Annotated in this window: 54 protein-coding genes, 2 tRNA genes and 1 other RNA gene (1 of these 57 cut by a window edge); 33 read left to right on the top strand and 24 right to left on the bottom strand. The window is 69.3% G+C overall.

The features are described from left to right. Window positions 1-38 carry the beginning of a M20 metallopeptidase family protein gene (locus L324_RS37775; RefSeq protein WP_037320362.1) on the bottom strand. The gene continues 1,192 nt to the left of window position 1, outside the view, so the window shows 38 of its 1,230 coding nt (coding positions 1-38); its start codon is at window positions 36-38; its stop codon lies beyond the left edge, outside the window. Between the two features lie 76 nt (window positions 39-114). Here L324_RS37775 and L324_RS37770 point away from each other — a divergent pair, with 76 nt between their 5' ends. The 3 genes from L324_RS37770 to L324_RS37760 all read left to right on the top strand — a co-directional run bounded on the left by L324_RS37770 (window position 115) and on the right by L324_RS37760 (window position 1,365). Continuing rightward, window positions 115-597 carry a tRNA adenosine deaminase-associated protein gene (locus tag L324_RS37770; RefSeq protein WP_201769701.1) on the top strand — a complete coding sequence of 161 codons (483 nt, stop codon included), beginning with the start codon at window positions 115-117 and terminating at the stop codon, window positions 595-597. Window positions 598-641: 44 nt separating this feature from the next. Then, entirely contained in the window at window positions 642-1,073 is a 432-nt protein-coding gene (locus tag L324_RS37765; RefSeq protein ID WP_051174360.1) for a nucleoside deaminase, read from the top strand. Between the two features lie 85 nt (window positions 1,074-1,158). Beyond that, on the top strand, window positions 1,159-1,365 hold the full coding sequence (locus L324_RS37760; RefSeq protein WP_037320359.1) for a CsbD family protein: 207 nt from the start codon (window positions 1,159-1,161) through the stop codon (window positions 1,363-1,365). Between the two features lie 120 nt (window positions 1,366-1,485). Here the strand turns inward: L324_RS37760 and L324_RS37755 are convergent, their stop codons facing one another. From L324_RS37755 to L324_RS37740, 4 genes are all read right to left on the bottom strand, one after another. Further along, a complete protein-coding gene (locus L324_RS37755) occupies window positions 1,486-1,677 on the bottom strand; it encodes a hypothetical protein (RefSeq protein WP_152547121.1) in 192 nt (63 codons plus the stop codon). Window positions 1,678-1,703: 26 nt separating this feature from the next. Continuing rightward, window positions 1,704-1,925 (bottom strand): hypothetical protein, encoded by a 222-nt coding sequence (locus L324_RS37750; RefSeq protein ID WP_037320355.1) that lies wholly within the window; start codon window positions 1,923-1,925, stop codon window positions 1,704-1,706. A gap of 392 nt (window positions 1,926-2,317) precedes the next feature. Beyond that, window positions 2,318-2,405 (bottom strand) — tRNA-Ser (locus tag L324_RS37745). A gap of 42 nt (window positions 2,406-2,447) precedes the next feature. Further along, complete coding sequence (locus tag L324_RS37740; protein ID WP_037320353.1) at window positions 2,448-3,002, bottom strand: DUF305 domain-containing protein; 555 nt, start codon at window positions 3,000-3,002, stop codon at window positions 2,448-2,450. 93 nt (window positions 3,003-3,095) lie between these two features. Here L324_RS37740 and L324_RS37735 point away from each other — a divergent pair, with 93 nt between their 5' ends. Beyond that, window positions 3,096-3,548 carry a limonene-1,2-epoxide hydrolase family protein gene (locus L324_RS37735; RefSeq protein ID WP_173426445.1) on the top strand — a complete coding sequence of 151 codons (453 nt, stop codon included), beginning with the start codon at window positions 3,096-3,098 and terminating at the stop codon, window positions 3,546-3,548. A gap of 318 nt (window positions 3,549-3,866) precedes the next feature. On the opposite strand, the gene L324_RS37730 is transcribed toward L324_RS37735, so the two are convergent. Then, window positions 3,867-5,201 carry a BNR-4 repeat-containing protein gene (locus tag L324_RS37730; protein WP_037320351.1) on the bottom strand — a complete coding sequence of 445 codons (1,335 nt, stop codon included), beginning with the start codon at window positions 5,199-5,201 and terminating at the stop codon, window positions 3,867-3,869. A 194-nt stretch (window positions 5,202-5,395) separates the two neighbouring features. Between L324_RS37730 and L324_RS37725 the strand changes: the two genes are divergently transcribed. Then, a complete protein-coding gene (locus L324_RS37725) occupies window positions 5,396-7,861 on the top strand; it encodes a DUF8508 domain-containing protein (protein WP_037320349.1) in 2,466 nt (821 codons plus the stop codon). A gap of 75 nt (window positions 7,862-7,936) precedes the next feature. On the opposite strand, the gene L324_RS37720 is transcribed toward L324_RS37725, so the two are convergent. The 6 genes from L324_RS37720 to L324_RS37695 all read right to left on the bottom strand — a co-directional run bounded on the left by L324_RS37720 (window position 7,937) and on the right by L324_RS37695 (window position 12,610). Continuing rightward, window positions 7,937-8,308, bottom strand: a complete 372-nt coding sequence (locus tag L324_RS37720; RefSeq protein WP_037320347.1) for a hypothetical protein — start codon at window positions 8,306-8,308, stop codon at window positions 7,937-7,939. Next, window positions 8,301-11,042: an FtsK/SpoIIIE domain-containing protein gene (locus L324_RS37715; protein WP_037320345.1), complete on the bottom strand. Its 2,742-nt coding sequence runs from the start codon at window positions 11,040-11,042 to the stop codon at window positions 8,301-8,303. The genes L324_RS37720 and L324_RS37715 overlap by 8 nt, the downstream gene beginning before the upstream one ends. A 15-nt stretch (window positions 11,043-11,057) precedes the next feature. Beyond that, window positions 11,058-11,303: a hypothetical protein gene (locus tag L324_RS37710; RefSeq protein WP_037320343.1), complete on the bottom strand. Its 246-nt coding sequence runs from the start codon at window positions 11,301-11,303 to the stop codon at window positions 11,058-11,060. A gap of 2 nt (window positions 11,304-11,305) precedes the next feature. After that, entirely contained in the window at window positions 11,306-11,566 is a 261-nt protein-coding gene (locus L324_RS37705; protein ID WP_037320341.1) for a hypothetical protein, read from the bottom strand. Window positions 11,567-11,706: 140 nt separating this feature from the next. After that, window positions 11,707-11,791 (bottom strand) — tRNA-Ser (locus tag L324_RS37700). Window positions 11,792-11,863: 72 nt separating this feature from the next. Next, window positions 11,864-12,610: a PP2C family protein-serine/threonine phosphatase gene (locus L324_RS37695; protein WP_081736598.1), complete on the bottom strand. Its 747-nt coding sequence runs from the start codon at window positions 12,608-12,610 to the stop codon at window positions 11,864-11,866. A 77-nt stretch (window positions 12,611-12,687) separates the two neighbouring features. Between L324_RS37695 and L324_RS37690 the strand changes: the two genes are divergently transcribed. The 5 genes from L324_RS37690 to L324_RS37670 all read left to right on the top strand — a co-directional run bounded on the left by L324_RS37690 (window position 12,688) and on the right by L324_RS37670 (window position 21,843). Next, the gene (locus tag L324_RS37690) at window positions 12,688-14,352 is read left to right on the top strand and encodes an N-6 DNA methylase (protein WP_037320338.1); all 1,665 of its coding nucleotides are present in this window, start codon (window positions 12,688-12,690) and stop codon (window positions 14,350-14,352) included. Window position 14,353: 1 nt separating this feature from the next. Next, complete coding sequence (locus L324_RS37685; RefSeq protein ID WP_037320336.1) at window positions 14,354-15,238, top strand: serine/threonine-protein kinase; 885 nt, start codon at window positions 14,354-14,356, stop codon at window positions 15,236-15,238. Between the two features lie 126 nt (window positions 15,239-15,364). Further along, the gene (locus L324_RS37680) at window positions 15,365-16,006 is read left to right on the top strand and encodes a L,D-transpeptidase (RefSeq protein ID WP_037320334.1); all 642 of its coding nucleotides are present in this window, start codon (window positions 15,365-15,367) and stop codon (window positions 16,004-16,006) included. A 103-nt stretch (window positions 16,007-16,109) separates the two neighbouring features. After that, window positions 16,110-18,932 (top strand): PQQ-dependent sugar dehydrogenase, encoded by a 2,823-nt coding sequence (locus L324_RS37675; protein WP_173426444.1) that lies wholly within the window; start codon window positions 16,110-16,112, stop codon window positions 18,930-18,932. Window positions 18,933-19,020: 88 nt separating this feature from the next. Beyond that, window positions 19,021-21,843 carry a PQQ-dependent sugar dehydrogenase gene (locus tag L324_RS37670; RefSeq protein WP_037320330.1) on the top strand — a complete coding sequence of 941 codons (2,823 nt, stop codon included), beginning with the start codon at window positions 19,021-19,023 and terminating at the stop codon, window positions 21,841-21,843. Window positions 21,844-21,940: 97 nt separating this feature from the next. Here L324_RS37670 and L324_RS37665 read toward each other — a convergent pair whose 3' ends face one another. Then, window positions 21,941-23,461: a 3-hydroxyacyl-CoA dehydrogenase gene (locus tag L324_RS37665; RefSeq protein WP_037320328.1), complete on the bottom strand. Its 1,521-nt coding sequence runs from the start codon at window positions 23,459-23,461 to the stop codon at window positions 21,941-21,943. A gap of 170 nt (window positions 23,462-23,631) precedes the next feature. Here L324_RS37665 and L324_RS37660 point away from each other — a divergent pair, with 170 nt between their 5' ends. Beyond that, complete coding sequence (locus L324_RS37660) at window positions 23,632-23,826, top strand: hypothetical protein (RefSeq protein ID WP_037320326.1); 195 nt, start codon at window positions 23,632-23,634, stop codon at window positions 23,824-23,826. A 33-nt stretch (window positions 23,827-23,859) separates the two neighbouring features. Further along, window positions 23,860-24,483 carry a TetR/AcrR family transcriptional regulator gene (locus tag L324_RS37655; protein WP_081736597.1) on the top strand — a complete coding sequence of 208 codons (624 nt, stop codon included), beginning with the start codon at window positions 23,860-23,862 and terminating at the stop codon, window positions 24,481-24,483. Here the strand turns inward: L324_RS37655 and L324_RS37650 are convergent. Next, complete coding sequence (locus L324_RS37650) at window positions 24,467-25,174, bottom strand: TetR/AcrR family transcriptional regulator (protein WP_152547120.1); 708 nt, start codon at window positions 25,172-25,174, stop codon at window positions 24,467-24,469. The two genes, L324_RS37655 and L324_RS37650, sit on opposite strands and share 17 nt — an antisense overlap. A gap of 99 nt (window positions 25,175-25,273) precedes the next feature. Between L324_RS37650 and L324_RS37645 the strand changes: the two genes are divergently transcribed. Beyond that, entirely contained in the window at window positions 25,274-25,717 is a 444-nt protein-coding gene (locus L324_RS37645; RefSeq protein WP_037320322.1) for a nitroreductase/quinone reductase family protein, read from the top strand. Between the two features lie 247 nt (window positions 25,718-25,964). On the opposite strand, the gene L324_RS37640 is transcribed toward L324_RS37645, so the two are convergent. The 3 genes from L324_RS37640 to L324_RS37630 all read right to left on the bottom strand — a co-directional run bounded on the left by L324_RS37640 (window position 25,965) and on the right by L324_RS37630 (window position 28,073). After that, a complete protein-coding gene (locus L324_RS37640) occupies window positions 25,965-26,177 on the bottom strand; it encodes a hypothetical protein (RefSeq protein ID WP_037320320.1) in 213 nt (70 codons plus the stop codon). Window positions 26,178-26,244: 67 nt separating this feature from the next. Continuing rightward, a complete protein-coding gene (locus tag L324_RS37635; protein ID WP_037320317.1) occupies window positions 26,245-26,901 on the bottom strand; it encodes a response regulator in 657 nt (218 codons plus the stop codon). Next, window positions 26,898-28,073, bottom strand: a complete 1,176-nt coding sequence (locus L324_RS37630) for a sensor histidine kinase (protein ID WP_037320315.1) — start codon at window positions 28,071-28,073, stop codon at window positions 26,898-26,900. The genes L324_RS37635 and L324_RS37630 overlap by 4 nt, the downstream gene beginning before the upstream one ends. Before the next feature lie 53 nt (window positions 28,074-28,126). On the opposite strand from L324_RS37630, the gene L324_RS37625 reads away from it, so the two are divergent. Then, entirely contained in the window at window positions 28,127-29,200 is a 1,074-nt protein-coding gene (locus tag L324_RS37625; RefSeq protein ID WP_037320313.1) for a hypothetical protein, read from the top strand. Here L324_RS37625 and L324_RS37620 read toward each other — a convergent pair. Beyond that, the gene (locus tag L324_RS37620) at window positions 29,194-29,823 is read right to left on the bottom strand and encodes a hypothetical protein (RefSeq protein WP_152547119.1); all 630 of its coding nucleotides are present in this window, start codon (window positions 29,821-29,823) and stop codon (window positions 29,194-29,196) included. The genes L324_RS37625 and L324_RS37620 overlap by 7 nt on opposite strands. 164 nt (window positions 29,824-29,987) lie before the next feature. Here L324_RS37620 and L324_RS37615 point away from each other — a divergent pair, with 164 nt between their 5' ends. After that, window positions 29,988-30,737 (top strand): response regulator transcription factor, encoded by a 750-nt coding sequence (locus L324_RS37615; protein WP_037320311.1) that lies wholly within the window; start codon window positions 29,988-29,990, stop codon window positions 30,735-30,737. Next, window positions 30,715-32,187: a sensor histidine kinase gene (locus tag L324_RS37610; RefSeq protein ID WP_037320309.1), complete on the top strand. Its 1,473-nt coding sequence runs from the start codon at window positions 30,715-30,717 to the stop codon at window positions 32,185-32,187. Before L324_RS37615 ends, L324_RS37610 begins: the two co-directional genes overlap by 23 nt. Window positions 32,188-32,218: 31 nt before the next feature. Here the strand turns inward: L324_RS37610 and L324_RS37605 are convergent, their stop codons facing one another. Next, window positions 32,219-33,088 carry a serine/threonine dehydratase gene (locus tag L324_RS37605; protein WP_037320307.1) on the bottom strand — a complete coding sequence of 290 codons (870 nt, stop codon included), beginning with the start codon at window positions 33,086-33,088 and terminating at the stop codon, window positions 32,219-32,221. A gap of 46 nt (window positions 33,089-33,134) precedes the next feature. Between L324_RS37605 and ffs the strand changes: the two genes are divergently transcribed. Continuing rightward, an RNA gene (gene ffs / locus L324_RS41195) (signal recognition particle sRNA small type) lies at window positions 33,135-33,229 on the top strand. A gap of 10 nt (window positions 33,230-33,239) precedes the next feature. Here the strand turns inward: ffs and L324_RS37600 are convergent. After that, on the bottom strand, window positions 33,240-34,073 hold the full coding sequence (locus L324_RS37600) for a spermidine synthase (RefSeq protein ID WP_037320305.1): 834 nt from the start codon (window positions 34,071-34,073) through the stop codon (window positions 33,240-33,242). Window positions 34,074-34,104: 31 nt separating this feature from the next. On the opposite strand from L324_RS37600, the gene L324_RS37595 reads away from it, so the two are divergent. Beyond that, window positions 34,105-36,150 (top strand): DNA polymerase III subunit gamma and tau, encoded by a 2,046-nt coding sequence (locus L324_RS37595; RefSeq protein ID WP_037320303.1) that lies wholly within the window; start codon window positions 34,105-34,107, stop codon window positions 36,148-36,150. A 73-nt stretch (window positions 36,151-36,223) separates the two neighbouring features. On the opposite strand, the gene L324_RS37590 is transcribed toward L324_RS37595, so the two are convergent. Together L324_RS37590 and L324_RS37585 are read right to left on the bottom strand one after the other, a co-directional pair. After that, on the bottom strand, window positions 36,224-36,985 hold the full coding sequence (locus tag L324_RS37590; protein ID WP_051174358.1) for an endonuclease/exonuclease/phosphatase family protein: 762 nt from the start codon (window positions 36,983-36,985) through the stop codon (window positions 36,224-36,226). Further along, window positions 36,982-37,962: an ArsR/SmtB family transcription factor gene (locus tag L324_RS37585; RefSeq protein WP_037320301.1), complete on the bottom strand. Its 981-nt coding sequence runs from the start codon at window positions 37,960-37,962 to the stop codon at window positions 36,982-36,984. The genes L324_RS37590 and L324_RS37585 overlap by 4 nt, the downstream gene beginning before the upstream one ends. 278 nt (window positions 37,963-38,240) lie before the next feature. Between L324_RS37585 and L324_RS37580 the strand changes: the two genes are divergently transcribed. After that, on the top strand, window positions 38,241-38,849 hold the full coding sequence (locus tag L324_RS37580) for a M23 family metallopeptidase (protein WP_051174356.1): 609 nt from the start codon (window positions 38,241-38,243) through the stop codon (window positions 38,847-38,849). A gap of 57 nt (window positions 38,850-38,906) precedes the next feature. Then, the gene (locus L324_RS37575; protein ID WP_081736596.1) at window positions 38,907-40,475 is read left to right on the top strand and encodes a helix-turn-helix domain-containing protein; all 1,569 of its coding nucleotides are present in this window, start codon (window positions 38,907-38,909) and stop codon (window positions 40,473-40,475) included. Here L324_RS37575 and L324_RS37570 read toward each other — a convergent pair. Then, window positions 40,472-41,302, bottom strand: a complete 831-nt coding sequence (locus tag L324_RS37570) for an N-acetylmuramoyl-L-alanine amidase (RefSeq protein ID WP_152547124.1) — start codon at window positions 41,300-41,302, stop codon at window positions 40,472-40,474. The genes L324_RS37575 and L324_RS37570 overlap by 4 nt on opposite strands. A gap of 101 nt (window positions 41,303-41,403) precedes the next feature. Here L324_RS37570 and L324_RS37565 point away from each other — a divergent pair, with 101 nt between their 5' ends. Both L324_RS37565 and recR read left to right on the top strand, forming a co-directional pair. Then, entirely contained in the window at window positions 41,404-41,760 is a 357-nt protein-coding gene (locus L324_RS37565; RefSeq protein WP_007035126.1) for a YbaB/EbfC family nucleoid-associated protein, read from the top strand. 2 nt (window positions 41,761-41,762) lie between these two features. Then, window positions 41,763-42,359 carry a recombination mediator RecR gene (gene recR, locus L324_RS37560; RefSeq protein ID WP_005166260.1) on the top strand — a complete coding sequence of 199 codons (597 nt, stop codon included), beginning with the start codon at window positions 41,763-41,765 and terminating at the stop codon, window positions 42,357-42,359. A 212-nt stretch (window positions 42,360-42,571) separates the two neighbouring features. Here the strand turns inward: recR and L324_RS37555 are convergent, their stop codons facing one another. Further along, window positions 42,572-43,684, bottom strand: a complete 1,113-nt coding sequence (locus tag L324_RS37555) for a UDP-N-acetylglucosamine 2-epimerase (RefSeq protein WP_037320298.1) — start codon at window positions 43,682-43,684, stop codon at window positions 42,572-42,574. Window positions 43,685-43,745: 61 nt separating this feature from the next. On the opposite strand from L324_RS37555, the gene L324_RS37550 reads away from it, so the two are divergent. From L324_RS37550 to L324_RS37500, 11 genes are all read left to right on the top strand, one after another. Next, entirely contained in the window at window positions 43,746-44,762 is a 1,017-nt protein-coding gene (locus L324_RS37550; RefSeq protein WP_037320296.1) for a glycosyltransferase family 2 protein, read from the top strand. Beyond that, window positions 44,759-46,066, top strand: a complete 1,308-nt coding sequence (locus L324_RS37545; protein WP_051174353.1) for a polysaccharide biosynthesis protein — start codon at window positions 44,759-44,761, stop codon at window positions 46,064-46,066. Before L324_RS37550 ends, L324_RS37545 begins: the two co-directional genes overlap by 4 nt. A gap of 73 nt (window positions 46,067-46,139) precedes the next feature. After that, window positions 46,140-48,110: a DUF6541 family protein gene (locus L324_RS37540; protein ID WP_037320294.1), complete on the top strand. Its 1,971-nt coding sequence runs from the start codon at window positions 46,140-46,142 to the stop codon at window positions 48,108-48,110. A gap of 59 nt (window positions 48,111-48,169) precedes the next feature. Then, complete coding sequence (locus tag L324_RS37535; RefSeq protein ID WP_051174365.1) at window positions 48,170-48,871, top strand: glycosyltransferase family 2 protein; 702 nt, start codon at window positions 48,170-48,172, stop codon at window positions 48,869-48,871. A gap of 12 nt (window positions 48,872-48,883) precedes the next feature. Then, a complete protein-coding gene (locus L324_RS37530) occupies window positions 48,884-49,321 on the top strand; it encodes a DUF2304 domain-containing protein (RefSeq protein WP_037320289.1) in 438 nt (145 codons plus the stop codon). A 29-nt stretch (window positions 49,322-49,350) separates the two neighbouring features. Beyond that, on the top strand, window positions 49,351-49,854 hold the full coding sequence (locus tag L324_RS37525; RefSeq protein WP_438938480.1) for a uridine kinase family protein: 504 nt from the start codon (window positions 49,351-49,353) through the stop codon (window positions 49,852-49,854). 335 nt (window positions 49,855-50,189) lie between these two features. Next, on the top strand, window positions 50,190-51,863 hold the full coding sequence (locus L324_RS37520) for an ABC transporter substrate-binding protein (RefSeq protein ID WP_465328627.1): 1,674 nt from the start codon (window positions 50,190-50,192) through the stop codon (window positions 51,861-51,863). 85 nt (window positions 51,864-51,948) lie between these two features. Continuing rightward, window positions 51,949-52,950 carry an ABC transporter permease gene (locus tag L324_RS37515; RefSeq protein WP_037320284.1) on the top strand — a complete coding sequence of 334 codons (1,002 nt, stop codon included), beginning with the start codon at window positions 51,949-51,951 and terminating at the stop codon, window positions 52,948-52,950. Further along, entirely contained in the window at window positions 52,947-53,882 is a 936-nt protein-coding gene (locus L324_RS37510; protein ID WP_037320282.1) for an ABC transporter permease, read from the top strand. Before L324_RS37515 ends, L324_RS37510 begins: the two co-directional genes overlap by 4 nt. 6 nt (window positions 53,883-53,888) lie before the next feature. Beyond that, window positions 53,889-54,884 carry an ABC transporter ATP-binding protein gene (locus L324_RS37505; protein ID WP_037320279.1) on the top strand — a complete coding sequence of 332 codons (996 nt, stop codon included), beginning with the start codon at window positions 53,889-53,891 and terminating at the stop codon, window positions 54,882-54,884. Further along, the gene (locus L324_RS37500; protein ID WP_037320278.1) at window positions 54,881-55,999 is read left to right on the top strand and encodes an ABC transporter ATP-binding protein; all 1,119 of its coding nucleotides are present in this window, start codon (window positions 54,881-54,883) and stop codon (window positions 55,997-55,999) included. The genes L324_RS37505 and L324_RS37500 overlap by 4 nt, the downstream gene beginning before the upstream one ends. The last annotated feature ends 66 nt before the right edge of the window (window positions 56,000-56,065 follow it).

The raw sequence follows: 56,065 nt of genomic DNA, 5'->3' as shown, positions 1-56,065 counted from the left end.
GCGTCGGGGAGCGTGGGCAGGTCGGTGGGTCCGGTCATGTCTCGATAGTGGCGCATGAGGCGGTTCGGGCGCACCGTGCGTGCGTTCCGAATGCGGGCGGAATACGGTGTGCGCATGGCGGTGCAAGAGCCGATCACGGGGTTCGCGGTGGCCGTGGTGCGGGAGGACGGTCGATGGCGGTGCAGCTCTCTTGATCCAGGGGCGCTCGCCGAACTCGACGCTGCGATCACTGAGCTCGGAAAACTGCGTTCGACCGGTGCCGCCTTCGGGCTGCTGGCGGTCGACGACGAGTTCTTCGTGATCGTCCGGCCGAGTCCCCGGGGGCCGTCGTTGCTGCTGTCCGACGCGGCCGCGGCGCTCGACTACGACATCGCCGCCGACGTCCTCGACGTGCTGAGAGTCGACCCCCCGGACGAGGACGACGACGCGGTCTGGCCGGAGGGCGATCTGGAGATCCTGGCCGATCTCGGCCTGCCGGGGGCGGAGCTCGAGGTGATCGTCGGCGAGGTCGACCTCTATCCGGACGAACAACTCCAGATGGTCGCGCAGCGGTGTGGATTCGCCGCCGAGTTCACCAAGATCCTGGACGAGATCTGAGCCCCTCCGCCTCCGCCGCCGACATCGCCGCCGTCCGGGCGGCGATGTCGGCGGCGCGGGGTGCGGGCGACGACGTGCCGATCGGCGCCGTCGTCCTGGCACCCGACGGGACCCCGCTGGCTTCGGCGCGCAACGCCAGGGAGGAACTCGGCGACCCGACGGCGCACGCGGAGATCCTCGCGCTGCGGGCCGCGTCCAAGATCTATGGCGACGGCTGGCGGCTCGAAGGCTGCACGCTCGCGGTGACGCTGGAGCCGTGCACGATGTGCGCGGGCGCCCTCGTGATGGCACGGGTCGCGAAGCTCGTCTTCGGCGCCTGGGAGCCGAAGACGGGGGCCGTGGGGTCGCTCTGGGACGTCGTCCGCGATCGGCGGCTCAGCCACCGCGCCGAGGTCGTCGGCGGCGTGCTGGAGAGCGAATGCGCCGCCCTGCTCGAAGACTTCTTCCACGGGCAACGGGGTAACCGCATCGGGTGAGCCGAGGTGTCACCTCCGGCCGGGTGGGTAACCCGGAGACAGGCGGTCGCATACGGCGGCCGCGGTCGAAGGAGGAACGTCCGCCATGAGCGTTTTCGACAAGGCGAAGGACAAGGCCGAGCAGGCGATCGGCGCCGCCAAGGAGAAGCTCGGCGAGAAGACCGGGAACCAGGACCTCGCGAACTCCGGCCGGGCCGATCAGACCGAGGGCCAGGTCAAGGAGGCCGGGCACGATCTGCGCGATCGCGCGGAAGGCGGCGTGCAGGACCTCAAGGACAAATTCAACAAGTAGCCACAGGCGATTGGCTTTGAGGAATCAAGCGGTGTTTGGGAGGCATCGAGTCCGGCGTCTCCCAAACACCGCCTCAAGGTGCGATGGACGTCTTCGGCGGTCCGGCTTTTCGGGTTGTGTTCAGTCGTTCGCGCTCTCGAACGTGGCGATCATGTTCTCTGCTTCTTCGATGTCTTTCCTGATTGTGTTCAGAACGAATTCTCTGACGTGATATGCGGCGTCGGCCATGCTGACGACCGCCTCGTCATATCTTTTCTGGGCGTCGGCCAGTAGCTGCTTCGACCTCGCGATCTGCCCATCGTACTTTCCCATTTTGAATCCGTCCATCTCCTGGTCGGTCAGCCGTTGGGGCGCCACTGGTCCTCTGAGGAGCGGTCGTTCCGCAGGCTGGGGTGCCGTTCCTTCAGCTTCTGAATCTGGCCTTGTGCGTTGGCTATGGTCTTCAGTGCGAACTTCTTGTCGTTCTGGTCGCTGTACTTGCGCCATTTTTCGATATGATCGCGGATCGCCTTCCGATGTCCTTCGACTTGGTCGCGCGCGCGGGCGGTGTTGTCGGCCATGTGGAACCTCCCCGATGTGTGCCGCACAGGTGATGAACATCGGTTTCCGACTCCCAAGCGAAGTCGGAAACCGTCCAACCTTTCAGGAAGTCAATTGCTGACATCTGCTATCGCTGAACGCGGTGTAGGTCGCAGGGTGCGCAACAGGCGTTACCGTATCCGAAATTCTCGTGTATCTGGTTATCGTGCCGTTACGAATGCCGCGGTCGATCTCTTCTTGGCGCGGGGGACACTGTCCTGCGGCTCGCGCGCGGCTGGGGCCAGGTCCGCTGCCCTGACGCGAGCGGCGCTGAGCGGCCGGTAGGGGCAGCACGCCGGGTTCGACCACTGCCCTGGGCCTGAAAGACGAAGAAACCCCCGGCCGGTGGTCCCGACCAGGGGTTTCTTCGCTGCGGTGGCGGTGGGATTTGAACCCACGGACGGGTATTAACCGTCACACGATTTCGAGTCGTGCTCCTTCGGCCGCTCGGACACGCCACCGCCGAGAACAATACCGGAGGGCCTCACGGGCCCTTCAGGGGGTCAGGAAATCCGCGCGGTGATCTCGTCGATCGCCGCCGTCTGGTTCTCGACGATCTCCTGTGCCAGCGCCTTCGTCTCGGCGTGCTCGCCCGAGGACAGCACGGTCTTCGCCATCGTGACGCCGTTGCGCAGGTGTTCGGCCATCAGCGGGAGCCAGGCCCGGTCGAACTCGGCGCCGGTCAGGTTCTCCAGCGCGGCGACCTGCCCCGAAGTGATCATCCCCGGCATCGAGTGCCCGGCGTGGCCCGCGGCGGGGAGCGCGGCCGCGTTCCACGACTGCAGCCAGCCGGTCATGGTCTGGACCTCGGCCGATTCGGCCTTGATGATCTTGGCCGCGATGGCCTTCACGAACTCGGACGCCGACCGTTCCGAGGCCAGGTTCGCTACCTGGATCGACTGCTGGTGGTGCGGGACCATCTGCTGGGAGAACGTGATGTCGGCCTGGCCCGCGCCCGGGGTGCCCTGCGGCGCCGGCGCGGCACCCGTGGCCGTCGAGCAGCCCGCGAGCACCCAGACGAGCAGTCCGAGCAGGGCCATCGGCAGTCGCCGTCGCATTGAGACCTCCGTAGTCATGGGGAACCGGCCCCTCCGCCTTGTGATACGGCTGTGACCTTCCGGCGGTTCAAAAACGGATTAGCCTCGGTGAGCATGACGGATCCGAAGACCGTGGTGACCGGTTTCCTTCAGGCCCTCGAAGAGCTCGACATCGATCGCGCGCTCGGCTTCGTGGCGATCGACATCGTCTACCAGAACGTCCCGCTTCCCCCGGCTCGCGGCCTTTCCGCGGTGGAGAAGCAGCTGCGCACCATGGCCCGCTACGGCAGCGGGTTCGAGGCGCGCACCCACCACATCGCCGCCGACGGCCCGATCGTGCTCACCGAGCGCACCGACGTCCTGCGGCGCGGTTCGTGGGAGGCGGAGTTCTGGGTGTGCGGCACGTTCGAGGTGCGCGACGGCCGCATCGTGCTGTGGCGCGACTACTTCGACTGGACGACGTTCCTGGCCGCGAGCGCGAAGGGCGCGGGCAAGGCGGCGATCGCCGGGGCGAAGTCGCTCCTCGGGAAGTACCGGACGCGGCAGGTGCGTGGTCGCGACTCGTGAGTGGTGATGACGGTTCTAACCGTCATCACCACTCACGAGGGTGGAAGCGGTCCGGACATGACGCACCGCCGGCGTACGGGCTCCGTCCTCCCCCGACGGGTCCCGTGCACCGGCGGTGCGCCCCCCATTCCCCCGGTCCCCCCCGCTCGCCCTCCCCGGCGAGCGCCAGAAGCCTTGCGGCCGCCGGGGGCGAGACCTGCCCTCCGGCGCCGTGAGCGGTGATTGTGTCTTCGCTCACGTCGCCAAAGGTAACTCCGGAAATGCCCGGCTGTACCCGGACTTGAGGTTCATTTAAGGCAGGGAAACCCCAATGGGCTATTAGCGCGGTGCTCCCGCTACATAAATGTCACCGTCGGCCACGGAGACGTCACGGGCGCCGGCCGCCCCGGTCGCGAGAATGCGGGCGGGGTCCCGGAATCCGGCGATCACCTCGACGCGCTGGACCGGTTTCGGTGTGGTGATCACGGTTTCCGGCTTCCAGGTGCGCCCGTTCCCGAGCAGGAAGGTTTCGATGTCCGGCCGTCCGTCCCGCGTTCCGTAAACGCGCCAAGTGCCGCCCTTGAGCGGTTCGATCTCGCGCAATCGGAGTCCGTTCGCGACTTCGCGCACTTCCCACTCCCGGCCGTTCCACGCCCCCGCGAAATCGCGCGGCGAGCCCGCGGCGTCGAACTGGAACCAGGTGACGAACGGTTTGCCGTCGCGCTGCGTGCCGACCTGGAGGATGTAGTCCGGCGACTTGAGTCCGCCCGGGAGTTCGAGCGGGGTTTCGACGACCTTGAGGTACCGCTCCTGTTCGGCGTCGTCGACCTGCGTGCCGAGGTCATGGCCCGCCGCGGAGAAGAAATGCAGGGTCCGGACGTCGAAGGACAGGTAGTAGACGTTCCGGTGGTAGACGTCGTGTTTGTGCTGCGCCGGTCCGCCGCCCGCCAGCGTGTAGACGAACTGGATCCGCCCGGACGACGGCGAATAGCGCAACTGGCCGACGTAGACCTCGTCCATGTGGTCGGCGCGGCCCAGCGAACCGAACGCCCACTGTTTCCCGGTCAGCCGCACCGAGTTCTTCCACGTCTTCCCGTCGTCGCGGGAGACGATGTACTTCATCGGGCGGAAATCGCTGTTCGCGGTGGGATCGAGTTCGTTCGTCGTCTCCCGGTAGAACAGGAACAGCGTGCCGTCGACGGTCTTGACCGGCATCGGGTAGCTCGCCGAGTCCCCCTCGGGGATCTCCGTGTCGGTCCAGGTGCCTTCGAGCGAATGGGCCAGCGGCGCGCGGCTGATCACGGTGCGCGTGTTGTGCATACCGCGGAAGATCAGCAGGTGGCCGTCGCCGGCGAGCAGCATCGTCGGGTAGTTGTGCGGGTCGGACTCGCCGTCGGCGATCTTCTTCGGCGCGCTCCAGGCGCCGGTCCGGTGGTCGTAGGCCTGGACGTAGGTGTCGGCCGCCTTGCCGGACCACGAGATGAAGGTCTTGCGCGCGACGGGATCGTGGACCCCGCCCGCGTTCGGCCGCCGGTCGGTGCGGGACGCGACCGCGCTCGCCGCGGTCATCACCTCGAAAGCGGGCTTACCGGGTGGTCCGGCGGCCGCCGGGGAGACCGGGGTCACGAGACCTGCCGCGAGGAGAGGGACGAGCACGCGAAGTAGTCCGCGCATGAAGACGCCTCCTGATGTGTGCAGGCGGCGGACCTTGATCCTCTCACGCGAGAACACGGCGAAACCAGTCCTGAAGCCGACGAAAGCAGGGGTCCGAACGGGCTAGCGGTGACGAATCGTTGTCTTGCCGTCTTCCTCATTTCACTTGTTCGGGGGAGTATTCCTCGACCGATCTTGCGAAGAGGGGACTCAGCGTGACCACATCCCGACGTGCTGCCCGGAGAAGGGCCCTGACCGTGGCCGTCGCCTCCGGGCTGGCCGTGAGCGGTGCCGCCGCTCCGGCCGCGCTCGCCGCGCCCAGCGCCGACGCCGTGATCGCCGAGGTCTACGGCGGGGGTGGCAACTCGGGGGCCACGCTGATCAACGACTTCGTGGAACTCGCCAACCGCGGCGCCGCCACCGTGAGCCTCGACGGCTTCAGCGTCCAGTACGCGCCCGCGTCGGGGAGCGGCTGGCAGGTCACGCCGCTGACCGGCGGCGTCGCGCCGGGTGCGCGGTACCTGGTCGCGGAGGCGAAGGGCGCGGGCGGCACCGTCGCCCTGCCGACGCCGGACGCCACCGGCACGATCACCCTGTCCGCCACCGCGGGCACCATCGCGCTCGTCCAGGGCACCACGGCGCTGACCTGCAAGACCGCCGCCGACTGCGCCGCCGACACCCGGGTCAAGGACCTCGTCGGATTCGGCTCCGGTGCCGTCATCCGCGAGGGCGCCGCGGCACCCTCGCCGTCCAACACCACGTCCGTCGCCAGGGCGGCGACGCTGGCCGACACCGACGACAACGCCGCCGACTTCACCGCCGGCGCGCCCACGCCGACCAACGGCAAGGGGGAGACGCCGGGCGAGACCGGTCCGCCGCCGGTGACCGCCAAGATCCACGACATCCAGGGCAGCACCCGGATCTCGCCGTTCAAGGACCGGAAGGTCGCCGGGGTGACCGGCGTCGTGACCGCGATCCGGAGCTTCGGCTCGGCACGCGGGTTCTGGATCACCGACACCGCTCCCGACGCCGACCCGCGCACCAGCGAGGGGTTGTTCGTCTTCACCGGCTCGACCACGCCCGCCGTGGCCGTCGGTGACGCGGTGACCGCCACCGGAACCGTCCGCGAGTTCTACCCGGACGCCCCCGCGACCTCGCCGTACCAGTCGCTCACCGAGCTGACGAGTGCACAGTGGACGGTCGATTCGAGCGGAAACGCCGTACCCGCGCCGACCGTCGTCACGCCGGACTCGGTCCCGGACACCGTCGCGCCCGCGCCGGGCGGCAACATCGAACCGCTGCCGCTGGAACCGGCGAAGTACTCGCTGGACTTCTGGGAGGCCCACGAGAGCGAGCTGGTCAGCGTCTCCGACGCGCGGGTCGTCGGCCCGACGTCGTCGTTCAACGAGCTTTACGTGACCACCAAGCCGAAGCAGAATCCGAGCGTCCGCGGTGGCGCGGTGTACCTGGACTACGACCGGCTCAACACCGGTGTCCTGAAGGTCGCGTCGCTGATCCCGTTCGCCGAGCAGCCGTTCCCGAAGGTCAACACCGGTGACGTGCTCACCGGCGAGACCTCCGGTCCGGTCGAGTACAGCAACTTCGGCGGCTACACGCTGTTCGCGACGAAGCTCGGTGCCGCCAAGGACAACGGGCTGCAGAGGGAGAGCACCCGCGCGCAGCGCGGCGGTGAGCTTTCGGTGGCGACCTACAACGTCGAGAATCTGTCCGCTTTGGACAGTGAGGAGAAGTTCGGCGAGCTGGCCAAGGCCATCGCCACCAACCTGGCGAAGCCGGACATCCTGAACCTGGAAGAGATCCAGGACAACAACGGGCCCGCCAACGACGGCACCGTCGCCGCGGATCAGACGCTGCGGAAGTTCGTCGACGCGATCGTCGCCGCCGGCGGCCCGCGCTACGAGTGGCGTCAGATCGATCCGGAGAACGGCAAGGACGGCGGGCAGCCGGGCGGCAACATCCGCGTCGGCTTCCTGTTCAACCCGGCCCGGGTGTCCTTTGTGGATCGACCCGGCGGCGACGCGGTCACCCCGGTCGGCGTGGTCAAGGAACGCGGCAAGACGCACCTGACCGTCTCGCCCGGCCGGGTCGAACCCGCCGACGAGGCGTGGGGGTCCAGCCGCAAGCCGCTGGCGGGCGAGTTCGTCTTCCAGGGCCGCACCGTGTTCGTCATCGCGAACCACTTCAACTCCAAGGGCGGCGACCAGCCGACGCACGGCCGCAACCAGCCGCCGGTGCGGAGCTCCGAGGTGCAGCGGGCCAAGCAGGCGACCGTGCTCCGCGGTTTCATCGACAAGGTGCTCGCGTCGGACAAGAACGCGAACATCATCGTGGCCGGTGACCTGAACGACTACCCGTTCTCGCCCGCGGTGCGGACCCTGACCGCCGGTGGCGCGCTGAAGGACCTCATCGCGTCGCTGCCGGAGAACGAGCGGTACAGCTACGTTTTCGAGGGCCAGTCGCAGGTGCTGGACCACATCCTGGCGTCGCGGGCGCCGCGCGGGACCGAGTACGACGTCGTCCACCTGAACGCGGAGTTCGCGAAGCAGGCGAGCGACCATGACCCGCAGGTGCTGCGGTTCCGGCCGAGCACGGGCAACCCGGTCCTGGACGCCTTCTATGACCTGACCGACTACCTGGAAAAGGTCTTCGGGCGCCCCTGACCCACGCATTCAGTCCTCTGGATGCGGTGATTGCACGCGCAACTACCGCATCCAGAGGACGAAACGCGGGAGGGGTCAGGAGCGTTTGGCACGCCAGCCGAGGGAAAGGACGGCCTGGACGAGTTCCTGGTAGCTCGGCTTGACCTCTTCCAGGTACCGCTCCAGGTAACCGGCCCGTGCGGTCGGCACCGGCTGCGGTTCCTCGTCGTCCGGCAGCCAGGAGAGGCCTTCGACGTTGTGCTGGGCCATCTTCCACCACCGCGTGCACCGGTCGATCGCCCGCTGCTCGCGTTCGGCGGCGTCCGCGACGGCCTGATGCGCTTCGGCGAGCCGGGCCTCCAGTTCGTCCGTGCGGGCGATCTCCCAGCTCCGGAGGTTCTCCGCCGAAGCGCGCGCGAGGCCGACGATCTCCTTGTACCGCATCGCCGCGGTGATGCCGTCATCCATCGAGAAGCCCTTCCGGACGCTGGAACGGGATGATCACCTCGGGGGCGCCATGAGTGGTGCGGTCGAAGAACAGCGCGCGACCCGGTCGCGGCGACCAGTGCACGACCTGCCCTGCCGCGAACGGCGACAGCTCGTTGCCCTGGACGTCCAGCGCGGCCCAGGTGCCGATGTCGTCGGTGCCCGCGAACCCGAGGGTGTCCTTGAGTCGCGCGATACTGCGCCACCAGCCGATGGTGTGGACGCCGTGCGTCGGCCCCTGCTTCAGCAGGACCCGTAGCTGGTCCAAGCCGCTCTTCAGCTGTCCGGGTGCCTTGGCCTCCAGTGCGGGGATCGAGGCGTCGACGCCGTACAGCAGCAGCACCTTCGCAGTGTCCAAAGAGGACAAGTTCTCCGCGATATCGATTACCCGGCCGGGCAGATCGTCGACCAGCGACGCGTGGTGGCCGTCCGCTCGGAGTCGTTCGACCAGTTCCGTCACCGCGGGGACGGACGCCTCGATCGGGCAGCTGAGCACGAACTCCACCGACCCGTGCGGATGCTGACGCGCCAGTGAGCGCGCGGCGGAGTCCATGATGGACAGTGCCTCCGCCGTGGCGGCGCCCAGGACCGCGACGTTCCGGCCCGGCGCCTTCGGCAGGTCGACCCCGCAGGCGGCCTCGTCGACGTCGATGGACTGGCCCAGCAGGGCCCGCGGCTTCTTCGTCGGCTTGAGATCGTTGAACGCCGGGAACCGTTCCAGTACGGGGGAATGCGCCCCGTCGAACAGCCGGGGCCGCTTGAACGACTCCGAGTACCGCTCCCACAACCGGTGCTGCAGTTTGACGAAGACGTCCTTGCTGCTCGCGTCCGGCACATGGGCGAGCTGGTTCCCGTGCGCGACACCGGAATCGTGGTTGATGACCGCGTGCCACTTCGGCGCCGAAACCGCCGCGTTGTTGGTCTCGGACAGCACCCGCCGCGCCTTCGGCATCGCGATCCGCAGCGTGCACTGCTCGAACACCGCCGGTTTGCCCCAGAACGCCTCGATCCCGGCGACGTCCTGGCTCGCCAGCACCAGGTGGATGCCCTGCGACCGGCCTCGCCGCGCGATGTCCTCCAGCAGCTGGGTCGCGGTCGCCGTCACCCCGTCGCGGCCGGCGAACAGGTACTGGAACTCGTCGATCACCGCGACGATCCGCGGCCAGTGCCCGCCGGGGTCCTGCTCGCGCAGGTCCGCGAGGTTGGTGACCTCGTGCTGTTTCGCCGCCGCCGAACGACGGCGCAGCTCGTCGGCGAGGAACCGCAGCAGCGCCAGGCCGAACTCGCGGTCGGTGTTGACGTTGACCCCGATGAGCTTGGCGTGCGGCAGCCAGCTGGCGTCCCGCCGTCCCGGCGCGAGCCCGGCGAACGACACGCCTTCCTTGAAGTCCAGCAGATACAGCGCGAGCTCGTCCGGCGAGTACCGCGCCGCGAGGCTGCCGAGCAGTGAGTACAGGAAGTTCGTCTTCCCCGAACCACTCGGCCCGCCGATGAGCGCGTGCGGGCTGGCGTCGCCGATGACGACCTCCACCGCCTCGCCCTCGAAGAACCCGACCGGCGCCCGCAGTTCCCGCGCCGAACTCTCCTTGCCCAGTTCGGTCGGCAGGAGGTCGGCGAACGACCGGGGCCCGCCCTGTTTGGCGATCAGTGCCTCGGCGATCCGCCCGGCGGCCCGGATGACCTGTGCGGACGGCATCGGCGGATCGAGGTCGACGACCAGGTCCGGACCGGTCATGCTGCTGACCGCGCGACGGTCGTCGAGGAGGCTCAAGGTCTCCACCGACGTCGACAGCGTGGTCGGCACGTCGACGAGGATCAGGCAGATCCCGGCCGCGAGCGCCCCGGTGGCGACGCGTTTCAGTTCGCGGGCGCGCTCCGGTTCGAGGGTCTCCCCGTTGCCGTAGAGCACCGCGACCCGGAACGGTTCGACGCGCTGGCCGCTCGCCTGCCGGATCTCCCGCAGCGAGGTGTGGCCCGCCTGCATCCCGGTCGCGTGGATGCGGCGGATGTGCCCGGCGAGCTCGTCGAGGAGGTCTTCGAGCCGTCCCGGGTCGTACAGGGTGAGCGCGCTCGTGCGGCTCAGCGGGTAGAGGTCCGGCAGGATCGCGGTCAGCTGCCCGACGTCCCACAGGTGGATGCGCACCGCGCCGGGCTCGAACGTGCTCAGCACGCGCATCAGCAGGTTCTGCACGATGCCGTCCACCGTGGCCCGGGTCTTCGGCGCCGAGGTGATGGACAGATGCGACTCGTCGAGCAGCGGGATGGCGACGTCGAACGTGCGCGGGATGTCGCGGCCCGGCACGGTCGCCGAACCGACGCGCCACAGCCCCGGCGCGGTGATGCCGGGATTCCCGCCGACGCGGCCGAGCCAGTTGCCCGGCTGCTGCCCGGCGGGGCCCGGCGCGTTGTGCGCGACCAGGTCGCGCAGCGCGTCCGGCCCCGCTTCCCAGTCCGCGTAGAACTGGCCCCGCACGCTGCCGAGCATGCCGAACACCTCGGTCGCGGCGGGATGCCGCGACCATTCGGCGTACTGATCGGAGGTGGAGTTGTTCATCCCCACCCGGACTATCTGCCGTTCCAGTTCCAGCTTGGCCAGTTCCGCCTCGGCGGCCTGGCGGGCGCCGTCGGCGGCCCCGAGGACGAGCCCGATCTGGTGCCGGACCCGCTCCAGCGCCGTGGCGACGCGATTGCGCTGTTCACTCGCTTTGCTGCCCATACCGGCTCGCCGATCTCAGAGGCGTGATTGGTAACCGCTGACCAGGTCGTCAGCGGCGGAAAGGCGCGTCAGGAGGTTTTCTATTCCCTCGTCGGCCTGCGCCAGCTGCGACGGCACCCATGGCACGGCCTGGGCCTGTGGATCCACGATGGCGCGGCGGGCCTCTTCGAGCAGGCTTCTGGCCCGCTCGGCATGAGTGCGCCCGTCGGCGAGGCCGGTTTGGACGGCCGTCAGCAGCTGGTGCAGTTCTTCGAGGTACATGCTCAGAGGCGGGTGGAGTACGACTCGGCGGACGAGATGCCCGCCTGGATGGTGCTCTGCATACCGGTGATGCCCTGCAGGGCTTCGGCGAGAAGCCCGTGAGCCTGGCTCACCTCGTGCTGGGTGCTGCCCTGCGTGGCCTGGGACAGCGAAAGCTGGGCTTCTTCAAGAGATTGCGCTGCCTGCTGAAGTGCGGCGATACCCGCGGATGCTTTTTCGTTCGCGAGCGCGATACCAGCGCGGATCTCTTCGACTCCGGCCATTTTGGCGGACTCCTTGGGACGTCGGGGGCTGGAACGACCACCATTAAACTTAGCGTGATCAACTGACTCTGTTAAGTGAAGGTCCTGCTAAGTAATCAACAAGGCCCCGGACGTCGGGACGTCCGGGGCCTTGCTGACGGCGGAGGATACAGGATTCGAACCTGCGAGGGCGTGAACCCAACACGCTTTCCAAGCGTGCGCCTTAGGCCGCTCGGCCAATCCTCCGTGGGGAACTTTACCGGATGCCTTCTTGCCCCTTCGAAGGCGGGTCTGACCTGCGTTTCCGGCTTGAGCGTCTCAAGCCCGCGATGGCGCGAGGACGTCGGCGACGACGCAGGTGATGTTGTCCGGTCCGCCGCCCTCGTTGGCCAGGTGGATCAGTCTCGGCACGGTCTCGGCGGGATCTTGGAAGGCGCCCAGGACGTCCTTGATAACGGTTTCGACAACCGTTGCCGTTAACCCGTCCGAGCACAGCAGGAGACGGTCTCCGGGGGCCGCGTCGAAGGTCCAGATGTCCGCTTCGCCGCTGCCGGTGCTCAGGAGGGCCTTCATGAGCAGAGAGCCGCGAGGGTGCCCTTCGGCCTCCGAGGCGTCGATGCGCCCGTCGTCCACGAGCGCCTGGACGAGGGTGTGGTCTCGGGTGATCTTGTGCAGCGTCCCGTCGCGCAGGAGGTAGCCCCGGGAGTCGCCGATATGCGCGGCCGCGAACTGCGCGCCGTCGAACAGCAGGGCGGTCAGGGTGGTGCCCATGCCGTGCGTCTCCGGTTCGCGTTCGGCCGTCGCGACCAGCCGGTCGCCGATCGCGCGGACGCCACCGGACAGGACCTCGATCAGGTCGACCTCCGCGAGGTCGAACGAGCGGAGGTCCGCGTCGAGCCGGGACAGGACGCCGACCGCTTCGGCGCTCGCCACTTCGCCGTGCGGCTGGCCGCCGATGCCGTCGGCGACCGCGAGCAGCCTGGGGCTGGCGTAGACCGAGTCCTGGTTGACCTGACGGCGCTGCCCGACGTCCGAGCCGGCCGCGTACCGAAGGGTGTACGTCATGGTACCCAGTAAAGCATCTGTGTACTGAGTTCACAAACACGAGGCTGGAATGCTCAGCTTTCGGTTACGATGCGCCGATGGAGGAGCAAGCCACCGTCAGCGCGGCGGACATCGCCCGCGTCGCCGGCGTCGGCCGCGCCGCGGTGAGCAACTGGCGTCGACGGTACGGCGATTTTCCGCCGCCCGTCGGCGGGACCGCGTCGAGCCCCCTCTTCGCGTTGTCCGACGTCGAAAACTGGCTGCGTGAGCGCGGGAAGCCGTTCGAGGTCCCGCTCGGTGAGCGCGTCTGGCAGCGGCTGCGGAACCTCGGTGACGACCTGTCGCTGAGCCTGCGGGTCGGCAGGATGGGCTCGTTCCTGTCCCGGCGGGGCTCCGAGGAGTGGGAACTCTCGCCGCGCTACGACGATCCGGAGCTGTTCGAACTGCTGGACCGCTTCGCCGAGGAGCAGGGGGCGCGGGAGGCCTTCGAGTTCCTGTGCGCACGCTACGTCGAGGCGCACTCCCGTCAGCTGTCCGTGACCGCGGAACCGGTGGTCGCGCTGATGTCCCGGCTCATCGGCCCCCGTCCCGGCGTCGTACTCGACCCCGCGTGCGGGCTGGGGACGCTCCTGCTCGCCTCCGGCGGCGCCCGGCTGCTCGGCCAGGTCGACGATCCGTCCATCTCGTGCATCGCCGCGCACCGGCTGCTGCTCGCGGGCGCGGAGATGGAGATGTACGGCGCGCACGCGCTGACGATGGACTCCTACGAGGGACTTCTCGCGGACGCCGTCGTCTGCGATCCGCCGTTCAACGAACGGGAATGGGGTTACGACGAACTCGTCGGCGACCCGCGCTGGGAGTACGGCCAGCCGCCGCGCGGCGAACCGGAACTGGCGTGGGTGCAGCATTGTCTCGCGCATGTGAAACCCGGCGGACTGGTCGCGATCCGCATGCCACTGGCCGCCGCCGGCCGCCGGACCGGCCGCCGCATCCGCGGGAACCTGTTGCGCGCCGGGGCTTTGCGGGCGGTGGTGACGGTCGCCAGCGCGGATCTCTGGCTGCTGAGGCGGCCGGAGCCCGGCGAGCGCCCGCCGTCCAGGCTGCTCCTGCTCGCCGAACCCGATCCGTCCACTGTGGATGGACTGTGGCGCGAGCATCTGCGCGGGACGGAGGTGCCGGGCGCGATCCGGATCATCGACCTGCTCGACGAGGAGATCGACCTTTCCCCGGCCAGGCATCAGGCGCGCGACGAACACGCGGGCGAGGCATTCCTCGAAGTGCGACGGCATTTCGAGGCGATCCGGCCGGAACCGCCGTCGCTGGCGGTCTCCGACGAGAAGCCCGCGTTCACCACGATCGGCGAGCTGATGAAGGCCGGTGTGCTCAGTGTGCCGGACTCGGTGGAGGCGGGAGACGTCATCGCGTCGCCCGCCGTGCCCGCCTATGTCCACAGTGGACCTTCGGTCACCGTCGATCCGTCGATGTCCAGGTATCGCACCGACCCCGAACGGCTGGACGCGGCGTTCCTGGCGGGCTGCCTGCGCGCGGCCGGGCAGATCGCGCCGACCTCGTCGACCAGGATCGACCTCAAACGCACCCGCGTCCCCCGTCTCCCGATCGAGACGCAGCGTGCCCACGGGGAGGCGTTCACCCGGCTCGCGGCCTTCGAGGACGCCTTGCGAGAGGCGGCGGAATCGGGCCTGGAGCTGGTGAGGCTAGGCTTGACCGGACTGACGGAAGGTCAACTGAGGCCAGGGAATTAGGTTGCTGATCGCGGACCGCTACGAACTCGACGAGCTGCCGCTCGGCCGGGGTGGGATGGGCGCGGTCTACGCGGGCCACGACCGGCATCTCGGCCGCCGCGTGGCGGTGAAGTTCCTCGGGCTCCCCGGCGGTCCGGACGCCGAACTCGAACAGCGGTTCATCCGGGAAGCGCGGATCCTCGCCACGCTGGAACACATGGGTGCGCCGACGTTGTACGACTTCGGGACCTATGACGAACGGTTGTACCAGGTCATGCAGTTCATCGAGGGTGTGACCGTGGCCGATCTGGCCGCCGAGCACGGGCCGCTGCCGGTGCCGTGGGCGGCCGCGATCGCCGCGCAGGCGTGCGCCGTCCTCTCCGCCGCGCACGCGCTTTCGATCTGCCATCGCGATCTCAAGCCCACCAACCTGATGCTGTGTCCGGACGGCAGTGTGAAGGTCCTCGACTTCGGGCTCGCGATGCTGCGCGAGACCGACGTCGCCCAGTTCACCCGCGCCGGGCAGATCCTGGGCACGCCCGCGTACATGGCGCCGGAGCAGATCCAGCGCGGGGTCGCGGGGCCGCGCAGCGATCTGTACGCGCTGGGCTGTGTGCTGCACGAGATGCTGACCGGCAGGCAGTTGTTCACCGGGCCGACGGCGTACGCGGTGTTCGAGAAGCAGGTCAAGGAGAGCCCGGCCGAAGTGGACGGTGTCCCGGGTGGACTGAACGTCCTGCTCGCGGATCTGCTGGAGAAGGATCCGGAACGGCGGCCCGCGGACGCGAACGAACTGTTCGGGCGGCTGGACGCGTTCGCGCGGGAACTGCCGCCCCTGCCCGGCTATCTGGACGAAAGCGCCAATCCGGGCCGGATGTACGCGCGAGTCGTCGGCCGCGTTCACTGATTTTCGGTGTCTCCGCAGGTCAGCGGCCTTGAGACGGGATCGTGACCTGACGATCAACAACCCCCGGCGGGTGAGCTCCGTCTTTACCCATGTCAGACGGACTACGGACAAACGGGGGTAAAGGTCGTGAAGAGGTTCCTGGTGGGGGTGACCGCACTGGCCACGGCGCTGGTGCTGACCGCGTGTTCCGGCAACGCCGGTGGTGGCGCACCCGGTGGCGGCGCCGTCGCGCAGGGCGACCCGGCGGCCGGCACCACGGCGCCGACGACATCCTTGTCACCCAGCTCGTCATCCCCGACGCCGACGTCGAGCAGCAGTCCCACGCCGACGCCGACGTCGTCGAAGCCCAAGCCGACGCCCAAACCCACGCCGAAACCGGCGGCCAAGCCCGTCGCGAACCCGGCCGACGTTCCGTGCAAGGCCGCGCTGGCCTCGCCCGGAGTGAGCGCCTGTGTGGACCTCTCCGCGCTGAAGACGTGGCTGCTGCAGGACGGCAAGGTCATCTACGGCCCGGTCAAGCAGCTGCCCGGCAAGAAGGGGCACGCGACGCCGACCGGTGTCTTCCACGTTTCGGCCAAGGTCAAGAACTACCACTCGAAGGCCTTCGACGCGCCGATGCCGAACTCGGTGTTCTTCCTGCCCGGTATCGCGTTCCACACCGGCAGCCTCTCGGTGTACTCGCACGGCTGCATCCACCTGTCCGCCGCGGCTTCGCAGAGGTACTTCACGACTCTGCAGAGTGGCGACGTGGTGCAGGTCGTGGCCTGATGGTTGCGGTTCGGTTGCTTTGGGATAAATGAAAGCTCCTGGCGGCAATAACCGGCCCCGCCCCGGCGACGTGCCATGACACGCCGGAAATGGGGAAGTGCCGATGTTCAGGAGCCGGGTACTCACTCGCGCGTTCGTCGCGCTGTCGGTTTCAATCCTGCTTCTCCCGGGATGGGTGGGCGCTCCGGAAGCGACCGGAGCGCCCACTCTGCCGTCAGGATTCGTTCTCCGTGATCAGCCGAGCGGCCAGGCCGCGTTCGATCTGACCGATTTCGCTTATCTGCCGGACGGTTCCGTGCTCAGCACCGGCAAGAGCGGCAAGGTCGCGTGGGTGCCCCCGACCGGTCCGTCACGGACGATCGCGGCGCTTCCCGTGCACGACAACGGCGACCTCGGCCTCGTCGGCCTCGCCGTCGCCCCGGATTTCGAGACGTCGCGCCAGATCTACCTCGCACGGTCGTTCAACACCGGCGTCGGCGCGTTCACCATGCGCGTCGCGCGCTGGACGGTGACCGGAACGGACACCCCCACCGGCCTCACGAACGAACGGGTGCTCGTCGACCTTCCCGGTTTCTACGACGTCCACGGCATCACGGGGCTCATCGCGGCCGGCGACGGGACCTTGTGGATCTCCATCGGCGACGCCGCCGACTTCACCAGGATGGATCCGGGCGCGCTGCGCTCCCTCGATCTCGATCAGCTCTACGGCAAGATCCTGCACGTCACGGCGGACGGCGCCGGCGTCCCCGGCAATCCGTACTACTCCGCGGCGGCCCCGAACGCCAACCGCTCCAAGGTCTTCTCCAGCGGATACCGCAGTCCGTTCCGGTTCTCCCTCGACCCGCGGCTCGGCCTGCCCGTCGTCGGCGACGTCGGCTGGAACACCTGGGAAGAGGTGGATGTCGTCCAGCCGGGCGCCAACCACGGCTGGCCGTGCTGGGAGGCGAACGCCCCGACACCCGGGTACTCCGGTCTGGCGGGCTGCGCCGGGGTGGTCAACACCCCGCCGATCACCGCGTACCACCACGGTTCCGGGACCGACGAAGGCAACAGCGTCACCGCGGGGATCGTCTACAGTGGATCGTCCTATCCGGACGAATACCGGGGCGCGTTCTTCTTCGGCGACTATGTCACGCAGAAGATCTGGACGATGACGTACGACAGCCAGGGCAGGCTGGTGCAGGCGCCGCAACGGCCGCCGAAGTTCACCGGCGTCGGCGGCCCGGTCAAGTTCGCGGCCGCGGCCAACGGCGACATCGTGTACGCCGACATCTACACCGGTCTGCTGCGGCGGCTCAGCTATCCGGGGACGAACGCCGAACCGGTCGCGGTGGCGACGTCGAGCACCGAGCCGTCGACGAGGACGGTGACCTTCGACGGCGCCGGTTCCTACGACTTCGACGGCGATCCGCTCACCTACCACTGGGATTTCGGGGACGGCACGAGCCAGACCGGCGTCCGGGTGAGCCACGCCTACGCGGCGGGGGTGGGAACGGTGACCGCGCGGCTGACCGTCACCGACCGCCTCGGCGCCACGGGCGGCACGGACGTCGTCGTGGTGCCGTCGAATCACTCACCGAGTCTGGGCATGACGGATCCCGGCGCGGCCACCTTCGCGGTCGGGGAACCGGTCGTCGTCGGCGCGACGGCCACCGACGCCGAGGACGGCGCCCTGCCGGTCACCTGGACCACGCTGATCCGGCACTGCCCGGAGGAGGCGACCTGCCACGCGCATCCCGGCACATCCGGCACCGGTCCGTCGTTCTCGCTGCCCTTCACCGACCACCAGGATTCCCGGGTCGAGATCACCGCGACGGTGACCGACAGTGCCGGGGTGCGGGCGAGCAGGACCTACGTGGCGAGGCCGCGCGAACATCTGCTGACGCTGACCAGCAACGTCCCCGCGGCCCTGGGCATCCCGGCCGAGGGCGGGGTCGGCACCGCGATGGTCACCGAGGGCGCGACGTTCGAGGTCGACGCGGCGGCGGTCGCCGCGGACGGTGTCTCGACGTTCGCCAACTGGTCCGACGGCAGGACCTCGCGCACGGTCACCATCACCGTTCCGGCACACGACGTCACGCTGACCGCGACCTACCTGACCCCGATCGACAAGCGTTATCAGGCGGAACCGGCGCTGCGGCAACGGCTCGGCGCGCCGACCGGGCCCGAGGTCGTCGACGGGACCGTGCGCTACCGGACGTACACGGGCGGCAGGCTCTACTGGAGCGCCGAGACCGGCGTGAAGCAGATCGAGGGCCAGATCCTGGCGAAGTACCTCGCGCTGGGCGGGCACCGGAAGTTCGGGCCGCCCGCGACCGACGAGACGGCCACCCCGGACGGCGTCGGCCGGTTCAACCACTTCCCGAACTGGCCGGGCACGATGCAGTCGTCGATCTACTGGACCATGTCGACCGGCGCGCATCCGGTGTACGGGCGGATCCGGGTGAAGTGGGTGGCGCTGGGCGCGGAGGCCGGGCCGCTGGGGTACCCGGTGACGGACGAACTCGGCACCCCCGACGGGATCGGCCGGTTCAACCACTTCAGCAAGAACGCGTCGATCTACTACACGGTGCAGACCGACGCGCGCGCGATCTGGGGCCGGATCCGCGTCCGGTGGGAGGCGCTCGGCTGGGAGACGGGGCCGCTCGGGTACCCGTCGACCGACGAGTCGGCGACGCCCGACGGCGTCGGCCGGTACAACCACTTCACGAAGGCGGGCTCCGTCTACTGGACGATGGCCACCGACGCGCACGCCGTCTACGGCGCGATCCGGCAGCGCTGGGCCGCGCTCGGCTGGGAGCGCTCGTACCTGCGGTATCCGACGACGGACGAGTTCACCATCCAGATCGGACGGCAGAGCAGCTTCCAGAGCGGCTACATCACCTGGAACCGGACCACGGGGCAGGTGATCGACCGGCGCTGGTGATCACAGTTCCATAAAGGCACTCGAAAGTGTGAAATGCCCACGTAGACCCCGTCGATGAGACGTTCGACTGGGGAAAGGGGCCCTCTGCATGCCTTCGAGAATCCGTGCGCTCTGTCACGCCCTCGTGACGTTGCTGATAGTGACCTTGCTGGTGCCGTTGACGTCCACATCGGCGTCCGCGGCACCCGTGCTGCCGCCCGGCTTCGTCCTTCGTGACCAGCCGAGCGGCCAGGCCGTTCTGGATCTGACCGACTTCGCCTACCTGCCGGACGGCTCGATCCTGACCGCCGGCAAGAAGGGCAAGGTCGCCTGGGTGTCCACCACCGGCGAGGTCCAGACCATCGCCAACCTGCCCGTCCGCAGCAGCGGCGACCTCGGCCTGGTCGGGATCGCCATCGCGCCCGACTTCGCGACCTCCCGCACGATCTACACCGCCCGCGCGGTCGACATCGCGGGCGGCGGGTTCGTCATGCGCGCCTCACGCTGGACGGTGTCCGGCACCGGGCAGCCGACCGGCCTGACCGCGGAGAAGGTGCTCGTCGAGGGGGTCGGCAGAACCGACATCCACGGTATGACCGGTATCGTCGCCGCCCCCGACGGCACGGTGTGGGTCTCGACCGGCGACAGCTCCGAGTTCCAGGGGCAGGCCGACCCGTTCGCGCTCAACGTGCGCGACCTCGACAAGATCTTCGGCAAGATCTTCCACGTGACCGCGGACGGCGCCGGCGTGCCGGACAACCCCTACTACACCGCCGCGAACCCGAACTCCCTGCGCTCGAAGGTCTTCGCGAGCGGCTTCCGCAGCCCGTTCCGGTTCACCCTCGACGCGGCCACCGGCCTCCCGGTGGTCGGCGACGTCGGCTGGGGCACCTGGGAAGAGCTCAACTTCGTCCAGAAGGGCGCGGACCACGGCTGGCCCTGTTTCGAGGGCAACCAGCCCGCCGACGGTTTCTCCACGATGGCGCCGTGCGCTTCGGCGGTGAACACGCCGCCGATGCTGGCGGTCCGCCACGGCACGGGCATCGACAACGGCAACAGCATCACCGCCGGCATTGTCTACAATGGAGAGTCCTACCCGGAGGAGTACCGGGGCGCCTACTTCTTCGGCGACTACGCCACGGAGAAGCTGTGGACCGTCAAGTACGACACCCAGGGCCGGATCGTCCGCCCGCAGGAGACGCCGCCGAAGTTCACCGGCATCGGCGGTCCGGTCAAGTTCGCGGCCGCGGCCAACGGTGACATCGTCTTCGCCGACCTCAACAGCGGTCTGCTGCGACGGCTCAGCTACACCACCGGGAACAAGGAGCCGGTCGCGGTGGCCACCTCGGAGACGAACGCCGAGACCCGCACGGTTTCGTTCGACGGCACCGCTTCGTACGACTTCGACAACGACCCGCTGACCTACGAGTGGGACTTCGGTGACGGCAAGACCGGCACCGGGGCGAAGGTCAGCCACACCTACCCGGAGGGCGTCGAGAAGTTCACCGCCAAACTGACGGTGAAGGACGGCCTGCAGGCGTCCGGGAGCACGCAGATCGCCGTGGCTCCAGGGAACCACTCGCCGAAGCTGACCATGACCGATCCCGCTGACCGGCTGTTCGCGGTCGGCGAGGAGGTCAAGGTCGGCGCGACGGTCACCGACGCCGAGGACGGCGCCCTGCCGGTCACCTGGACCACGTTGATCCGGCACTGCCCGGAGAACGCGGTCTGCCACGCGCATCCGGACCACGGCGCCACCGGCCCCGAGTTCACCATGCCGTTCACCGACCACACGGACTCCACCCTGGAGTTCACCGCGTCGGCGACCGACAGCGCCGGTGTCACGGTCTCGAAGACCTACATCGCGAAGCCGCGCGAGCACCGGCTCACGCTGACCAGCAACGTCGCCGCGGCGCTCGGCATCACGCCGGAAGGCGGCGCCGCCTCGGCGATGGTGGTCGAGGGTGCGGTCATCGAGATCCAGGCGGCGGAGGTCGCTTCGGACGGTTCGTCGACCTTCACCGGCTGGTCCAACGGGGCCACCGACCGGCTGACCAAGATCACCGTGGGCACCACCGACCAGACGATCACGGCGAACTACATCACCCCGATCGACAAGCGCTACCGCGACGAACCCGCGCTGGCGCAACGACTCGGCGCGCCGACCGCGCCCGAGGCTGTCGACGGCACGGTCCGCTTCCGTACTTACGAACGCGGGCGGCTGTACTGGTCGAAGGAAACGGGCGTCAAGCAGATCGAGGGCGAGATCCTCAAGAAGTACCTCGCCCTCGGCGGCCACAGGGAGTTCGGCCCGCCCGCGACCGACGAGATGACCACACCGGACACCACGGGGCGCTACAACGACTTCCCGCTGTGGCCCGGCAAGATGCAGTCGTCGATCTACTACACGGTGAACACGGGTGCGCATCCGGTGTTCGGCCGGATCCGGGTGAAGTGGAAGGCGCTGGGCGCGGAGGCCGGTGAGCTCGGCTACCCGACCACGGACGAGCACGTCACCCCCGACGGCATCGGCCGGTACAACCACTTCAGCAAGAACGCGTCGATCTACTACACGGTGCAGACCGACGCGCGCGCGATCTGGGGACGGATCCGCGTCCGGTGGGAAGCGCTCGGCTGGGAAGCCGGGCCCATGGGGTACCCGACCATGGAGGAGGCGACGACGCCGGACGGCATCGGCCGGTACGTCCACTTCACGAAGGCCGGCTCGATCTACTGGACGATGCAGACCGACGCGCACGGGGTCTGGGGTGCCATCCGGCAGCGCTGGGAGGCGCTCAAGTGGGAGGCCGGGTACCTGCGATATCCGACGACCGACGAGTTCGCGGTCACCGGTGGACGGCAGAACAACTTCCAGGGCGGTTACGTCTTCTGGAACGCGTCCAACGGTGCGGTGACCGACCGCCGCTGGTAACCGGGCACCTACCCGAAGGCCCTCTTCCCCCGGCTCAGCCCGGGGAAGGGGGCCTTCGCCCTTATTACGAAACGCGGGCGGGCCGGAGGGCGAGGGGTCAGAGCAGGTCGGCCGGGGAGGTGCCCGCCGAGGTGAGCGGAAGGCCGAGCGCGACGCGTTCGGTGAGCCAGCCGCTCGGCCGGTAGCGCTGGTCGCCGGTGCTCGCGACGAGTCCGCGCAGGACCCGCAGGATGAGTTCCGCGCCCGCCTCCTGGCCCCAGGCCAGCGGCCCGCGCGGGTAGCCGAGGCCGAGCCGGACGGCGGTGTCGATGTCCTCCGGCGTCGCGAGCCGTTGTCCGGCGATGAAGCAGGCGGTGTTGACGATCGACGCCAGCAGCCGCTGCGCGATCGGCGCGGGGCCGTCACGGACGACGGTCACCGGCAGCCCGGTCGCGGCGAGCGCGCCCCAGGCGGTGCGGCCGGCGGCCGGGTCGAGGGCGGGGTGGACGGACAGTGTCAGCCGTTTCCCGTAACCGCCCAAAGGATCGACCCCGACGACCCGCTCCGCCGGAAGACCCGCGGCCAACGCGGCGTCCACAGTGGACGAACCGATCGGGCTGACGATCAGGACGGTGTCCGGGTAGGCCGTGTGCACGACCTGGATCCCCGCCGACGACAGGAGCGTGCCGAGGCGTTCGTCCTCGACCCACACCGGCGTCGTGGGCGCTTCCGGCGCCACCGGCTCCGGCTCGGTCTCCTGCGCGCCGTCGACGTAGCGGTAGAAGCCCTCGCCGTTCTTGCGCCCGAACAGCCCGGCGGCGACGCGGGGGCGCGTCAGCCACGACGGCCGCAGCCTCGGCTCGCCGTGGAAGCCGCTCCAGATGCTTTCCAGCACCGCGTGCGAGACGTCGAGGCCGGTGAGGTCGAGCAGTTCGAACGGGCCGAGTTTCAGGCCGAGCACGTCCCGCGCGACGCGGTCGACTTCGGCCGGGCTCGCGATTCCTTCGGCGAGGATCTGCAGCGCCTCGGTGCCCAGTCCGCGGCCGGCGTGGTTGACGAGGAAACCGGGGGCGTCGCGGGCGAGGACGGGTTCGTGCCCCCAGCCGCGGACGAGTTCGGTCATCGCGGGCGGCAGCCACGCGGCGGTCCGGGCGCCGGGCACGATCTCGACCAGCCGCATCAGCGGGACCGGGTTGAAGAAGTGGAGCCCGAGCAGCCTGCCGGGATCGGTCAGCGCGGCGGCGATCTCGGTGACCGAAAGCGAACTGGTGTTGGTGGCGAACACGGTGCCCGGGCCGCAGACGCGTTCCAGCCCGGCGAACAGCGCGCGTTTGATCTCCAGATCCTCGCGGACCGCTTCGACGACGAGGTCGACGCCGTCGGCGGGGGCCAGCGGATCGGCGACCGCGATCAGCCGCTCCTTCGCGGACGCGGCGGCGTCCTCGGTGATCTTGCCCTTCGAGGCGAGTTTGCCGAGCATCGCGCCGACGTGGTCGATGGCCTTTTCGACGGCTTCGGGCTGGGCGTCGGCGAGCTCGACTTCTAGCCCTGCCGTCACGGCGAGCTGGACGATGCCGCGGCCCATCACCCCGGTTCCGATGACCCGGATCCTGCCGACCTGCTCCGCCCACTTCTCCACCGCGAGCCGCCTTTCCCTCGATGTCGTCCCCGGCGTGACGTTAGCCGCCACGTGGGTATCTCGCCCGGAAGGGTGATCCGTGCCCCACTCGGCGTAAGGCCACCGAGCCGGCGCGGTCTCCTCCGCGAAAACCGAGTGTTCCGCGCACCACGCCCGAAGGGAAACCTCCCATGACCACCGTCCCCGCCGCCGCGACCGTCCGGACCACCCCGTTGCTTCTCGTCGCCGTGCTCTTCGGCGCCGTCGCCGCCTTCTTCGCGAGCCAGGCGCTGTGGCCGCTCGCCGTCTTGGCCGTCGTGGTCGCCTCCGCCGTCCTCGCGGGCGGGGTGTGGCTGACCGGCCGGAAGACCAGCCGCAACCTCTGAGGACGTTTTCCCGCCCGGTTCTAAGATCGCCCTGTGATGGCGAAGCGCTTGACGCGGGAGGAAAGCCGCGAGCAGACCAGGCAGCGCCTGATCGCGGCGGCCGCGGAGCTGTTCGCCGAACGCGGGGTCAACGGCACGTCGGTCGAGCAGATCGCGGAACGGGCCGGGTTCACACGCGGTGCCTTCTACGGCAACTTCGACGGCAAGCACGAGCTGGTCGTCGAACTGCTGCGCCGCCGGACCCGGCGTGAGGCCGAGGAGGTGGCCGCGCTGGCTGAGGGCGTCGGCTCGTTCGCCGAGATGATGGACCGGCTGCGCGCGTGGAACGTCGAACGCGCCGAACATCTCGAAGGCTGGCTGATCCTGCGCACCGAGCTGGCCCTTTACGCCCTGCGCAATCCCGAAGCGCGTCCGCTCGTCGGCGAAGGCGAGAAGTCGACAAGGGCACTGCTGGAGACCTCGGTCAAGACCGAACTCGCCGCCCGCGGCGCGGAACCGCCCGCCGCCCCGGCCTTCCTCGCGCTGATCCTGCACGCGCTCGAGGACGGTCTCCTGCTGCAGCGCTTCCTCAGTCCCGAGGGGACCGGCGACGAGGACGTGGTGGACGCCGTCCAGCTGCTGATGCGGTCGTGGACCGCGCTCAGCCGGTCATCCTGATCCCGGTGAACTCGGCCATCTGACGGATCCCGTGCGCGAAGAAGGCGTCCGAAGGGTCGACGGAGCCGACGTACTGGCCGAACAGCTCGAAGTTGATCATCCCGAACAGCTGGGTCCAGGCCATGATCAGCCGGGAGGTCGTCTCCGGGCCCAGGTTGATGCTGAGGATCTCTGTGACGGCGTCGAGCTGGTGCAGTAGCTCGACGGGCATCTCGCCGACCTCGGTCTCGACACGCAGATTCGCGTCGCGCAGGACCGCGACGAGGGCGAACGCCACCCGGCCTGCCGGCGCGACGGTGTCCTGCGGGGCCTGGTAGCCGGGGATCGGGGAACCGTAGATCAGCGCGTACTCGTGCGGGTGCGCCTTCGCCCAGTCGCGGACCGCGTGCCAGATCGACGTCCACCGTTCCAGCGAGGGCTTCTCGGGGTCGTCGGCGGCCTCCGCGGCTTCACCGACGGCGTTGTAGGCGTCGACGATCAGGGCGGTCAGCAGCTGCTCCCGGCTGGAGAAGTACCGGTAGAGCGCCGAAGAGACCATGCCGAGTTCGCGCGCGACGGCGCGGAGTGACAGGCCGAGCGCGCCGACTTCGGCGAGCTGGCGGCGGGCTTCGTCCTTGATCTCACGGGTGAGCTCGGCACGGGCGCGTTCACGTGCGGTCTGGGTGGCAGGCACGCTCTCATAGTAGAGCATCGCGCTTAAATGAGAGCACTGCTCTTGACACGGTGCGATGCACTGGTGTTCACTGCTCTTAACAGAGAGCAGTGCTCTCCCGAAGCCTCAGGAGCCGAGATGAACACCGCAGCCCGCTACATCAAGCCCGCCAAGTCGACGACCGTGTTCAACGAGTTCGTGCTCAAGCTGACGAAGCTCGGCGTCAGCGTCCTGGGCAGCCGGGTCCTCTCGGTCCGCGGCCGCAAGAGCGGCGAACTCCGCTCGGTCCCGGTCAACCTGCTGAAGCTGGACGGCGAGCGCTACCTGGTCGCTCCGCGCGGCGTCACGCAGTGGGTGCGGAACCTGCGCGTGGCGGAAGAAGGGCAGCTCACCGTCGGACGCCGCACCGAGACGTTCACCTACACCGAACTCGCCGACGAGGAGAAGCCCGAGATCCTGCGCGCCTACCTCAAGCGCTGGAAGTTCGAGGTCGGCGTGTTCTTCGACGGTGTCGACGCGAAGGCGTCCGACGAAAAGCTGCTGGAGATCGCGCCCGGCTACCCGATCTTCAAGCTCCGCTGAGTCAGCCTGCCCCGTAATCGGCCGCAGAGTGCGTGGGTCGTGAGTGATGAGGAGCGCGGATGTCTCCTGCGCCTCGCCTGGGACGCTCAGCGTCTCAAGCTTGGCGCTCGCGACCCTCTCGCGGCTGACATACCACTCACGACCACCCCGGCCCGCTCCTCGCGGCAGCGTCCTGAAGGCCCCCTTTGAGACGCTGAACGTCTCAAAGGGCCCCTTCGAGACACCTCGCGCAGCCCGGCGCCGTCGCCTACGAGCGGTCGTCCGAGGGCGCCCGCCGGGTGCGGCGGGCGGTGGCCGCCACCAGCACCACCCCGACCAGGAACGCGACGAGCCCGATCAGGAACCACAGTTTCTGCCCGGTCATGAAGCTGCCGGTCAGCACGCCGGCGCCCTGGAGCACCCAAACCCCGCCCACCAGCAGGAAGACCAGTCCGATCGTGAGCGTGACCCAGCGTTTCATCCGCAGCTCCCCGCCTCGACGTGTACACCGCCGATTCTGGCACCGCGAGCCTCGGGCGGCGAACCGATCACCGGCCGCCGACCAGACCGTTCCGGTAGGCGTAGACGACGGCGTGCACCCTGTCCCGCAGGCCGAGCTTCGCCAGGATCCGGGAAACGTGGGTCTTCACCGTCTCCTCGCCCACGTGCAGATGCGCGGCGATCTCCGCGTTGCTGGAGGCGTCGGCGACCAGCATCAGGACCTCGCGTTCGCGTGAGGTGAGCCGTTCCAGTTCCGCCGGTTCGGCGGCCGCGGGTTCGATGCTGGTGGCGAAGGTCGAAACCAGCCGCCGGGTCACCGTCGGATCGATCAGCGCGTCGCCGCGCGCGGCCACCCGCATGGCGGAGACGAGTTCTTCGGGCGCGAGGCTCTTCAACAGGAACCCGCTCGCCCCGGCCCGCAGCGCGCGGTAGACGTACTCGTCGGAGTCGTAGGTCGTCAGCACGAGGACGCGGGTGTCGTTCCCCGGCGCGGACATGATCGCCTCGGTCGCGGCCAGACCGTCCAATTTGGGCATCCGGACGTCGAGCACCGCGACGTCCGGGCGCAGCGCGGCCGCCTGCGCGACGGCCTCGCGCCCGTCCGCCGCCTCGCCGACGCAGGTGAAATCCGCCTGGGTGTCCAGTACCGCGCGCATCCCGGACCGGAACATCGCGTGGTCGTCCGCCAGCAGAACCCGGATCACTGCGCCTCCAAGGGAAAACCTACTCGAACCCGCCAACGCCGCCCGTCGTCGAGCGGTCCGCATTCCGCCTGCCCGCCGAACAACGCGACCCGCTGCCTGATCCCGGCGAGACCGCGTTTCGTCGACTCGGCGGGCGAACTCCGGCCCGGGCCGCCGATCTCGTTCGTGACGGCGAGGACGACTTCCGTCTGCCGGTAGGCGAGGTCGATCTCCACGGTTCCGCCGGAGCCGTGCCGGAGCGCGTTCGTCAGCGCCTCCTGCGCGATGCGGTACAGCGCGACGTTCACCGAGCCCGGCAGTTCCCGTGGCCCGCCGTGACTGGTCAGCCGCGCGGGCAGCCCGGCGGTACGGAGGTTGTCGAGCAGCTCGTCGAGGTTGTCCAACCCCGGCTGCCGCTGCGCGTCCCCGTTCTCCTTGCCGTGCAACAGATCCAGCAGCCGCCGGAGATCCGCCATCGCGGCCCGGCTCGACGATTCGACGGCGGAGAGCGAACGGCGCACGGCGGGTTCGCCGTCCGGCAGGCCGAGCCGCGCGGCACCGGCGTGCACGCCGATCGCGCTGACGTGGTGGGAGATCACGTCGTGCAGGTCGCGGGCGATCGTCGTGCGTTCCTCGGTGACGGCACGCCGTACCGCCTCGGCTTCGTGCTGCCGCCGCTGTTCCTCCGCCCGCTGGAGATCGGCGATGTACGCGCGCCGCGCGGTCGTGTAGCGGCCGACCATCCACGGCAGCAGCCCGCTCACGCCGACGTCGATGATCAGCAGCCGCCAGTCCCGGTCGCCCCGGTCGACCGGGATCAGGTTGCAGGCGAAGAGCCCGGCGAGCATGGCGCCGAGCGCGGCCAGCGCGGGTTTGGCCGAGAGCCACGCGCCCGCGCGGTATCCCGCGATCAGGACGCCCGCGTTGGTGGCCTGCAGGTAGTGGTCGTAGGGGAACAGCAGGAGCGGTGCGGCGATGAGCAGCACGGCGTGCGCGGCCGAAACCCAGCCGGAATACCGTGACGGCCCGGCGAGCGCGGCGTTGGCGAGGATCCCGCCGAGCAGGACCACCCACGACTGCCAGCCGAGGCGGAGCGGCGGCCCGGCGATGAGATACAGCCCCGCGTCGCAGACCAGGCAGACGGCCGCGACCGCCCACGCCTGTCTCGCCAGCGAACCACTGATGTCCCGCACCCGCCCAACTCTGCCCTAAATCCGGTGGACACGGGTTCCTAAGATCCAAAGCGATGGGAAACACGAAGACGCCCGTGCTCTGGACGACGGGGGCACCGGGGGCGGGGAAATCGACCACCGCTTGGGGTTTGTACACCCGCGCCGTGGAAGCGGGCGGCAACGTCGCCTACGTCGACATCGATCAGCTCGGCCTCATCGGCCCGCCACCCGGCGGGGGCGAGGCCTCGCACGCGATCAAGGCGGCCAATCTCCTGCGGGTGCTGGAAATCCTGCGCCACCGGGGCACCAGGCAGATCGTCGTGTCCGGAGTGGTGGACCCCGAGAACGGCGTCGAGCGGGAGTTCGAGGGCCGCGACTTCGACCTCACGCTCGTCCGGCTGACGTGCGACCGAGACGAACTCCGGAGCCGTTTCCTCGGCCGTGGTTCGCCCGCGACCGCGCTGCCGGACCTCCTCGCGGTGGCGGACGCCTACGACCGCACCGGTTTCGGGGAAGAGCTGGACACGACCGGGCAGCGGCCCGAGGAGACCGTGGAAGCCCTGTTCCGTCGTTGTGTCGTGGAGGACGGACCGGTTCTGCCGCCCCAGGGCGTGGAACCGCGGCCAGGTCCGGTGACCGTGGTGACCGGACCGACCGCGGTCGGCAAGTCGACGGCCGCGTGGACCGTGCTGCGGGAGTTCTGGGAGCAGGGGGAACCGGTCGCCTACGTCGATCTCGCGCAACTCGGGTTCGTCTCGCCCGGTCCGGATCCTGCTTTGGAGGCGGCGAACCTCGCGGCCCTCTGGCGCGGCTACCGCGAAGCCGGGGCGAGGCGGCTGCTCGTCGTCACCCGGGAATTCCTTCCGGAGCACCGGCGGGTCTTCGACGAGGTCGACGTCGTCCATCTCGACGCGGACGACACGACGCTCACCGAACGCGTCCGGCGCCGGGCCGAGGGCGAATCCGCGCTGCTGGCCGGTGACGAGCTACGCGGCGCGCCACCCGGCGTACGGGACCGGGTGGCCGCCCGCGCGATCACCGAGGCGGCCAGGACGCGGCGGTCCGGCGGAGGCCGCGTCGTCCTCGACACCTCCGGGCAGGAACCCGCCGAGACGGCCGCCGCGTTGCGTGCCGCCCTGCGTCAGTAGCCGGACGGAGGCCCGTCCTGACCCGGCCGGCCACCCTGCCCTGGTTGGCCCTGGCCCGGCTGGCCGCCGTTCTGGCCGCGCTGGTTCTGGCCCGGCTTGCCGATGCTCGTCGCCGTCGCGGTGGTCCCGGTGACCGTGGCGGTCACGGTCACCGTCTCGCCGGTCTTGGGATCACCGGTCTTCCGGGTCGACGCGTCGAGCGTGTAGACCTGCTTGTAGCCGTCCTTGCTGGTCAGGCTGACGGAAGTCGCGCTGATCTCGGTGATCTCCCCGGTCTGCAGCCGCTCGGTGCGGTAGCCGCCGTTGCCGTCGGAGACGACGAAGTCCCCGTGCAGCGCGTCGCGCGGCACACCCCCGCCGGGGCCGAAGACCATCCGGCCGCCAGGGCCGCCCATCATCCCGCCCTGTGCCTGTTCGGCGCCGTTCGCGGCGGTCCCGGCCCAGATCGCGGCACCCCCACCGGCCGCGATCACCACCGCCACCCCGGCCGCGACCGCGGTCTTGCGGCCGGACCAGGCCTTCTTGGGGGCATCGGCGGGCGGGGGCGCGCCCCAGGCCGCGGGTTCCCCACTCACGGGCCCGGCGGGCCCCGCGGGTTCGCCGGGTTTGGTCGGTTCGGTCATCTGGTCGCCTCCGTGTGACTCGGTTGCGGCCATGCTCGGCGCCGTCGCTGTGCGGAAGCTGTGCCGCCGGTGGGGACGCGCTGTGACTCGGCCGGGTGATCGTTCACAGGAAACGCACAGGCGGGACACAGGGAAGGCTCACCGGGGCCGCCGAGGATGACAGCATGACCAGTGTGAACGTCCCGTCGTCCGGTTCCGCGAAGGCAGGCCTGCGCCGTGCCGACGGCAGCCCCGTGCGGGTGCTGGTCGTCGACGACGAGGCGACCTTGTCCGAACTCGTATCGATGGCCCTGCGCATGGAGGGCTGGGACATCCGCACCGCCGCCGACGGTACGGAGGCGGTCCGCGTCGCCAGGGAGTTCCGGCCGGACGCGGTGGTGCTGGACGTGATGCTGCCCGATATGAACGGCCTGGAAGTGTTGCGGCGCCTGCGATCCGAGGTGCCGAACCTGCCGGTGCTGTTCCTGACCGCCAAGGACGCGGTGGAGGACCGGATCGCCGGGCTCACCGCGGGCGGCGACGACTACGTCACCAAACCGTTCAGCCTGGAGGAGGTCGCGCTGCGGTTGCGCGCGCTGCTGCGGCGCGCGGGCGGGGTCGCCGGGCCGAGCGGTTCGACGCTGGTCGTCGGCGACCTGACCCTGGACGAGGACAGCCGCGAGGTGCATCGCGGCGGCGAGCTGGTGCCGTTGACCGCCACCGAGTTCGAGCTGCTGCGTTACCTCATGCGCAATCCCAAGCGCGTGCTGTCGAAGGCGCAGATCCTCGACCGGGTCTGGAGCTACGATTTCGGCGGCCAGGCCAACATCGTCGAGCTGTACATCTCCTATCTCCGCAAGAAGATCGACGCCGACAGGGAACCGATGATCCACACGATGCGCGGCGCCGGATATGTCCTCAAGCCGGCGGGTTAGGCGGCCTTGGTCCCTGCGACGGCGGCTGATCGCCCAGGTCGCGGGGCTGCTCGCGCTCGTCTGCCTGGTGGTCGGCGTGGTGACCGAACTGGCGTTGCGGGACTTCCTGATGGACCAGCTCGACGCCCGGATCGCCGAGACCAGCGAACGCGCCAGCCGTCCACCGCCGCCGGGACGGCCGGGCGGGGACCGGGTCCCGGAGGGGCTGCGCGCGTACGGGCAGAGCACCGGTTCGTTGTTCGTGACCGTGCTCCCGGACGGGCGGGTGCTCGCGGCGGTGCTGCGGTCCAGTTACGACGCCAAGGTGACGGACCCGTTCCCGCACGACGAGATCACGCCGTCCCAGGTGGCCACGTTGTTGCGGGAGCGGCCGTCCGACGTGCCGAGGAGCGTGGATCTCGGCTCGCTCGGGGAGTACCGCGTGGTGGCGAAACCGACGGTCGGCGGCGGGATCGCGATCACCGGCCTGCCCACGAAGGACGTCAAGGACACCTTGTGGAACCTGGGTTTCATCTTCGGCGGGGTGGCCGTCGGCGGCATCGTGCTCGCGGGCGCGCTCGGCGCCGTCACCGTCCGGCGCACGATGAAACCCCTCGACCGGCTGGCCGCCACCGCGACCAGGGTCGCGGAACTCCCGTTGGACCGCGGCGAGGTCGCGCTGTCCGAACGAGTGTCCGAAGTGGACACGGATCCGCGGACCGAGGTCGGCAAGGTCGGGTTCGCGCTCAACCGCATGCTCGGCCACATCTCCCACGCGCTGTCGGCGCGCCAGGCCAGTGAAACCCGGGTGCGCCGGTTCGTCGCGGACGCCAGTCATGAACTGCGGACACCGCTCGCGGCCATCCGCGGTTACGCGGAACTCACCCGGCGGTCCGGTTCCGAGGTGCCGCCGGACATCGCGTTCGCGATGGGCCGGGTGGAATCGGAATCCACCCGGATGACCGGCCTGGTGGAGGATCTGCTGCTGCTGGCGCGGCTCGATTCCGGCCGTCCGGTGGTGCGCGAGCCGGTCGATCTCTCCAGGCTGGTCGCGGACGCCGTCGCCGACGCGCATGTCGCCGGGCCGGAACACAAGTGGCTGCTGGAGGTTCCGCCCGAACCGATCACCGTCCTCGGCGACGCGGACCAGCTGCACCAGGTGGTGATCAACCTGCTGGGCAACGCGCGCACGCACACCCCGGCGGGCACCGAGGTCACCACGTCGTTGTCCATAGTGGACTCCGTGGTGACACTGTCCATTGTCGACGGTGGGCCGGGGATCCCGCCGGAGATCCTCCCGGACGTCTTCGAACGGTTCGCCCGCGGCGACGATTCACGGTCGCGGGCGGCGGGCAGCACCGGCCTCGGGCTGGCCATCGTCGCCGCCGTGGTCGCCGCCCACGACGGGCAGGTCGCCGTGGCCAGCCGTCCGGGGCGGACGGAGTTCCGGGTCCGGTTCCGGGCCGCCTGATGCCGTCTGATGCAGCCTGGATCACGCGGGATCAGGGCGTCCACTCGCTGTTCGCGCCGCACAGGATGACGCAGGGCAGCTCGCCTTCGGTCCGTCCGGCCAGCCACGCGGCGAACGGCACCGCGGCGGCCGGTTCGACGGCGAGACGGAACTCCTCCCACAGCCGGTCCCGCGCGGCGAGCAGTTCCGCGTCGCTGACCAGTACGGACGTCACCCGGCCCTGGAGTACCTCGAACGGGACGCTCCCGATCCTGGTCGCCCCCAGCGCGGAGGCCGCCACCGAGTCGATCTCCACGTCGACCGGCGCGCCGGCTGCCAGCGCCGCGTTGAGCGCCCGGCACCGCTCGGGCTCGACGGCGAACGTCGGCACCCCGGCCAGCGAGGTCCCGGCGACCAGCCCGCCACCGCCGACCGCGACGAGGAACGCGTCGACGTCCGGAGCGTCCTCGACCACTTCGGCCGCGACGGTGCCCTGACCGGCGACGACGGCGGGATCGTCGTACGCGTGCAGGTACCGCGTACCGGGCTCTGAGGCCGCTTCGAGCGCCTTCGCGCCGTGACGGATGAGCTTCGCGCCCGTGGCCTCGATCCGAGCCGTCTTCGCCTGCGGAGCGGACTCCGGCACGTACACCGTCGCGGGCAGATTCAGCAGCGAAGCCGCCGTCGCCAACCCCAGCCCGTGGTTGCCGCCGGACGCCGTCAGCACCCGCTCCGGCAACGGTCCGCTCACCAGCGCGTTCACCGCGCCCCGCAGTTTGAACGACCCGCTCCGCTGCAGATGCTCCAGCTTGAGGACGAGCGGCCGCCCGTCGACCTCGGCGCGCAACACCGGCGTGCGTCGCACGAACGGATGAACGGCCTCGGCGGCCTTCAGGACATCTTCCCAGGTCGGAGTGCTCATACCCCCCACTGTCCTCCATGCCGGGGCGGGAGTGACTACACTGGTCCCCGGATCCCGCGCGGCGTCCATCTTGTGAACCTCCCCAGGGCCGGAAGGCAGCAAGGATAAGCAGGCTCTGACGGGTGCGCGGGATCCCCTTTCGTTTCCGGGGCTAGAAGATCCCGAAGACGTCCTTCGGCGGCACAGGCGACGGCAGGGCTTCCGCGTCCGAGACGGGACGCGCCTTCCCCTGGAGCTCCCGCAGATCCTCCGCCGCCATACAGCGAGCCGGGTAGGCGGACGACGCCGCCCGCCGCGTCAGGTCCCCGATCGGCAGTTCGACGCGGGAAGCGGCGACCACGATGTTCCCGAAGCGGCGGCCTCGGAGAACGCCCGGTTCCGCGAGCAGGGCGAGATGCGGGAACGACGTCGCCAGGGTGGCCAGGAACCGCCGGAGGAAGGGCAGGTTCGGGCCGTCGGAGACGTTGGCGACATAGGTTCCGGCCGGGCGGAGGACACGCGCGACCTCGTTCGTGAACTCCACGGTCGCGAGCCCGCCCGCCAGGACGCCGCGTTCGAAGGCGTCCACGATGATCAGGTCGGCCGAAGCGTCGTACCTCGCGGAGACGCCTTCGCGGCCGTCGCCGACACGGACCTTCAGCCCCTTCAGGCCCAGTTGCTCGCGGACGAGCGCGACGAGTTCGCCGTCGGCGTCGAAGACCAGCTGGCGTGAGCGCGGCCGCGTCGCCGTGATGTAGCGGGGGAGGGTGCAGGCCGCTCCGCCGACGTGCAGCACGTCGAGCGGGCCTTCGCCGAGGCAATCGACGACGTCGGCGATCCGGCGGATGTAGTCGAACTCGAGATCCGTGGGATCGTCGAGGTCGACGTGCGACTGGGCCACGCCGTCGACCGAGATCGTCCAGGCGTTGGAGCGGTCGGCGTCGCGGAGCAGTTCGGCGGTGCCGAAGCGGACCGGATACGTGCCTGGGGTCGGTGCTGGTCTCACCCTGTCGGCCTCTCCCGGTAGTCTCGCCGCCGTGGCATTAGCGCTGTACCGAAAGTACCGTCCGGCTACCTTCGCCGAGGTCGTCGGGCAGGAGCATGTGACCGATCCGCTGCGGACCGCGCTGGCGGCCGGCCGGATCAACCACGCCTACCTCTTCTCCGGCCCGCGCGGCTGTGGCAAGACGTCGAGCGCGCGCATCATGGCGCGTTCGCTGAACTGCGCGAAGGGGCCGACGCCGGATCCCTGCGGCGAGTGCAACTCGTGCCGCAATCTCGCGCCCGAGGGCCCCGGCAGCGTCGACGTCACCGAACTCGACGCCGCCAGTCACGGTGGTGTCGACGACGCCCGCGAGCTGCGGGACAGGGCCTTCTACGCCCCGGCGGACTCGCGCTACCGCGTCTTCATCATCGACGAGGCGCACATGGTCACCACGCAGGGCTTCAACGCCCTGCTGAAGATCGTGGAAGAGCCGCCCGAGCACCTGATCTTCATCTTCGCGACCACCGAACCGGACAAGGTGCTGCCCACCATCCGGTCGCGGACGCACCACTACCCCTTCCGGCTGATCCCGCCCAGTTCCATGCGCGAGCTGCTCGAACGCAACGTCGCCGCCGAGGGCGCGGTCGTCGAACCCGCCGTGTATCCGCTGGTCATCCGCGCGGGCGGCGGTTCGGCGCGGGACACGCAGTCGGTGCTGGACCAGTTGCTGGCAGGCGCCGGGCCGGATGGCGTCGACTACTCGCGGGCGGTGTCCCTGCTCGGCGTCACCGACGTGGCGCTCATCGACGGCATGGTCGACGCGCTGGCCGCGGACGACGCGGCCGCGGTGTTCGGCACCGTCGAGAGCCTCGCCGAGGCCGGGCACGACCCGCGCCGCTTCGCCACCGACCTGCTCGACAGGCTGCGTGACCTGGTGATGCTGCGGTCGGTACCGGACGCCGGTGAACGTGGACTGGTCGCCGCGCCGGACGACGAACTCAAGAAGATGAAGGAGCAGGCGGGCAAGCTGGAGCCCGCCACGCTGTCGCGGTACGCCGACATCGTCCACAATGGACTCTTGGAGATGCGGGGCGCGACCTCGCCGCGGCTGGTGCTGGAGCTGCTGACGGCGCGGATGCTGCTGCCGTCGGTCGCCGAGGGCACCGACGCGCTGCTCGCCCGGCTCGAACGACTCGAACGCCGTGCCGCTTCGGCGCCCGCGCCCGTCGCCGGTGCCGTCCAGGCCGCTCCGGTCGCCCAGGCCGCTCCTGCCGCCGCGGCTCCGGCCCCGGTCGCTCCCGCCGCGGGCGAGCCCGTCCGCGAGTTCCAGCGGCCGTCGCGTCGTGCCGCCGCTCCTGCTCCCGCCCAGCAGGCCGCGCCGGTCCAGCAGCCGGCGGCTCAGCCCGCCCCGGTGGCTCAGCCCGAGCCGGTCGCCGAGCGGCCCGCACCCCAGCGTCCTTCGTCGCCGACTCCGCCTCCGGCCGCTCCGGCGCCCGCGGCGGCCGCGGGTGGCGGGTCGGACACGGACGGGATCCGCGGCCGCTGGCCGCAGGTGCAGGCCGCGATCCGCAAGCTCCCGGGTGGCGCCGTGACCGGGGCGATGCTCACGCAGGCGAGCGTGGTGGGCGTCGAAGGCAACGCCGTCACGCTCACGCACAACGCGGAACCGGTGGCCCGCAGGCTTTCCGAGCCGCAGCACACGGAACGCATCGCGTCCGCGTTCAAGGAGGTCTTCGGCGGCGACTGGCAGGTGCGGTGCGTGCACGGTGCCGCGCAGCCCCGGCAGGCCGCCGCGCCCAAGGCCGCCGCGCCGCCGCCCTCGGCCGAGCGATCGTTCACCCGCCGGTCCGCCGAGGCGTCCGGTGCCCCCGCGGCCCCGCCGCAGCCGAAGCCGGAGCCCCAGCGGCCCAAGGTGGCGACGTCCGAGCCGGACATCCCGCTCCCGCCCGAGCCGGTCGAGGACGACGAGGAGCTCTACTCGGAGGACGCGAGCCCCGCGCCGCCCCCTCCGCCGCTCCCGCCCGAGCAGGATCCGGAGGAGATCGCCCGGAAACTGCTCACCGACCACCTCAACGCGCGCCCCCTCGACGAACGCTGACGAGCGCGTTTCGTCCTCTGGATGCGGTAGTTGGCATCGCGAACTACCGCATCCAGAGGACGAAACGCGGGTGTCAGCGGGTCAGGGTGACCCGCCAGGCCGGGTGATCGGTGCCGGGGAGCGACGTCTTTCCGGAGCTTCCGAAGCCGAAGACGCCGTCGGCGATGATGTGCTGCACGCTGCCGTCGCCCTTCCGGAACGAGCCCGCGGGCACGCACGCCTGCGCGCTCGGATCCCCTGGGTATCGCAGGTTCAGGTCGCCGCCGAAGACGGTCCCCGAGCCGTACTTCGCCAGCAGGTTCTTCAGGTCCTGGCACTGTTGTTCGACCGCCGGCTGCTTCGTCGACAGGTGCGTAGTGCACGCGTTGACCGTGTCGAACTTCGCGCACAGGTACGCACGCTGTTCCGTGCCGCCGTCCTGCGGCCCGTAGTGACCCCCCTCGCGCGCCTGCACCGCGCCGAGATCCTGCCTCGCCAGCACCGCGATGCCGTACTCGCCACGGCCCGACGTACACGGGTACGGCGTCGTCGTGCCGTTCTCCTTCTTGCCGACCGGCTGCCACACGACCGTGTAAGCCCGGCCCGACTGTGCCTTGAGGTCGGCGGCCAGCTTCGTCGTCTCCGCCGAACAGGACTCGTTCAACGTGACGATGGCCGGATTCACCGCGACGATCGTGCTCGCCGCCTTGGCCATCGGATCGGTACCGCCCTGGTTGAAGCATTTCGCGAGCCCGCTGCGGCAGAGGTTCATCTGCAGCACCGGGAAATCCGTCGCCGCGGCGGCGGGAGCGGCCGTACCGAGGATCAGCGCGACGGCGGCGAGCACCGATTTCATGTCGAGGTCCCTTCGTGGAGTTCGGCGGAAAGCAGCGCCGTACCGAGTCCGGTGAGGTGATGCAGGACGGCGCCGCCCTGCCGGACGCTGCTGACGAGTCCGGCCTCGCGCAGCACGGCGGCCTGTTTGCTCGCGGTGCCGATCGAGGTGCCGAGGCAGGAGGCCAGCTTGCTGGTCGTACGCGGTACCCGCAGCGCGCCGAGGCTTTCCGCGCGTGTCCGGCCGAGCAACGCCACCAGTGCGGGTGTCGTGTCCGCCGGGCGGACGGCCGGCGCGTCGGCGGGATGGATCAGCACCGGTGGCAGGGCCGGATCGATGAAGGTGACCGGGGTGCCCGTGCAGAACCGGCTCGGGACCAAGGTCAGCCCGCGGCCGTCGAGGTGGACGGTCCGTTCCAGCGGATACGCGATCTCCAGCACCTCGCCATCCCAGCCGCGGACGCCGGGGATTCCGCGTACGAGCGCGCCCGCGCCCTCCGCGGCCAGCGTGCGGACCCGCTTCGCGCGGTCGGCGGCGACGGTTTCGCGGATGTCCTGCCAGAACGGCGCGATCAGCAGGCCGTAGGCGTCGCGCAGGGCGCCGACGACCCCGTGGACCTGCTCGCGATCGCCGTCGGCGAGCCGTTTCACCCAGTGCGGGGCGGCACCGGTGAACACGGCCCGCAGATCGGCGCGCAGTCGCCCGCGAGGCGTACACGCCACCGCCTCGAAGCCGCTTTCGAGTGAACCTCGCAGGTTGGCCGGGGTCAAGAAGTCCGGGAAGCCGCCGGTCTCGGGTACCAGTGTGAACAACGTCTTGAGCGATCGTGCCGCTTGTTCGTCCCGGCGCAGGTTCAGCTGGACCCGCTGTCGCCAGGCCGACGGGCGGCGATCTCTCAGCAGGTGCGATCCGAGTACCAGTTCCCACAGCGGGTCGGGTGCTTCGGCGACCCGGATCCGCTGGAGATCCTTCCGGTCGAAGATCATGCGCAAGGTCATGCCATGTCCCCCTCAAGACGGCATTTCATTACCCGCGGGCAACTCAAACGTCCCTGGCGCCGAAGAGCAAGCCATTCGGCCGAATCCGGGAGGCTGGGACGAAAAACGTCTCTGACCTGCGAAGACGCGAAGGTCTGGGATGTCCATGCGACCTCCGGCGAAGAGCGGTCTTTTCGCTCAGGTGAAAAGGCGTGTCCTCCGGCGCGGCTCGTCGGTGACGCTTCCGATCACCGGGCGACATGTGAACCCGGTGATCGCGGAACGAAAGGGGAACGAACATGCGCGGGAAACTGACCGTGCCGGCCGCCGTCTTGACGGCACTGGCACTCGGTGGAGGAACGGCCACAGCCGCACCGGACGTCGCTGTGAGCGAGGCGGAGATGCTGGCGGCGAAGCCGAAGTTCCAGCTGCCCTTCACTTGCAAGACGCACGTCCGGGTGGACACCTGGGCCGCCCGCCACGACCCGGCGCTCGACATCACCCATCTGCCGATCGACCAGACCGAAGGGCTGTGGGTGCGTGCCTCGGAGGCGGGCACGGTCGTCCAGTCCTATAGCGATCCGAAGGGGGCGGGGAACATCATCCAGGTCCGGCACAGCGGGAACTGGTTCACCACCTACATCCATCTCAAGTACCGCTCGGTGAAGAAGGGCGACAAGGTCGCGCAGGGCAAGAAGATCGGGGCCGTCGGGCACACCGGCGAGACCTCGAACGGACGCCCGCACCTGCACTACGAACAGAACTATTCCACCGGATCGACCGCCACCTGGGGTTACGAGGGTTCGCAGCGCAAAGCCGCGCATTTCGACGGCCACAAGTACACCGGCGCGGGCAAGACGTGGAAGCTGTACAGCCACAACGTCGGTAGCCAGGACGGGTGCGGCTGACCCGAAGCGGTACCCGGCCCTTGCGTCCCGTGGGACCATCGGGGCCGGGGAGGGATCATGGCAGGGGGAGCACACGACCGGGCCTTGGCGGAACTGCTCGAAGAACTGAAACGGCGCAGCGGGCGCAGTTACGAACGCGTCGGCGCCATGGCCCATCTGAGCCGTTCGACCGTGCACCGGTATTGCAGCGGCGCCAGTGTCCCCGCCACTTTCGGGCCGCTGGAACGGATCGCGACGGTCTGCGGTGCCGAGCGAGACGAAGTATCGAAGCTCTTCCGGTTGTGGGAACGCGCGGACGTGGCACGGGGGGACGGTGCCGCGCCCGCGCCCCCCGTGCCGGAGCCGGTCGCACGGCGGACGCCGAGACGCGGGGGAGTATGGCGGCTGGCGGCGGTACTCGCGCTGCTCACCCTGGTCGGCGCCAGCACGACGACACCCGGCTCCGAACCGGTGGCCCAGGTGACGGAGCTCCATGCTCCCATGTGGACACTCGTTCCGGCCCCGGTCGAGACCGGGTTCATCGGGGTGACGGCGAACAGCGAAACCGGCTTGATGCCGACCTTCGGCGTCGGCTCGGTCCGGCTCTGGGATTCAGGGACGCGCTGGCAGAACCTCGAACCGGCTCGCGGCAGGCCGGAGTGGTCCACTTTGGACAGGCTGGTCGAAGGGGCGAACCGGGCGCGGCTGCCGGTGCTGTTCGTCTTCGGCGGTACGCCCGGCTGGGCGGCGCCCGGCGGGCCGCCGTCGGCCTATCCGGACGGCTCCCGCGCGGCGCCGCCGGACGACCTCGGGGATTGGGACCGCTTCGTCGAGAGCGTGGTCGAACGCTATCGCGGCCGGATCGAGTCCTACGAACTGTGGGATTACGCGAATCACCCGAAGTACTTCACCGGTCCGGTCGAACGGCTGGTGGAGATGGTCCGGCGGGCGAACCGGATCATCAAGGCGGGTGATCCCGGCGCCGTCGTCGTCTGCCCATCGATGGGACGGCTCGCCGAACCCGAGCCTCGGCGGATCCTCGAACGGTTCGGTGACCTCCGGGGCTACGAGAGCTGCGACGCCGCCGCGGTCAAGCTGTACCCGCGGCGGCTGTCCGATCCGCCGGAGACCATGCTCGCTCTCGCGGACGAGGTCGAGCAGAGCTTCCAACGTGCCGCCGGGCACGCGAACGTGTGGAGCACCGGTACCGATTTCGACGTCCCGTACCAGTCGCCGGTCGACCCCGCCCGCGCCGCGGACTACGCCGCCCGCTTCTTCCTGACCGGGCTGTACGCACGCTTCAAGCGGATGTACTTCTACAACTGGGGCAGTGCCCGCGTGCCGATCGTGCTCCAGCCGGTCGGCGGTCCGCCGACGCGTGCCGCCGCACACGTCGAGCGGCTCGGCCGCTGGCTCGCCGGTGCGAAGATCCGGTCATGCGGTGAAGGGCCACAGGCAGGTCTCCCACGGAACCTGTGGCAATGCCGGTTCGATCGGGACGGCGCGGAGTTCCGGATCGCCTGGACCCACGCGGGTACGGCGTGGCTGCCCGGCGGCGGAACCGCGGAACGCCTGGACGAGGCCCGCCCGGCGACCAGCGCGGGTTCCGTCGAGATCACCGGGAACCCGGTGCTGTTGCGCCCCTAGGCCGCGAGGTAGTCCGCGATGGCCTTCGCGATGACGGCGGCGTACTGCTGACGTCCTTCTTCGCTCGACATCGCCGCGGCTTCGGCGTCGTTGCGCATGTTCCCGCATTCGACGAGCGCGGCGGGCCGGGTCGAGAGGTTGAGCCCGGCGAGGTCGGCACGCGGCGCGAGCCCGTTCGCGCCGAGGTAGTTCGACGTCGGGAAGCCGCCCGCGCGGATGCCGTCCCGCAACGCCGTCGCGAGCTTCGCCGAGGGCTCGCCCTGCTGCGCGTTCAGCGGCGGGGCCGAATAGGCGACGTGGAATCCGTGCGCACCGGCGGAATTCGAGCCGTCGGCGTGGATCGACACCACCGCGTCCGCCTCCGCGTCGTTCCCGATCGCGGCGCGTTCGTTGACGCACGGCCCGACGCCGGTGTCGTTCTGCCGGGTGAGGATGACGCGGATTCCCTTGGCGCTCAGGGCTTCCGAGACCCGCTGCGCGACGTCCCAGGTGAACGCGTGCTCGGAGTAGCCGGAGTTCGTCGAGGTTCCGGTGGTGTTGCACGGTTTCGTCTTGCCGCGCCCCGCCGGGACCTGCTTGTTGATCTCGCCCGGCCTGCCGGAGTTGCCGCCGTTGTGACCGGGATCCAGGACCACGACCTTGCCCGTCTTCGGCCGCCCGGTGGTGGGAGGCGGCGGGGGAGCACTCGAAGACGGCGCGCCCGGCGCGGAACTCGGCTGCGGCAGGGTGGTGAGGACCGTGGTGGTACCCGGGACGGACGGACTCGCCGCCGGTGGCGCGGCCGTTTCCACACCACACGCCGCGAAGAGCGTCAATCCGATCGCCATCACCAGGCTCAGCCGTCGTCGCACGGCGCCCACGGTGCCATACGAGTGACGGCTAGGCTGGTAGGCGGCACAGGATTTTCCAGGAGAGGACCGATCGGATCATGGTGCAACCCGGTGGCGGCTTCGACCTGTCGCAGATCATGCAGCAGGCCCAGCAGATGCAGCAGAAGCTGGTCGAGGCCCAGGAAGAGCTGGCCAACACGGAGGTGACCGGCACTTCCGGCGGCGGGCTCGTCACCGCGACCGTGTCCGGTGACAGCCAGCTGAAGTCGTTGTCCATCGACCCCAAGGTGGTCGACCCCGACGACGTCGAGACCCTGTCCGACCTGGTCGTCGCGGCCGTGCGGGACGCCTCGGCCAACGCGCAGAAGCTCACCGAACAGAAGCTCGGCCCGCTCGCCGGCGGCCTCGGTGGCGGGATGCCGGACCTCGGCGGTTTCCCCGGGCTCGGCGGCTGACTTTGTACGAGGGTGTCGTCCAGGATCTGATCGACGAACTCGGGCGGCTGCCCGGCGTCGGTCCCAAGAGCGCGCAGCGGATCGCCTTCCACCTGCTGGCCGCCGATCCCGCGGATATCGCGCGCTTGCAGGAAGTGCTCGGCAAGGTCAAGGAAGGCGTGCAGTTCTGCGAGGTCTGCGGCAACGTCTCGGAGCAGGAGACCTGCCGGATCTGCCGCGACACCCGCCGCGACCTCACGGTCATCTGCGTGGTCGAGGAGCCGAAGGACGTCCTCGCCGTCGAGCGGACGCGTGAGTTCAAGGGCCGCTACCACGTGCTCGGCGGAGCGCTGGACCCGTTGTCCGGCATCGGCCCGGAGCAGCTGCGCATGCGGGAGCTGCTCGCGCGGATCGGCGGCGCGGAGATCAGCGAGATCATCATCGCGACCGACCCGAACACCGAGGGCGAGGCGACCGCGACGTACCTCGTGCGGATGCTCCGCGACTTCCCGGGGCTGACCGTGACGCGGCTCGCGTCCGGGCTGCCGATGGGCGGTGACCTGGAGTTCGCGGACGAGCTGACGCTGGGCCGCGCTCTCTCGGGACGGCGGGCTCTCTAAACGCCGCCTCGCTGGTTTCGAACGCTATGAAAGGTCCTTTCCTTGCAAAATTTGCAAGGAAAGGACCTTTCATAGCGTTCCGAGGGATGCGGCGGTGGCGGTCCGGACTTGGCCACCGAGTGAGGTGCGGTGGGCGGTGGGTCCAGGGGGTCGTGAGTGTCAAGTGTCGTTCTAACGACACTTGACACTCACGACCACCCCGACCCACTGGATCAGCAGTAGCCCAGGCGCGCCAGGGTGTCGACGATGATCTCCGACGGGTGGAACTTGTCGACCCACGACTCACCGCGGCGGTTCTGGTAGGTGTCGAGGAAGTTCTGCAGCTTGTCCCCGCGCATCTCGGTCAGCACGACGGTCTCGCCGAGGTGCTGCGGCGTCTCGGTGCGCTCGCGGTGCACGGCGCACGGCAGGCCGAGGTAGTAGCACTCCGCGGACAGGCCGCCCGAGTCGGTGACGACGTACTCGGCGCGCGCGACCAGCGGCAGGAACTTCAGGTAGCGCATCTTCGGCTGGATGATGAAGTTCTTCTCGTCGAAGAGGTTCGCCAGGCCGAGCGAGCGGATCTTCTCGCGCTCGGGCGCGCCCGCCATGTAGAGGATCGGCATCTGCTTGCTCTGCTCGCGCAGGATCTCCAGCGCCTCGCGGTACTTGTCCGCGCGCGAGACCAGCTCGAAGCGGTGCAGGGTGGCGAGACCGAACTTCTCCGGCAGCCCCTCGATGTCGAGCGGCCCGTTGATGGCCAGCCGCATCGCGTCGATCGCGGTGTTGGCCTCGGTGTCGACGACGACGCCGCGGGCGTTGCGGAGGTTGTTCACCTCACGGGCGCTCGGCGCGAAGTGCATGTCGACGATCTTCGCGGCGATCTTCCGGTTCAGCTCCTCCGGCAGCGGCGACATGATGCTGCCCGACCGCGCCCCCGCCTCGACGTGCCCGACGCGCGACTTGAGGATCCGCTTCCCGATGAGCGAGCCGTACGGCGTGGTGAAGGTGTCGCCGTGCACCAGCACCAGCGGCGGACGGCCGTCCTCGACCAGCGCGGCCTTCAGCTCGGCGCGGCGGCTCCACGCGGTGCGCAGCACCTGCGCGGCCCAGCCCGGCACCTGCGCGGGCGACTCCAGGTTGTGGGCCTTCTCCTTCGGGACCAGCCAGACGTCGGGCTCCGGGAGGTTCAGGTCGGCGAGAACGTCCGAGACCTCGTCGACGTGCTGGGCGGTGAACCAGATCTTCGGCCGGACCCCGCGTTCGAGGATGCCGTGGTAGACCGGCGCGATTTTGATCAGTTCCGCCGTGGTGCCGAGAATGAAGGAAATCACCGGAAGAGCCATTCTGTCGGGGTCTGCGGTGCCCGAAGGATACTGGTGGGCCGCGCAAGGTAGCCTCGCCGGGGTGAGTGCGAATTCGCTCCTCCCGGCCCTGTCCGTGGTGATCCCGGTCTACAACGAGCAGGACTGGATCGACCGCAGTGTCGGCGCCCTGATCGCGTCCGCGCAGGCGGCGAACTGGCCGGTCGAGGTCGTCGTGGTCGACGACGGCAGCACCGACGCGACGCCGGACAAGCTGGCCAGGCTGCAGGAGCTGTACGGGATCACCGTCCTCACCCAGCCCAACAGCGGCCGGTTCGAGGCACGCCGGGCGGGGATCGCGAAGGCGTCCGGACGGCAGATCCTGCTGCTCGACAGCCGCGTGATCGTGGACAGCGGTTCCCTCACCTTCCTCCGCGACCAGCTCGTGGACCATCCGGAGCGCACGGTGTGGAACGGTCACATCAACGTCGCGTCCGAACACAATCCGTACGCGGGATTCATGGCGGGTCTGGTCAAGATCCCGTGGCGCCGTTATTGCGCGAACCCGCGGTTGATGTCCTTCGGTATCGAAGAGTTCGACGTCTTCCCGAAAGGCACCGGATTCTTTTCCGCGCCCAAGGACGTTCTCGAGGATTCTTCCAACGCGTTCGAGTCGCTCTTCGAAGACGTCCGTTTCGCCAGTGACGACACCGGTGTTCTGCGCTGGATAGCCGAACGGCACCGCATCTTCCTCGCCCCGGAGTTCTCCGCGACCTACCACGGCCGCGATTCGTTCAAGAAGTTCATCGGGCAGTCCTATTTCCGCGGCACCACGTTCGTCGATTCGTATCTCGCGTCGCCCGGTCCCGCGCGCAACGGCCTGTTCGCCGCGATGGTCGTCGGCGTACTCGGACTCGGTGTCGCGGCGAAGCGGCCGAAGACCGCCGTCGCGCTGGCCGCCGCGGGTTCGACGGCCGCCGGGTTCGCGGTGACGAAGTTCGGCGCGACCAAGGCCGAGGCCAAGGCCGTCGCCCAGCTCACGCCCGTGTTCGCCGCCGGTTTCGGTGCCGGGGCACTTCGAGGCCTCTTCATGGCGCTGCGAGCCCGGCTGCGCCGATGAGCGGCACCGTGACCGACAACACCGGCGAGCAACTGGCCAAGGACACCGGGAAGTCCGCCGGCCGCATCGGCGTCTACCTGCTGATCGCGATCGCGCTCGGCTACGCCCTCACCGTCGTCTGGGGGCGGGTCCTCCCGCCGGAGGACAACGCCGTCCTGCTCTCCTTCTGGGGGGTCCTGATGGGACTGGGCGCCGCCCTGTCCCCGCTGGAACAGGAGATCTCCCGCCAGTCCGCGCACGCCGCGCTCGAAGGCCGCAAGGCCGGGCGCCCCGCGGTGGTCGCCTTCGTCACCAGCGTCGTCGCGGTCGCGGTGGCGGCCCTGTTCACGCTCATCCCCCCGGTGACCGACAAGGTCTACGGCGGCCAGTTCGCGCTCGCCGTGATCGTGCTCGCCGGCGGTCTTTCGTTCGCCTTCCAGTTCGCGGCGCGCGGCCTGCTCATCGGCCAGGACCACGTCCGGTCCTACTCGTGGCTGATCCTGGTCGAGGCGGCCGTGCGGATACTCGTGGTCGCCGCGCTGGTGGTCGCCGGGCTCACCCAGCTGTACTGGTTCGCCATCGCCGCCGCCACCGGCTCGTTCGCCTGGCTGCTCTTCGCCCGCGGCGCCGCCCGTCTGGTCGACCCCAAGCTCGACGCCGACGAGCCCGCGAAGCCGATCGTCACGAACATGCTGATGCTGCTCGCGGGCGCGGGGCTCACCGCGAGCGTCATCACCGGCTACCCGGCGCTGGTCAGCCTGCTCGCGCCCGGCGGCGACAAGGACAAGCTCGGCGTGCTCTTCCTGGCCCTGTTCGTGGCCAGGACGCCGTTGACGTTGATGGCGCCGGTCCAGGCGCTCGCGGTCCCGACCGTGGTGCGGCTGTCCAGCACCGAAGAGGGCAAGCACCGGCTGCGCAGGCTGCTCGCGCTCGGTTCGGCGGGCGCGCTGGCGCTCGCGGCCCTCGGCGCGCTGATCGGCTGGCTGATCGGCCCGTGGGTGGTCCGCCTGGTCTACGGCGCCAAGAACGACCCCGAGGCCTGGTGGATGGCCGGGCTGGTCTGGTCGTCGGTGCTGCTGGCCGCGATGCAGCTGCTCGCCGCCGTGCTGGTCGCGCAGGCCAAGGCCACGAAGGTGCTGATCACCTGGGCCGCCGTCGTCGTCGCGACCGCGCTGGTGCTGCTGTTCTTCCCCGGCGACACCGTCGTGCGCGCCGTGGTCGGCCTCGCCGCCGGACCGACCGTCGGGCTCCTGGTCGTGATGGCGTTCGTGGTGCGGGGCACCCCGGACACGGGCAACGCACGGCCGTCCGAAACGTCTCGGTAATGTGGCCGCGCCATCACGCGCCGCGAACCGGGGTGGTCTTCTTACGCCGAAGTAGGGTTGGACAGCGAATTCGATGAACGTTCTTTTGGTGTTACTGGCGTTCTGGCTGCCGGGGCTCGTCTTCGGTGCCGCGATCAGGCTGCGCGGCTGGACGCTCGCCGCGGCCGCCCCGCTGCTGACCTTCGGCCTCGTCGCGATCGGCATCCCGATCCTGGGTGGCCTGGGCATCCGCTGGTCGATGCTCAACGTCTCCCTGTGGGTCCTGCTCCTGTCCGTCGTCGGCTTCGGCGTCTCGTTCCTCGTGCTCCGCTTCACGGCGAAGCGTCACCCCGACTGGGCCGAGGACGAAGACGCCCCGAACCGGTCCCTGCGCGACCACCTGCTGATCGGTGCCGGTGTCGTCGTCGGCCTCGGCGTCGGCACGGTGACCTTCCTGCGCGGCTCGCACTCGCTGAACAACGTCCAGCAAGGCTGGGACGCGCCGTTCCACGGCAACCTGGTGCGCTGGATCGCCGAGCACGGCGACGCGCGCGCGTCGACGGTCGGCACCATCGCGAACCTGCCGAACCAGACCGACTACTTCTACCCGGACACCTATCACGCGCTGCTCGCCCTGGTCTTCGGCAAGGGCGGCCTGACGATGATGCCGACGCTGAACCTGGCGGCGCTCATGGTCGTGCTGACCGTCCCGGTCGGGGTCGCGGCCATGTGCCACGCCTGGCGGATGCCGGTCCTCGGGACCGCCGCCGCGGCGGCCGTGTCCACCTGGTTCACCGCGTTCCCGTACGACTCGCTGTGGCGCGGCCCGCTGTGGCCGTACGTCGCCGGGGTGGCGCTCGTGCCCGCGATGCTCGCGCTGGCCCGCCTGCTGCTCAAACCGCACGGCATCGCCGGGCCGGTCGCGATCGGCGTCGGCGTCGCCGGGCTGGCGGGGCTGCACACCAGCCTGATCTTCGTGATCATGGTCTATTTCCTGCTGATCCTGCTCGCGGTGCTGTTCCGCTTCGAGAAGATCGGCTGGCGCCGCAGCGCCGCCTCGCTGGTGGCCACGATCGGGCTGGCGGCCGTGCTCGGGCTGCCGACGGTCCTGCCCGCGCTCTACAACGCGGGCGGCGTGACCAGCGCGTACTGGGCGTCGGAGACCAGCGTGTCCGGCGCGCTCGGGCAGACCATCACGTTCTCGCCGATGGCGTCGTTCCCGCAGTGGTGGATCGGCATCCCGGCGATCATCGGGGTGTTCTTCCTGGTCCGGAACCGGCGGATGCTGTGGATGGTGGGCGCGTACGTCGTCCTCGGGGGCCTGTTCGCCGCGACGATCTCGCTGGAGACCCCGCTCATCCACACGCTGACCGGCCCGTTCTACAACGACCACTGGCGGCTCGGCGCGCTCGTGCCGCTGGCGGGCGCGGTCGCGTTCGGCGAGTTCGTGCACACCGCGTCGGGCAGGTTCGCCGAGAAGCTCGGCGAACGCAGGCCGAACCTGAACCCGTTCACCGCGGCCATCGCGGGCGCGCTGGTGATCGGCCTGGTGGTGACGCTGCTGAGCCGCGGCGGCTACATCGGCCGCAACTCGGCGCGGCTGGCGATGAACTACGGCGAGGGCCCGTCGGTCAGCAAGGGCGAGGAAGAGGCCTACGCCTGGCTCGGGCAGCACGTCGTCCCCGGCGAGCGCGTGATGAACGACAAGGCCGACGGCTCGGTGTGGATGTACGCCCTCGCGGGGGTCCAGCCCGTCGAGTGGACCAACTACGGCGCCGAGTTCACCACCAAGGCCGGCTGGCTCAGCGTGTTCCTGAACGACATCAACCGCGAGCCGCGCGTGCGGGCGGCGCTCACCGACCTCAAGGTACGGTACGTGCTCGTCGGCAAGGGCAAGGTGGCCCCCAACGCGCAGTCCGCGGTGGGTCTCCAGCGCCTCGACATCACTCCGGGTTTCAAGCGCGTCTTCCACAACTCCGACGCGTCGATCTACGAAATCGAAGGTCAGCAAGGTGTGGTCGCCGCAGGCGCCACCACCGGGTCCGACACCGCTCACGGCCAGTAAGAAGATAGAGTGATCCAGTGTCCAGTACGTCCGTGACCACCCGCCGGGTACTCATCGTGATGCCTGCCTTGAACGAGCAGGCCAGCGTCGGCGCGGTCATTTCCCAGGTCAAGCGGTCCTTGCCGGGCATGGACGTGCTGGTGGTCGATGACGGCTCTTCCGACGACACGGCCAAGCTCGCCCGTGCCGCGGGTGCGGAGGTGGCCCGCCTGTCGGTCAACCTCGGCGTCGGCGGGGCGATGCGCACCGGCTTCCGGTACGCGGCGGCCCGTGGCTACGACGTCGTCGTGCAGGTGGACGCGGACGGTCAGCACGACCCCGACGAGGTCGGCGCCCTGCTGGACGCGCTCGACGACGCCGACATCGCGATCGGCTCGCGGTTCGCGGGCAAGGGTTCGTACAAGGCCAGCGGCCCGCGGAAATACGCGATGGTCGTGCTCTCCCTCGTTTTCTCCCGGCTCGGGAAGACCAAGCTCACCGACGTGACCTCCGGGTTCAAGGCGATGGGCCCGAAGGCGATCAAACTGTTCGCCGCGTACTACCCGGCCGAATACCTCGGCGACACGGTCGAATCGCTGGTGCTGGCGATCCGCGCCGAACTGAAGATCAAGGAAATCCCGGTGATCATGCGGGAACGGGCGGGCGGGACGCCGAGCCATTCACCGGTGAAATCGGCCGTCTACCTCGGCCGCGCCGGACTCGCCCTGCTGCTGGCGCTGGTGCGCCGCCGCCCCGCCGTCGACTCGTCGGATTCGGCGTAAAAGGAGCTGATTATGGACGGCTGGCGCGTTCTCAGCATCGTCGTCGCCTGTCTGGTGCTGTTCGTCGTCCTCGAGATGATGCGGCGGCGGAAACTGCGCGAGAAGTACGCGGGTGTGTGGCTCGTCCTCGCCATCGGCGTGATGGTGCTCGCGCTCGTTCCGCAGGCCGCCGACTTCATGGCGCGGATAACCGGCGTGCAGACGCCGTCGAACTTCGTGTTCCTCTTGGCCGGTGTCGTGCTGGCGCTGGTCGCGTTGCATCTGTCGACCGAGGTCGGGCATCTCGAAGAAGAGGTCCGGACCTCTGTCGAGGAGATCGCGCTGCTCCGCTGCGAACTCGCCGACGCCCAGCGTGACCTGGAAGAACGCGTCGCCGCGCTGGAGGCCAAGACGGCGGCTCCCGACGACGCCAAAGGGCTCTCCGAAGTGAGTCCCGCACGCGCACGCTGATCGACGCCCTGCTGGCGGCCCCGCCGAGGCTGGGCGCCGTCCGCGTACTCGCCATCGACGGGCCGTCCGGCTCCGGGAAATCCACGCTGGCCGGGAAGATCGTCGCCGATCTCACCGGCCGCGGGGTCCGGGTCGCGCTGGTCAGCACGGACGACTTCGCCACCTGGGACGAACCCGTTTCGTGGTGGCCCCGCTGGGAAACCGGCGTGCTGGAGCCGCTGCGCGCGGGCGAACCGGGTGGCTACCGGCGGGTGGACTGGTCCACCGGCGTCCCTCGGCCGGGTGAAGAAGTCGAGATCGACGTCCCCGACGTCCTGGTGCTGGAAGGCGTTTCCAGTGGCAGGGCGCGGATCCGGCCGTCGTTGTCCCTCCTGGTCTGGCTGGACGGCGGAAGCGAGGCCGAGCGCCTCGACCGTGCCGTCGCCAGGGACGGTGCGGAGTCCCGGGCGGAACTGCGCCGATGGCAGCTGTTCGAACGTGGCTGGTTCACTGTCGACGGGACACGGCGGGCAGCGGATTACCGGATTTCCTGAGTCACGCGAGCGCGGATGCGGCCTTCGCGGACTTCGCCGAGTCGGGTGTTGTCCACTTTTGTCAGTCAACCATTGGGTGTAGTGGTGGACACCCATTTGTGTTAGTGACCCGGCACTCTACGCGTTAGTGGAGCAGAATTGATTACGCTCCGTCCGGAATTGTGGACACTTTGCGGTCGTATTGGCCTTCGCGTAGCGCGATCGTAACCTCACGTGCTTAAGTGCGGGCCGAGTTCCCGCTAGTGTCGGCGAGCACACCGATCGTCCGCGGAGTTCGAGTTTCCGACCGACCGGACGGTGACTAAAACACCGAAATTCTCCTCAAGGGGTGCCAGATGCAGCAACTGCGGGCGACCCGAGCGCGCCGTGTGGCCCTGATCGGGCTTGCCGGCGCACTCGCGGTTTCCATTTCCGCTTGTGCCGAGTCGAAGCGTGAAGAGGGCGCAGGAGGTGGCTCGGGAGGCACCATGGTCTTCGGCGCCGCCGGTAACCCGAAGACCTTCGACCCGCTGTTCAACGACGACGGTGAGACCTTCCGCATCATCCGCCAGATGATGGACACCCTGATCATGAACAAGCCGGGCACCGCGGACCTCGAGCCCGGCCTCGCGGAGAAGTGGGAAGGCAGCAACGACGGCAAGACGTGGACCTTCTCCCTCAAGAAGGGCGTCAAGTTCCACGACGGCACCCCGTTCAACGCCGAAGCGGTCTGCTTCAACTTCAACCGCATGTTCAACATGAAGGGCGCGGCGGCCCAGAGCCAGATGATCTACTACGGCGACGTCTTCGAGGGCTTCGCCAAGAACGAGGGTGACGCCTCCGGCGCCCCGGTGTTCAAGGACTGCCAGGTCAAGGACGAGTCGACCGCCGTCCTGAACCTGAACAAGGCCAAGGGCGCCTTCCCGGCGGCCTTCACGCTGCCGTCGTTCTCGATCCAGAGCCCGGACGCGCTGAAGAAGTACAACGCGGACCAGGTCACCCAGAGCGGTGACTCGTTCCAGTACCCCGAGTACGCGCTGAAGCACCCGACCGGCACCGGCCCGTTCAAGTTCGAGAGCTGGGACCAGGCCAAGGGTGAGATCACGCTGTCGAAGGCGACCGACTCGCCGACCCAGACGGCCAAGCTCGACAAGCTGGTCTTCAAGGTCATCCCGGACGAGAACGCCCGCAAGCAGGCGCTGAAGGCCGGCGACATCCAGGGCTACGACTACCCGTCGCCCGCGGACTACGGCCTGCTGCGCAACGACGGCGAGCAGGTGCTCATCCGCCCGTCGTTCAACATCCTGTACCTGGGCATCAACCAGAAGAACAACCCGAAGCTGAAGGACCTCAAGGTCCGCCAGGCGCTGGCCTACGGTCTCAACCGCGCCCAGTTCGTGAAGTCGAAGCTCCCCGAGGGCGCCGAGACCGCGACCCAGTTCGTGCCGAAGGCGATCGACGGCTACAACGAGAACGTCACCAAGTACGACTACAACCTTCAGAAGGCGAAAGACCTGCTGAAGGAAGCCGGCGCCGAGGGCATGACCCTGAAGTTCTACTACCCGACCGAGGTCACCCGGCCGTACATGCCGAACCCGGCCGACATCTTCACCTCGCTGTCCGAGGACATGAAGGCCATGGGCATCAAGGTCGAGCCGATCGCCAAGCCGTGGAACGGTGGCTACAAGGACGACGTGCAGAAGGCGGGCAAGCAGGACGTGCACCTGCTCGGCTGGACCGGTGACTACAACGACGCCGGTAACTTCGTCGGCACCTTCTTCGGCCGCGAGAAGCCGGAGTTCGGCTTCAACAACGCGGAGCTGTTCTCGGCCATTTCCGCCGCGGACGCCGCGCCCGCCGGTGAGGCGCACACCAAGGCGTACCAGGAAGTGAACCAGAAGATCATGGAGTACCTGCCCGCCATCCCGATCTCCTACGGCCCCCCGGCGATCGTCGTCGGCCCGAAGGTGAAGGGCCTGGTCGCCAGCCCGCTGACCGACGAGCGCTTCTACACCGTCACGGTCAACTGATCCACCACCACTAGTGGCTCAGGGGGTGGGTGCTACCGCGCCCACCCCCTGAAGTCCATCCCGGGCTGGCAACAAAGGAACGCACGTGCTCCGTTTTCTCGTGCGTCGGCTGCTACAAGCGATACCGACGCTCTTGATCCTGTCCATTTTGATCTTCGCCTGGCTCCGGTCCCTGCCCGGTGGCCCCGCCGGCGCCCTCCTGGGTGACAAGGCGACCCCGGAGAAGATCGCCGACCTGAACAAGCTTCTCGGCCTCGACGATCCGATCTTCGTCCAGTACTTCAAGTTCCTCGGCCGGGCCATCACCGGCGACTTCGGCAACTCGCTGGTCTCCGCCCAGCCGGTCATGTCGGAGATCGGGAACTTCCTTCCCGCCACCCTCGAGCTCGGCTTCTGTGCGATGCTCATCGCGGTGGGCCTCGGCATCCCGTTCGGCTACCTGGCCGCCCGCTTCCACGGCGGGGTCGTCGACAACGTCATCATCGTGCTCTCGCTGATCGGCGTCGCCGTGCCGGTGTTCTTCCTCGGCTACATGATGCAGGACGGGCTGGCCGCTCCGCTGGGACTTCCGTCGCAGGGCCGTCAGATGGCCGGGCTCGACGCCACCAGCGTCACCGGTTTCGCGGTCTTCGACGGCATCATCACCCAGGAATGGGACGCCGCCTGGGACGCGATCACCCACCTGATCCTGCCCGCGTTCGCGCTCGCCACCATCCCGCTCGCGGTGATCGTCCGGATCACCCGCGCGTCGGTGCTGGACGTGCAGAACGAGGACTTCATCCGCACCGCCAATTCGAAGGGCCTCACCCAGCCGGTCGTCCGGCGACGTCACGTGCTTCGCAACGGCCTGCTGCCGGTGGTCACCGTCATCGGCCTGCAGACCGGCGCGCTGCTCGGTGGCGCCGTGCTGACCGAGCGGGTGTTCAACTTCCGCGGCCTCGGTTTCCTGCTCGCCGAAGGCATCGAACGGCGTGACTACCCGCGCCTGCAAGCGCTGTTGCTGTTCGGCGCGCTGGTCTACGTGCTGGTGAACATGCTGGTCGACGTCTCGTACGGGCTCATCGACCCGAGGGTGCGTGTCCGATGAACACATTGCTGAACAAGAAGAAAGAGCCGATCGACAAGCTCGCCGCGACGTCGGCCAAGGGGCACAGCCTCGGCGGCGAGGCGATCCGCCGGATGCTGCGGAGCCCGGTGGCGATCACCGGCGGCGTGATCACCCTCCTGTTCCTGCTGCTGGCGATCCTGGCGCCGTTCATCGCGCCGAAGGACCCCTACGAGCGGTACCTGCAGAGCGAGGTCATCCTCGGCCAGGGCATCATCCCCGGCGCGCAGGCCGGTTTCCCGCTCGGTGTCGACGACTTCGGCCGCGACTACCTTTCGCGGCTGCTGGTCGGCGCGCAGAACACGCTGCTGGTCGGTGTGCTCGCGACGGTCATCGGCGTCGTGATCGGCATGATCATCGGCGGGCTCGCCGGCGCGTTCGGCGGCTGGGTCGACACGGTGCTGATGCGCCTCGTCGACGTCATGCTGTCGGTGCCGTCGCTGCTGCTGGCGATCTCGGTCGCCGCGCTGTTCCAGAAGCCGAGCCAGTGGACCGTGATCGTGGCCGTGTCGATGGTCGGCGTACCGATCTTCGCGCGCTTGCTGCGCGGTTCGATGCTCGCGCAGAGAAACAGCGACCACGTGCTCGCGGCGACGTCGCTCGGCGTCAAACGCGGGGCGATCGTGTTGCGGCATATGCTGCCCAACTCGCTCGGCCCGCTCATCGTGCAGGCCACGCTGACCCTGGCGACCGCGATCCTCGAGGCGGCGGCGCTGTCGTTCCTCGGTCTCGGCGACCCGGACCCGAACCGGGCGGAATGGGGCATCATGCTGAGCCGCAGCGCTCGGCAGTTCCTCGACATCCGCCCCGAGCTGGCGTACTACCCGGCCATCGCGATCATCATCGTCGCGCTCGGGTTCACGCTGCTCGGCGAGTCCTTGCGGGAAGCCCTCGATCCGAAGAACAGGCGGTGATTTCTGATGGCCCTCCTCGAAGTACGCGACCTCAAGGTCGTTTTCCAGCGGCGCGGTGAGAAGCCGTTCACCGCGGTGGACGAGGTCAGTTTCGACGTCGAACCCGGCCAGACGGTCGGTCTCGTCGGTGAATCCGGTTGCGGCAAGTCCGTGACCTCGCTGGCGATCATGCGGCTGCTCGCGAAACGCGGCAACCAGGTCAGCGGTTCGGTGTCGTTCGAAGGCACGGACCTGCTTCGCCTGTCGGACAAGGAGATGCGGGACCGCCGGGGCCGCGACCTCGGCATGGTGTTCCAGGACCCGCTGTCGTCGCTGAACCCGGTCATCCCGATCGGGCTGCAGATCACCGAGGTGCTGGAACGGCACCGCGGGATGTCGCGCAAGGCGGCGTCGGTGGAAGCGACGGAACTGCTGGACAAGGTCGGCATCCCCGACCCGTCGCGGCGGCTTTCCGAGTACCCGCACCAGCTTTCCGGCGGGATGCGGCAGCGCGCGCTGATCGCGATCGCGCTGGCCTGCCGTCCGCGGCTGCTCATCGCCGACGAGCCGACCACCGCGCTCGACGTGACGATCCAGGCGCAGATCCTCGCGCTGCTGCGCGAACTGGTGCAGGAGACCGGGACCGCGCTGATCATGATCACGCACGACCTCGGTGTCGTCGCCGGTCTCTGCGACGAGGTCAACGTGCTCTACGGCGGCAAGATCGTCGAGCGCGCGGAGCGGCACGCGCTGTTCGCCGAGCCGCGGCATCCGTACACGCACGGGCTGCTCGCCTCGATCCCGCGGCTCGACGCGGGCCGCGGCGAGAAACTGATCCCCATCAAGGGATCCGTATCCGACAACATCCCATGGGACGGCGGCTGCGCGTTCGCGCCCCGCTGCCCGAACGCTCTCGGCGTGTGCCGGGAGGTTTCACCGCAGCTGACCCCCGATCGCGGCGGGCTGCTGCGCTGCCACAACCCGGTGATCCCGGCCGTGGCCGCACGAGGAGGGGCCCGATGACGTCAGTGGTACCGCGACAGGAAGTGCTCCTGGAGGTCAACGACCTCAAGGTGCACTTCCCGATCAAGCGCGGCATCGTGTTCGACAAGACGGTCGGGCACGTGTACGCCGTCGACGGCGTCGACCTGGCCATCCGCAAGGGGGAAACCTACGGCCTGGTCGGGGAATCCGGTTGCGGGAAGTCCACTTTGGGCAGGGCGATCCTCCGGCTGACCGAGCTGACGAACGGCAACGTCATCTTCGACGGCACGGACGTCGCCGGGCTCAGCGGCGAGGACCTGCGCAAGGCGCGCCGCCGGATGCAGATGATCTTCCAGGACCCGATGTCCAGTTTGGACCCTCGGCAGTCGGTGGAATCCATTCTGCTGGAAGGGATGAAGGCGCACGGCCTCGACAAGGACAAGGACGCGACGGCCAAGCGGCTGCGCGAACTCCTCGCCGCCGTCGGCCTTCCCGAGTCTTCGCTGCGGAAGTACCCGCACGAGTTCTCGGGTGGTCAGCGTCAGCGCATCGGTATCGCCCGGGCACTGGCCGTCGAGCCGGATCTGATCGTCGCCGACGAACCGGTGTCCGCGCTGGACGTCTCGGTGCAGGCGCAGGTGGTCAACCTGCTGGAGGACCTGCAGGAGAAACTCGGCCTGACGTATCTGGTGATCGCGCACGACCTCGCGGTGGTGCGGCACATCTCCGACCGCATCGGCGTGATGTACCTCGGCTCGCTGGTCGAAGAGGCCGACGCCGACACGCTGTACGAGAACCCGCTGCACCCGTACACGCGGGCGCTGCTCTCGGCGATCCCGGTGCCGGACCCGACGGTGGAGGACAGCCGGGAGCAGATCCTGCTCGCCGGTGACCTGCCCTCGCCGGCGCGGCCGCCGTCCGGCTGCCGGTTCCACACGCGGTGCCCGTGGAAGCAGCAGAGCCTGTGCGACACCGACCGCCCGCAGCTGCGGGAGATCGGCGCGGGACACCGGGTGGCGTGCCACTACGCGGAGGACATCCGCGACGGGCGGATCAGGCCGCACGAGGTCAAGGCGGAACTCGTCGAGGCCGGGGAACTGAACCCCGACATCGGCGGACTGCCCGACGTCGGCTCGGCCGCCGAAATCCTCTAGTTCGTTGAAGCGCGTGAAGGCCCCCTTCCCTCGGCTCAGCCGAGGGAAGGGGGCCTTCACGCGCTG

The organism is Amycolatopsis orientalis DSM 40040 = KCTC 9412 (assembly GCF_000478275.1).
Classification (GTDB): Bacteria; Actinomycetota; Actinomycetes; order Mycobacteriales; family Pseudonocardiaceae; genus Amycolatopsis; species Amycolatopsis orientalis.
The sequence above is the reverse complement of the archived record's forward strand: the minus strand, read 5'-3'. Positions and strand labels throughout refer to the sequence as shown.

Bases quoted from the DNA above. Each gene is read 5' to 3' on its own strand.
- L324_RS37625 (WP_037320313.1), top strand. From the start codon at position 28,127: ATGGGAAACACGAAGACGCCCGTGCTCTGGACGACGGGGGCACCGGGG.
- L324_RS37530 (WP_037320289.1), top strand. From the start codon at position 48,884: ATGGACGGCTGGCGCGTTCTCAGCATCGTCGTCGCCTGTCTGGTGCTG.
- L324_RS37500 (WP_037320278.1), top strand. From the start codon at position 54,881: ATGACGTCAGTGGTACCGCGACAGGAAGTGCTCCTGGAGGTCAACGAC.
- L324_RS37565 (WP_007035126.1), top strand. From the start codon at position 41,404: ATGGTGCAACCCGGTGGCGGCTTCGACCTGTCGCAGATCATGCAGCAG.
- L324_RS37605 (WP_037320307.1), bottom strand. From the start codon at position 33,088: ATGAGCACTCCGACCTGGGAAGATGTCCTGAAGGCCGCCGAGGCCGTT.
- L324_RS37620 (WP_152547119.1), bottom strand. From the start codon at position 29,823: ATGACCGAACCGACCAAACCCGGCGAACCCGCGGGGCCCGCCGGGCCC.
- L324_RS37650 (WP_152547120.1), bottom strand. From the start codon at position 25,174: ATGCTCTACTATGAGAGCGTGCCTGCCACCCAGACCGCACGTGAACGC.
- L324_RS37555 (WP_037320298.1), bottom strand. From the start codon at position 43,684: ATGGCTCTTCCGGTGATTTCCTTCATTCTCGGCACCACGGCGGAACTG.
- L324_RS37755 (WP_152547121.1), bottom strand. From the start codon at position 1,677: ATGGGAAAGTACGATGGGCAGATCGCGAGGTCGAAGCAGCTACTGGCC.
- L324_RS37590 (WP_051174358.1), bottom strand. From the start codon at position 36,985: ATGAAATCGGTGCTCGCCGCCGTCGCGCTGATCCTCGGTACGGCCGCT.
- L324_RS37580 (WP_051174356.1), top strand. From the start codon at position 38,241: ATGCGCGGGAAACTGACCGTGCCGGCCGCCGTCTTGACGGCACTGGCA.
- L324_RS37645 (WP_037320322.1), top strand. From the start codon at position 25,274: ATGAACACCGCAGCCCGCTACATCAAGCCCGCCAAGTCGACGACCGTG.
- L324_RS37735 (WP_173426445.1), top strand. From the start codon at position 3,096: ATGACGGATCCGAAGACCGTGGTGACCGGTTTCCTTCAGGCCCTCGAA.
- L324_RS37610 (WP_037320309.1), top strand. From the start codon at position 30,715: ATGTCCTCAAGCCGGCGGGTTAGGCGGCCTTGGTCCCTGCGACGGCGG.
- L324_RS37615 (WP_037320311.1), top strand. From the start codon at position 29,988: ATGACCAGTGTGAACGTCCCGTCGTCCGGTTCCGCGAAGGCAGGCCTG.
- L324_RS37545 (WP_051174353.1), top strand. From the start codon at position 44,759: ATGAGCGGCACCGTGACCGACAACACCGGCGAGCAACTGGCCAAGGAC.
- L324_RS37705 (WP_037320341.1), bottom strand. From the start codon at position 11,566: ATGGCCGGAGTCGAAGAGATCCGCGCTGGTATCGCGCTCGCGAACGAA.
- L324_RS37720 (WP_037320347.1), bottom strand. From the start codon at position 8,308: ATGGATGACGGCATCACCGCGGCGATGCGGTACAAGGAGATCGTCGGC.
- L324_RS37760 (WP_037320359.1), top strand. From the start codon at position 1,159: ATGAGCGTTTTCGACAAGGCGAAGGACAAGGCCGAGCAGGCGATCGGC.
- L324_RS37570 (WP_152547124.1), bottom strand. From the start codon at position 41,302: ATGGCGATCGGATTGACGCTCTTCGCGGCGTGTGGTGTGGAAACGGCC.
- L324_RS37575 (WP_081736596.1), top strand. From the start codon at position 38,907: ATGGCAGGGGGAGCACACGACCGGGCCTTGGCGGAACTGCTCGAAGAA.
- L324_RS37690 (WP_037320338.1), top strand. From the start codon at position 12,688: ATGGAGGAGCAAGCCACCGTCAGCGCGGCGGACATCGCCCGCGTCGCC.
- L324_RS37675 (WP_173426444.1), top strand. From the start codon at position 16,110: ATGTTCAGGAGCCGGGTACTCACTCGCGCGTTCGTCGCGCTGTCGGTT.
- L324_RS37520 (WP_465328627.1), top strand. From the start codon at position 50,190: ATGCAGCAACTGCGGGCGACCCGAGCGCGCCGTGTGGCCCTGATCGGG.
- L324_RS37750 (WP_037320355.1), bottom strand. From the start codon at position 1,925: ATGGCCGACAACACCGCCCGCGCGCGCGACCAAGTCGAAGGACATCGG.
- L324_RS37505 (WP_037320279.1), top strand. From the start codon at position 53,889: ATGGCCCTCCTCGAAGTACGCGACCTCAAGGTCGTTTTCCAGCGGCGC.
- L324_RS37535 (WP_051174365.1), top strand. From the start codon at position 48,170: ATGCCTGCCTTGAACGAGCAGGCCAGCGTCGGCGCGGTCATTTCCCAG.
- L324_RS37765 (WP_051174360.1), top strand. From the start codon at position 642: ATGTCGGCGGCGCGGGGTGCGGGCGACGACGTGCCGATCGGCGCCGTC.
- L324_RS37660 (WP_037320326.1), top strand. From the start codon at position 23,632: ATGACCACCGTCCCCGCCGCCGCGACCGTCCGGACCACCCCGTTGCTT.
- L324_RS37670 (WP_037320330.1), top strand. From the start codon at position 19,021: ATGCCTTCGAGAATCCGTGCGCTCTGTCACGCCCTCGTGACGTTGCTG.
- L324_RS37510 (WP_037320282.1), top strand. From the start codon at position 52,947: ATGAACACATTGCTGAACAAGAAGAAAGAGCCGATCGACAAGCTCGCC.
- L324_RS37640 (WP_037320320.1), bottom strand. From the start codon at position 26,177: ATGAAACGCTGGGTCACGCTCACGATCGGACTGGTCTTCCTGCTGGTG.
- L324_RS37540 (WP_037320294.1), top strand. From the start codon at position 46,140: ATGAACGTTCTTTTGGTGTTACTGGCGTTCTGGCTGCCGGGGCTCGTC.
- L324_RS37710 (WP_037320343.1), bottom strand. From the start codon at position 11,303: ATGTACCTCGAAGAACTGCACCAGCTGCTGACGGCCGTCCAAACCGGC.
- L324_RS37730 (WP_037320351.1), bottom strand. From the start codon at position 5,201: ATGCGCGGACTACTTCGCGTGCTCGTCCCTCTCCTCGCGGCAGGTCTC.
- L324_RS37740 (WP_037320353.1), bottom strand. From the start codon at position 3,002: ATGCGACGGCGACTGCCGATGGCCCTGCTCGGACTGCTCGTCTGGGTG.
- L324_RS37770 (WP_201769701.1), top strand. From the start codon at position 115: ATGGCGGTGCAAGAGCCGATCACGGGGTTCGCGGTGGCCGTGGTGCGG.
- L324_RS37585 (WP_037320301.1), bottom strand. From the start codon at position 37,962: ATGACCTTGCGCATGATCTTCGACCGGAAGGATCTCCAGCGGATCCGG.
- L324_RS37695 (WP_081736598.1), bottom strand. From the start codon at position 12,610: ATGACGTACACCCTTCGGTACGCGGCCGGCTCGGACGTCGGGCAGCGC.
- L324_RS37715 (WP_037320345.1), bottom strand. From the start codon at position 11,042: ATGGGCAGCAAAGCGAGTGAACAGCGCAATCGCGTCGCCACGGCGCTG.